Here is a 57457-nt window from a genome sequence, read left to right on the forward strand (position 1 = left end):
GCCGAGGAGTTCCAGCTCGACCCGGCCGACCTCGCCCTGCCGCTGACCGTGGCCGTCGAAGCGGCGGACGCCGTGCTGCACCTGGCGTTCCGGCGTGACCCCAACGGCGACCAGGCGATGCTGGCCGAGGCCAAGGACCTGGTCCGCGGGTACTTGTCCAACCGGATCACCGGAGAAGAACGAGTCAGCTCGGCCGTGGTCGGGTCGACGATCAGGGCGAGTTACCCGAGCGAACTGCCTTCTCCCCGGTAGGTCGGTACCACCTGGTCGACGGCCGAGACCCCGCCGTCGACCAGGTGGTACCGGTTGAACCGCTCCGCTAGCTCCCCGGCCATGCGTCGCTTGCCTGGGCCTGGAGCAGCCAGGATTCGGTCTGGCCGCTGACGGGCCGACGACGATCAGGCCGAGTTGAAAGCCCTGCCATGTGGCCGCGCCACGGGCATATGGTCTTCCCATGTTGCAGACCGAAGTCACCACCCGCGCTGGAACGTTTGTGTTCTCGACAGCGCGGATCGGCGTCGATCAGGTGACCGGTCGAGAGGAGTACGAGACGACCATCCCGAGCCCTGTGGCCAGATCGCCAAGCCCGTCCGACGCTGCCTCACCCAGCAGCGGGCACGCCAGGTTCACCAAGAGTTAGTGGATCAGTTGGTCGCGATCGAACACGGCAGGGCGGAGATCAGGTCGCATCCGCAAGAGCAGCCACGATCTTGAACCGGCACAGGATCATCTGGCAACTCCTGGAGGGTCAGCGGAGCCCCATCACATTCCCGAACGAGCTACCCAGCTGCTGCGAGAGCAGGACTGGCTCAGACGCGCGTCGCAGGGCATTGCCGCTGAAGATGGGCCTGCCTGGGGGCGGGTCATTGTCGATGTCAGTGGACTGGCGGGCGACCAGGGGCCTGGTCGTCCTTCCGCCCGCTCAGGCAGGTGGGGTCAGTTTCGGCGGATGAAATCGGGGGAGTGAAGGGTCAAAGGGCCTTGGGTGGGCCTGCCAGCTGGGCGCAGGCTGGCGCTGTGAGAACACTGTGGAACGGTGTGATCAGTTTCGGTTTGGTGGCGATCCCGGTCGGGTTGGCAGCGGCTACGGAGTCACGCTCGATCAGCTTCCGGCAGGTTCACCGAGCTGACGGCGCCCGAGTCCGCCACGAGCGGGTTTGCACTGTAGAAGACCGCCGGGTGCCGTGGGAGGAGATCGCCAAGGGCTACGAGCTGCCGGATGGTCGGATGGTGGTCATGTCCGAGGACGAGCTGGCGGAGTTGCCGCTGCCCAGTGCGCACACCATCGAGGTGGCCGAGTTCGTCCCGACCGGCGCGGTGGATCCGATCCTGTTCGACCGCTCGTACTTCCTGCAGCCGCACCAGGTCGCACTCGGTGCCTACAGCCTGCTGCGTGACGCGATGACCGACACCGGTCACGTGGGGCTGGGGCGGGTGGCGATCCGGACTCGGGAGCGGTTGGCGCTGCTGCGGCCCTATGGGCCGGGGATCAGCCTGGTCACGCTGTTGTGGCCGGATGAGGTGCGGGAACCGGATTTCGGATGGCTCACCGACCAGGCTCCGCCGTCCCGCGAGCAGGAACAACGGATGGCCGAACAGCTGGTGCTGTCGCTGTCGAGCGCGACGTTCGACCCCACCGGCTACCGGGACCACTCACGCGAGGCGCTGCGGGCGCTGATCGATGCCAAGCTCGCCAACCGCCAGATCGCCGTTCCGGAGCCCCGCACGCAGGAAGCCGCGGACCTGGAAGAGGCGCTGCGGGACAGCCTCGACCAAGCCCGCCGGGCGCGCTCTGCGGGTGCGTGACGGCGGCCTTGACGAGTGTCAAGATTCGAACAGATAGAGGAACGCAGACGGATGCTAACTTCGATTTCCCTTCTCGTTTGAGATCGGATTTTCACCGGCCGAACCGAGACGGACGGTGTGCGGAAAGGCCCGGAGCCTGGCCGGGCCCTTCAGGGGGTGGCGAGGTGCCAGGGGCCGGGGGATGAGGGGTGTCCCGGTACCCTGGCGCTTCGGTTGGGCCATGGTGGCGGCAACGGGCGGTGGACAACGAAGCGCCCCGCGTCACCTTGTTCAGGTGGCGCGGGGCGCTTCGTTGTCCACCGTAGGTACTTCCCCTACCTCGGTGAACTGGTGTGCTATCGAGGCACACATCGGCAATACTAGACCGCACGTTCGAACGCGCTGCACCAGCCGGGCTGGCGCGAGCCCTGTGCGCAGGGTGCTAGTGGCCAGCAGGATCACAGGCCCGTGGCCCGAGGACGCCCAGCGGCAGGAGATCGTTAAGGAACTGCAGGACCTGTTCCGCAGCAAGGGCTTCTACTAAAGCTTCCCGGCTCGCTACGATCCCCGGCACGCCCGGCAACCCGTACTTGGATCACTACGTCGCCCAGCTCGCCCACCAGCGTGACCACACCGGGTACGTGCTGGACGGCCGCCCCAACGAGTTCTGCATTCAGTGCGTGGTCGAACAGCCGGAGTCGACCGATATCGAGCTACACGCCGCCAAGCGCCGGTTCGGGTGGGCCGTCCCCAACGGTGCCGCCCTGGACTGCATCGCCCGGTACTCGCCGAACGGCGTGGTAGAGATCGGTGCCGGCGCCCCAAGACAGGCCTGGGCGCGGCTTATCCGAGCACAAGCTGCATTTCCTAATTGCATTGCCGGAGGTCGCCGGCGAGGTCATCGTCGACCGGGTAACCCGGTTCTACGCGAACGGGGAACCAACGTCACCACCAGAAACGTAGTGCTGGGCAGGCAGGCCCAACACGCCAACACTCTAAGTCCGCTTGAGTCCACTACCGTCGACGTAGCTTCCACACACAGGTGCTGCTGCAGCACTACGGCAGCCTGCCTCATGGCAGAACGACACGAACGAGAGTTCAGCCGGTACCACCCGGACAGCACGACGACCCGATACGGGCTCTGAGCGATAGACAGGCAGTTAGACAGGCAGCAAAAGACCAGGGCCGATGCTCGGAAGCATCGGCCCTGGTCACTGGGGTGGAGCTGAGGGGATTCGAACCCCTGACCCCTTGACTGCCAGTCAAGTGCGCTACCAGCTGCGCCACAGCCCCTTGTTCTGTTCTACCGAGGTGTTCGGTTTGTTTCCGCCCCGCTCATCTCGTGTGCCAATACAGTACAACAGCCGTTCGGGGCCGTTTTCAGGGGGCCCCCATTAGGGGTCGCAGCCCATTTGAGCTGGGGAAACGTGCCCATCGCCTTGATCGCCCCACGGAGTCGTGTTGACTCCGTGAGGACGGTCACTTCGATCATCCGGCGGCTGTTGTTCCGTGGGGTTTGGGCAGGCCTCTGGTGTTGGCGGCTTTGACGAACTCCGCTCTCGGGTCGTGGAGTTCGCCCAAGGCGACGACCTGGCGGCGGAACGGGAGCTCCAGGATCCAGTCGCCGAGGATGCGGGCCTTGCGGGACGTCGTCGGCATCTTCATCAGGTGGTACGCGCGGTGCAGCAGCCACGCCGGGAGTCCTTTGAGCTTGATGCCGTAGACCTCCGCGGCGCCCCGGAACAGACCCAGGCCCGCGACCGAGCCCGCGTGCTTGTGCCGGTACTCCCGCAGCTCCTCGCCGCGCAGCTGGGCGATGATGTTGTCCGCCAGCAGCTTCGCCTGGCGGACCGCGTGCTGGGCCGACGGGCTGGTCAGCGCCTCCGGGTCGCTGCTGGTGAGGTCCTGGACGGCGGCGCAGTCCCCTGCCGAGAACACGTTGTCGGTGCCCTTGACCTGCAGTCTCGTCGTGCATTCCAGGCGCCCCTTGGAGTCTCGGGGCAGATCGCTGTCCTCCAGCATCGGGTGCGGTTTGACGCCGGCGGTCCAGACGATGGTGTCCGCGTGGAAGTCGTCGCCGTCGGACAGAACCGCGTGTCCGTCCACGAGGGAGCTCGCGGTGGTGTTGAGCTTGACCTCGATGCCCAGGTTCTCCAGCTGCTGCTTGGTGTACTCGCCCATGTGCGGGCTGACCTCGGGCATGATGCGGCCCATCGCCTCCACCAGCACCCAGCGCATGTCGTGCTCGGACAGCTGCGGGTAGCTGCGGATCGCGTACCGGGCCATGCTCTGCAGCTCCGCCAAGGCCTCGATGCCCGCGTACCCGCCGCCGATGAACAGGAACGTCAGCAGCCGCCTGCGCAGCTGCTCGTCCTCGGTGCTCGCGGCTATGTCCAATCTGGACAGAACGTGGTTGCGCAGGTAGATGGCCTCGCCGATGGTCTTGAACCCGACGCCCTGCTCCGCCAGGCCCGGGATCGGCAGCGCGCGCGAGATCGAGCCGGGAACCGGGATCAGGATGTCGTAGTCGAGCTTCTCCGCCTTGCCGTCGCCCAACGTCGCGGTCAGGCACCGGTTGGCGTGATCGATGTTGTTGACCTGCGCGGTCAGCACCTCGCAACGACCCAGCGCCTCGCGCAGAGGAACCACCACGTGACGCGGTTCCAGCGAACCGGCGGCGGCCTCCGGCAGGAAAGGCTGGTAGGTCATGTGCGGCTGGGTGTCGATGACGGTCACCCTCGCCTCACCCGCGTCCAGCTTCTTCTGCAGGCGGAGTGCCAGGGTGAGACCCACGTGCCCGCCACCGATGATCACCACGCGTGGACTAGGCATGCTGCGGCTCCTCTCGTGCACCATCACGCGTTCGACGCGGGTCGACGTCCCGCTCGGGATAGCGGCGCAGGTACTCCTGCTCCAGCTCGAACGTGCGGGCGGTGTGCTCCCGCAGCGCGTCCGGCGAGCCGTGCAGGAACGTCTCGTTGCGCGTCTGGTGCAGGTGCCGGAGTTCCCGCAGCAGCAGGTCCTCGGTCAGCTCGTGCCCCGGAATACCGGTGGTGTTCATGTCGTCCTCCCGCATCGGGCAGGGGCTACCGCAACGCCGGCGGCGTCACACCCGAGTACCCGGAACGGGGGCGATCGACACCTCAGGCCGCGGCACGCACCTGTTCGGTGCCGGATCCCGGGCGCGGACGGGTCTCCGGAGCACCCACCCAGGCCAGCAGGCCGAGGGCCGCCGTGGCGCCCGTGACCAGGAACGCGGCCTGGTAGGAGACGGTGTCGGCGAGAGCCCCGGCGATCAGCGGTCCGAGGATGGCGCCGAGGTCGGCGGCCTGCTGGAAGGTCGCCAGCACCGTTCCACCGCGCCTGTTGCCACCGATGATGTCGGCGACCGCCGCGTTCTGCGCCGGGTTGAGCACGCCCGCGCCCATGCCCGCGATCAGCGACGCCGCCAGGAACACCGGTACCGACGTGGTGAAGCCCAGCGACGCCGTCGCCACGCCCGAGACGACCAGGCCGATGAGCACCATCGGCTTGCGGCCGTGCCGGTCGGTCATCCGCCCCGACAGCAGCAGCACGCCGGCGTTGCCGACGGCGAACACCGACAGGGCGATGCCGGACATCGACTGCGGCGCCTTGAGTGCCTCGACCACGAACAGCGGGACCAGGGCGATGCGGACGCCGAAGACCGCCCAGCCGTTGCCGAAGTTCGACAGCAGCGACGCCACGTAGGAGCGCATGCGCAGGGCCTCGCCCAGCGGCATCGACGGGGTGGCGTCATCACCCAGCGGGGCGGCCAACGTCGACTTGCGCAGCATGAACCAGCCGAGGAAGGCGGCGCCGAACAGCGCGATGCCGTAGGTGACGAACGGCAGCCGCAGCGAGTAGCCGACCATCACGCCGCCGACGATCGGCCCGGAGACGTTGCCCAGCAGGAAGCTCGTCGCCCAAACGCCCGAGGCGCGTCCGCGCAGGTGCGGTGGCGACAGCCGGATCAGCAGGCCCACGCCGGAGACGGTGAACATCGTCGAGCCGATGCCGCCGAGCGCGCGGAAGATCAGCAGCTGCCAGTAGGAGTCGGCGAACGCGCACGCCGTGCTGCTGATGCCGACGATCGTGATGCCGATGACGTAGATCGTGCGCTCGCCCGCCGCCGAGACCAGACGTCCGCTCAGCGGGGCGAACAGCAGGCGCATCATCGCGAAGGCGCTGACGATGAACCCGGCGGCGGTGACGCCCACGTCGAAACTCGTGGCGAACGCAGGTAACGCGGGCGCGACGATCCCCATGCCGACGGCGACGATGAAGCTGCCCGCGACGAGGATCCAGATCTCCCGGGGCAGGGAGGAGATGCCCTGGCTCGTGCTGGTCGTCTCTGACGCTGAGCCGCTGGACACAGGCTTCCTCCCGGATTCTGGACAGTTCGAGCCACAGCAACCAACGCCACCCGAGGGCGAGGAAATTCCACCGGAGCGCTTTCGTGGCGCGCACCTCACCCACGCGGTCCAGCGTCCGCATCGCGGGACGCCCGATGGGGTGGTGGCCGTTCGAATTTCGCGCGAAGTTCGAGTCCCGAAGCTCGCGCTCGAATTTCGCGCGAAATTCGAAAGGGCACGCTCGCGAACGGGATCGCCCGCTGGTCAGAGCAAGTCGTCGATTCTGCGGGCGTAGGCCGTTACTCCGTAGGCCACGTCGAAGCCGATGGCTTCGGCGAAGCGCTGAGCCGTGCCGCCTTCCTCGGTGTGGGCCGCGACCAGCAGCGCGCCCATGCGGCGGAGCTCCTCCGAGGTCTCGGTGACCAGGTCGTGGCCGATGCCGCGCCGACGGCGGCCAGGCCGGACCACGACCTGCTCGACGAGGCCGACGCCGCGTTCGACGAAGCCCTGGACGAAGCCGGCGATCCGGTCGACGCCCGGGTCGTCGACGACGAGCAGCACGCTGCGGTTCTCGTCGAGGCGATGTGCCAGGTGGCGGGCCAGGCGCTGCTCGCCCTCCTCGGACAGGCCGGTCTCGTCGGCGTAGAGCTCGACGATGCCCTCCAGGTCCCGGTCCTCGGCCGGGCGCGTGACGCCGCTGCTGAAGCCCCGGGTGCGGTGCAGCAGCACCACCTGCTCCTCGACCGCGCGCCAGGCGGCGTCGTCGGCGATGCCCTCGATCTCCCCGACCGTCGTCGGCGAGGCGTAGACGACGGCTTCGGACCGCCCCGCCTCGGCGAACACCTGCTCCAGCTCCATCAGAGTGCCCGCCACCTGCGCGCCGGTGCCCCACAGGGCGCACGCGTGGTTGGCGACCGGCAGCGGGTTGTCCTGGTTGAGCACGACCGTCGCCACACCCACCCGGGTGCGCATGCCGTAGCGGACCACGGCCGAGGCCAGGCGGGCGGTCTCGACCAGCCCGGCCAGCTCGCGGGCTTGCCTGGGATCGAGGAGGGTCTCGTCGTCCGGATCGTGCAGCGGGTCCACGGGTTCATTGTCCCCTCAACCAATACCGTTCCGCGTCGCCCTGCCGGATGTCGGTGCGGAGGGGCAGGATTGTTCGCGTGACGACGCCGGATCAGCTCGCCGAAGAACTGCTGGATCTCGAATTCGACTCCGACCCGATCGGTGCCTCGCTCTACGGGCTGCCGGGCCGTGATCACCTGCTGCCGGACATCTCGGCCGCGGCGGAGCTCGCCCAGCGCGACCACGCCGAGGACATCCGGGTGCGGGCGATGGCCGTCGACACCACCCACTCCAGCTTGGAGGAGCGGCTGACCGTCGCCGTCGTCGTGCAGCACGCCCAGTCCACGGTCGACCGGCTCGACGCCCGCTCCCCCGAGTACACCGTGATCGGCAACCTGTTCGCGCCGGTCGCGGGCCTGCTGTTCCACCTCGGGCAGGTGCCGGTGAGCGGCAGGCAGCAGTCCGAGGACTACCTGCGGCGGATCGCCCGCATCCCCGACTTCACGGCCGCTGCCGCGCAACGCCACCGCGACGGCGTGCGGGCCGGGCGGGTTCCGGTGCGGCCGCTGCTGGACGGGGCGATCGCGGACCTGGATTCCCGCCTGGCCCACCCCGACCAGGACCCGCTGCTCACCCAGCAGCTCCCCGACGACCTCTCCGAGCGGCGCGAACGCCTGATCCGCGACGTGGTCAACCCGGCGCTGGCCGAGTACCGGGCAGTGCTGGCGCGGGAGATCGCCCCGCACGCGCGGGACGCCGAACACCCCGGGCTGTGCTGGTTGCCCGAGGGGCAGGAGATCTACCAGCGGCTCATCCGCGCCCACACCACCACCGAGCACACGCCCGGTGAGCTGCACGGGATCGGGCGATCCCAGCTGGCGTCGCTGCGCGCCGAGATCTCCGGGCTCGGCGAACGGCTCTGGGGCGAACCCGATCCGGAGGCGGTGCTGCGGCGGATGCAGACCGACCGGTCGCTGTGCTGGACCGAACCCGAGGAGATGCTGACCGCAGCGCGCGAGGCCATCGACAAGGCGACCGCGGAAGCGCCCCGCTGGTTCGGGCGGCTGCCGCAGCAACCGTGCGAGGTGCGGCCGGTGCCGGGCACCCCGTCGGAGAGCACGCCGATCGGCTTCTACATGTCGCCCGCGCTGGACGGCTCGCGGCCCGGCGTGTACTTCGCGAACACGCTGCACGCCGAGCAGCGCCCGCGGTTCGCCTCCGAGGTCATCGCCTTCCACGAGGTCGTTCCCGGCCACCACCTGCAGGTCAGCCTGGCCCAGGAGCTCACCGAGCTGCCGCTGCTGCGCAGGCTCACCGGCTTCAACGCCTACACCGAGGGCTGGGGGCTCTACACCGAGCGGCTGGCCGACGAGATGGGGCTGTACTCCGGGGATCTGATGCGGCTGGGCATGGTCGTGCAGGACCTGCTGCGGGCGGCGCGGCTGGTCGTCGACACCGGGCTGCACGCGTTCGGCTGGAGCAGGCAGCGCGCGCTGGAGACGATGATCTCGAGCACCACCCTGTCGGACCTGGAGGCCGCCTCCGAGGTCGACCGCTACATCGTCTACCCCGGTCAGGCGCTGTCGTACCTGGTGGGGCGGTTGGAGATCGAGCGGATCCGGGACGCCGCGCGGCAGCGGCTGGGCGCGGATTTCGACATCAGCCGGTTCCACGACACCGTCCTCGGGCACGGTGCGCTGCCGATCTCCACTTTGGAGTTCCTGGTCAACGATCAGCCCCCTGCTACATCCAGGTGACGCCGTCCCAACTCGCTCGAAATCGCAACGGAACGCATTAATGTCGATACCGAGCGTGTTCGATGCTGCGCGCGATCAAGCTCGGTGGAGCTGGACAGGAGGCGCCGTGACCGGGACTTTCCACCACCGCCAGGAATTACTCCGGCGCGAAGCGGAGGCCCAGCTGCGGGACCGGCCCTTGCCGACGTGGCAGAAGCGCGTCCTGCACCGCTTCGCCGCCGAGCGCGACAACGGCTGGTACCCGTTGCTCAACCAGTTCGCACCGCACACCCCCCGGCAGCGGCCGGACCTGGTGCTCGTCGGCCGGATGGGCGTGCTGGTGGTGCTGCTCCGGGAAGCCGAGCCGGACTGGGAGGACTCGCGCGCGGCGTTCGTGTGGACCGCCGAGCTGCTGGCCGGGGCCGCGATCGGGTCCGGGTTGCTCAGCGAGTCGTTGTTGCGCACCGTCGTGGTGCACCCGATCGAGCACACCGGGCGCAAGGGCCGCAGCGCCGATCACCTGGCGATCACCGAGGACGAGCTGGACCGGTTGCTCAAGCGCGGTGAGCGGATCTTGACCGCCGACGAGGCGCTGGGGCTGGCCAAGCACCTCGACAGCCGCACCTTCGACCTGACGCCGATCATGTGGAACTCGCAGCGCATCCCGAGGCAGCGCGGCAGCGTTCCCGAGGTGTTGCAGGAGCCGGTCGCCCCGTCGTCCCGGCGGCCGTTCCGGGACTGGCGCTACTTCCTCGACGACGCGCAGCTGGGCGCGGTGCGGCGCAGCTTCTCCGGCCCGGCGCAGATCAGCGGCCCGGCCGGGACGGGCAAGACCACCCTCGCGCTGCACCGGCTGGCGTACCTGGCCCGTCGCGGTGCCGGCAAGCTGCTCTACACCGCTCCGCTGGACCGGGTCCCGGAGCGGGCCGCCGGCCGGTTCGGGCAGATGACCCCGGAGCTGTCCGGGCAGATCGAGTTCGCCTCGCTGCACGGGTGGGCGCGGGACTTCCTCGCCGGGCGCGGGCGTTCGGCTGACGTCGACGAGCAGGAGGTGCGGCGGGCCTTCGACGCGGTGTGGTCGCGGGACGAGGTGCTGCGCGGTGTCCGGAACTCGCGGGAGTACTGGAAGGACGAGATCGACCGGGTGATCAAGGGCCGCGGGATCTCGTCGTTCGACGCCTACCGGACTCTGTCCCGGAAGGGCCGGGGCGGTCAGCTGCCAGCGGACTTCCGGTCCCACGCCTGGCGCTTCTACTGCGACTACGAGCGGGAGCTGTCCGAGCGCGGCGTCTTCGACCACAACGACGTGCTCAAGCGCGCGCTCGCCGAGCTGGAGCGGCGCCCGCTGCCCCGGCAGTACACCGGGGTGGTGGTCGACGAGGCCCAGGAGCTGACGTTGATCGGCCTGCGGCTGGCGCACGCGATCAGCGGCGACGAACCGGATCAGCTGCTGCTGGTCGGGGACGGTCAGCAGCAGGCCCTGGCGGGTGGCTGGCGGTTGTCCGAGGCCGGCATCTCGTTGCACGGGCGCGGTGAGGTGCTGCGCAACGACTACCGCAACCGGGGCATGGTGCTGGAACGCGCGGGGCAGGTGGAGGCGATCAACCGCTACGACGACGGGCCGTCGCTGCCGTTGAGCGCCGCGCTGCCGGTGCGCGGCGGCGGGCGCGTCGTCGAGTGGCACGGCAAGGACCAGGAGCGCGCGCTGCTGGGCGCGCTGCTCGCGCTCGACGACGGTTCGTCGGCCGCGATCATCACCGAGACCGAGTCGGCGACCGAGCACTGGCTGCGCGTGCTGCGCGACGCCGGTGTCACGACCCTGCCGCTGGCGACCTGGGACGGCCGCGACACCTCGGACACCCTCGTCGGAACGGTGGTGGAGGCGAAGGGGGCGGAGTTCCGCGCGGTCTTCCTCCCCGCCGAACCCGCTCCCCCCGCCGATTCCCGCGAGGACCGCGAGACCCACGAGCGCCGCCGCCTGGTGGCCATGACCAGGGCCCAGGACCACCTCTGGCTCTCCCACCTCCACTGATCGCTCGCCGAAACCCCTGGTGCTCCAGGGTTTCTCGTCATCGGGGTGGGCGGAACTCCGGTTGGTCGAGGAGGCGGAGCCAGGTGCCGTCGGGTTGACGGCGGGCGACCTGGGCTCGGGCGCCCGTGCCGTCTGCGGGCGGGGTTGCGGTGAGGGCGATGTCGCCGCTGATCAAGGTGGGCAGCGGGGGTTCCGGTTCGAAGCGGGGGCGGTTGGCCAGGACCTGCTCCCAGAGGGCCTGGATCGCTTCGCGGCCCACCGTCGTCTCTCCGGGCGGGTAGGCCATGACCGCCTCGGGTTCGTAGAGCTCGGCGACTCCTTCGGCGTCCCCCGCGTTGCTGCGTTCGACGAACAGCCTGGTCAGGTCTTCGGGTTCGCGGGCCTTCTCGCGCATGTCGGTTCTCCTCTCGGTCACGGATCCAGACTGCGTCCGGACTCATCAGAAGTCCAACAGATGGTTCTGATGGGGACTAGAATCAGCGGTTATGGACTTGCGGCAGCTGGAGTACTTCGTCGCGGTGGCCGAGGAGCGGAACTTCACCCGGGCCGCGCAGCGCGTGCGCATCAGCCAGTCCGGGGTGAGCGCGCAGATCAGGCGGCTGGAGAAGGAACTCGGGGCGGAGCTGTTCGACCGGTCCGCGCGTGCGGCGGAGCTGACCGCGGCGGGCAAGGCGGCGCTGGAGCACGCCCGCAACGCGCTGGCCGCGGCAGGAGCCGTCGGGCAGGCGGTCGGCGAGATCACCGGGCTGCTGCGCGGGAACCTCGACGTCGGGATGGTCATCGGCTGCACGATCACGCCGCTGTTCGACGCGCTCGCCGGATTCCACCGCGCGCATCCGGGCGTGGAGCTGTCGTTGCGGGAGGACAACTCCGATCGGCTCGTCGAGGACGTGCGCAGCGGGACGCTGGACCTGGCCCTGATCGGCGCCGAAACCGCCCCCGCCGAGCTGGATACCCTCACGATCCTCAGCGAACCGCTGGTCGCGGCCGTTCCCGAGGGCCACGAGCTGGCCGGGCGTGCGGTCGGGCTCCGCGAACTCGCAGCGCACCCGGTCGTCTGCATGCCGCCCGGAACGGGGCTGCGAGCGGTGTTCGACCGGGCCTGCGCAGCGCGGGGCGTGGAGCCGGTGATCGCGTTGCAGGCCAGTGCGGGAGGCGCGATCGCCGACCTGGCGCTGCGCGGGCTCGGCGTGGCGATCCTCAGCGAGTCGATGGTCGCCGAGCACCCCGGTCTCACCGCGCTGCCGATCACCGACGCCACCGATCCGGCGCTGCTCGCGATCACCTGGCGACCGGAGGCGAACGTCGCCGCCCGCGAGATGGTCAGCTACTGCCGCAGGGCTTTTCGGATCGACTCCGGCCAGGAGTCCAGGAACCGACCGACCGCGCGGTGAGCGGCGGCGACGTCGGGGAACCGGGTGCGGACGTGGATGCCCTCTTCGGTCCGGGACAGCCACACCTGCACGTCATCCGCCGGAGCCGTGCCCGAAACGTGTTGCGCCGAGCTCTCTCCCGGCAGCCGGCGGTAGTCGACGTAGGAGACCATGAACACGTCGCGACGGGCGGCCCGCAGCGGTCTCGGCAGCGCCGCGAGGACCTGGTCCAGCGGCAGACCCGCGCGTTCCCTGGCCTCGCGCAGCTGCTCGCCGGTCCTGGCGAGGTCGGGATCCGCCCAGGCGGGGACGGTCGTGGTGAACCAGCCGACCGCGTCGGCGTCCTCGGGCCGACGCGTCTGCACCGGCACCAGCACCGGGAGCGCTCCGGATCCCAGCGCCGAGGCCATCGTGGACAGCAGCGCGCCGTAGGTCGTGGTGCCCGCGCGCTCGGCCGCCTCGCCCAGGGCCGCTGCGGTCTCGGCCCCGGCGAGGAGCCGCCGATCCGTCGCCTGGGCCGCCGCCTCCCCCTCCGGCAAGCCGGTGTCCAGCGGGAACACGGGCAGCCGGTAGTCGATGGCGTCGAGGAACCCGCGCCAGCTCGCCATCGCGGGATCGTCCACCGCGGGTGCGGCGGACCACTCCGCGACGCGCGCGAGGAAGCTGCTCGCGACCGGTAGCTCCGCTCCCCGGTAGAGGGCGCCGAGATCCCTCGCTACCAGCGCGATCGAGTGGGCGTCGACGTGCGCGTGGTCGAACCCGCACACCACCGTCGACCGGCCCGGCCGCGACACCGCTGCCAGCGCGAACGCCGGGTACGCGAACGGCGCGCACTCGCGGTCCAGGAGCATCCGCAGCCGGGTCGTGGTGTCGCCCTCGGGGACCGGCTGCTGCCGCACCGCCAGCCGTGCCGGATCGTGCCGGACCGCGCTCGTGGGGGACAGGAACTCGCACTGCAGCGCGCTGTGCCGCGCCAGCAGCGAGCGGAACGCCGCGACCAGCGCGTCGGCGTCGATCGGGCCGTCGACCTCGAAGCACGCCGCCAGCCACACCGTTCTCACCCCGGCGTCCGCGACCGCGAGGTGGTTGCGCTGGTTGACCGACAGCCCGACGGGCTCGGGTGCGGCGGTGACGTCCGGGACGGCGGTCCAGGACATCACCTCGCCGGGCTCGACCTCCCACAGGTCGGCTGAGGTGACCAGCACCGCTAGGGCCCGTCGAGGAGCAACGTCGCACCCGTGGACGACTCCTGACCCGCCGCGTCCTGGAAGACCTCCCGCAGGTGGCGGTGGTAGGTGTCGACGGACTCGTGCGCCTGCTCGGTGTCGGGGACCTGGGCCAGCAGGTAGAGCCGGTCGGCGTCGCGGTTGATCCACATCGAGGCGTTGGAGGTCCGGCCGGTGCCCGTGAAGTGCACGCCGCGCTCATCGGCCGGACGACCCGCACCGGGGAACCAGCGCAGGTCCAAGTAGGACAGCAGCTGAGGGCTGCCGAGGTCGGCGGGCGTGCAGGTTCCGCTGCGCAGCAGGGTGTCGACGACCAGGTGGATCGGCGCCCGCGAGAGCTCCTTGGCCTGGCGCAGCGCGTCCTGCGCCCGGTTGGCGAGCTCGCCGAAACCGGCGTCGGTCACCTCGAACTCGACCGGGGCGAACGTGCAGAACCAGCCCTGCGACCGCGAGTGCGGCCCGCGGTCGCGCGTGCTGAGCACCGTCATCCCGAAGTAGCGGTCCCGCCCGGCGAGCATCCGCTCGGTGGCGGCCACGGCCGCGAACACCCCGCCGCTGATCCGCGCTCCCGCGGCCTTGCAGGCCCGGTCGAAGGCGGCGAGCTCGTCGCCTTCGAGGTAGGTGAGGGTGCGGATGCGGACCGGCGCCTTCCCGCCCTCGGCGAGGCCCAGCGGCAGCGGGAAGCGCGGCAGCCGGTTGCCGTTGTCGGAGACCATCCGGACCCACTCGCGGATCTCGGGCGATTCCGGGCTGAATCGCGTTGCGGCCTTGCGCTCCTCCTCGACGTGGTCGCGGAAGTCACCGCGCTCCTCCGGTTTCGGCAGCGCCCCGGCGACGACCTCGGGACCGCCGGGTTCGGCGAGTTCAGCGGCGTAGAGGTCGGCGAGCTCGGAGCCCAGCAGGATCTGCGAGGCGCCGTCGGTGAAGGCGTGGTCGCAGCCCCAGAACAGCCCGAACCCGCCGGGCCGTTCGACGACGCCGAACGCGAAACCCGGCCAGGAGTCGGGCGTGCACTCCTCGTCGAAGCGGGCCGTCAGGTGCTCCTGCAACGCCGCGTCCCACTCACCGCTCGGGGCAGGGACCTCCTCGACCTGGAAGTCGACGGCCTCGGCGGGCACCAGGTGACGGACCGGGTCAGGGCCGGAGAGGTCGAAGAACGTGCGGAAACCGCCGTGCGCCCGCACCAGCCGCCGCAGCGCGCGGGTCATCGCCTCGCGGTCCAGGTCGCCGTCCACGTCGGTGGCCACACCGGTCCAGGCGCGGTTGCGGCCGCGTTCCTTGAAAGCTCCGAGATGATCGGCCTGCAGGTCCGACGGCGGGCCCGGGTCGACCGGCGCGTTGCTCGCCGCTTCGCGGGCGGCCGGGGTCGGCGTCCAGCGCAGGAGCCGGCCGGGCGCGGTGCGCCAGTCGGCCATGTCGGCGAGCCTCACGCGCCCACCTCCAGCACCCCGGGTGCGCCCAGGACCTCGGTGAACTTCTTCTCGAAGCCGGTGATCAGGCCCTCGACCGCGAGCAGCGCGCGCTCCGAGCGGCCGCAGCGCGCCGAGACGCTGATGCCCTCCTCCGAGTGCACCAGCCACAGGTAGACCTCGTCGCGGCTCGGCTCCGGGCTGCGCAGCGCGCGGGCGTTCCAGTCCGGCCAGCGCTCGGCGCCCGGCACCTTGCGAACGTCCACGTAGGACATGACGAACCGCGGTTCGGACTCCAGACGCAGGACTTCGGTGACGCGGGCGAAGGAGGTCTTCACGCAGCCGCGACCGCCGGAGACCCCGGCGCGGGTGCGCGCCACGGCCTCGCCGAAGTCGCCGACACCGCGCAGGTCGATGTCCACCGGGCACAGCCCGACGTACCAGCCGACGGCGCCGACGTGCCTGCGGTCGTGCCGGGTGTGCATCGGCAGCACGAACCGCAGCCGATCGGATCCGGTCCGCTCGCGCATCGCCAGGGCGATCGCGGCGAACACGCCGGATTGCGTCCCGGTGCCCAGGTTCGCGCACAACCGCTCCATCCGGGCGGCGTCACCGGGGCGGACCGCCCATCGCGACAGCGAGTGCTGCGACTCCTCCGGCGAGGCCGGGACCAGCGGTGATGCGCCTTCCATGGCGGGGAACTCGCCGTCGTGGAGGAACTCCTCCCAGTGCCGCACCACCGGGTGCTCGGCGTCGACGACCTCGGACAGCGAGCGGGCCGCGGCGCTGTGGTCGACGTGGCTGCCGACGTCCAGGGCGGCCATCTCGTCGTCGGGGTCGCCTGCCAGCGCGCGCTCGTAGAGCTCGACGATCTCGCCGAACCAGAGCAGCTGCGAGTAGGCGTCCATGACGCTGTGGTCGGCGCCGAAGGCCAGCACGAAGCCGTCGTCCTGGGCGATGGTGGCGAACAGGCAGTGGGGCCAGCGATCCGGTGTCACACCGGCGAAGTGCTCCGAGAGCAGGTCGTGGGCGCCACCGCGGGTCAGCTCACCGCGATGCTGCGGGGCGACGTCGACGGCGCCCTCTTCGACCAGGTGGCGCTTCCAGGAGTCCCCGGCCGGGCTGACCGTGGTGCGCAGGGCCTCGTGCCGGGCGATCCAGGCGCGCAGCGCGCGGCGGAGGGCGTCGCGGTCGTAGCGCAGCGGGATCCGCAGCACCGAGCCGATCCAGGAGCCGGCCGCCGCCGAGGCCAGGTGCGCTTCGTGGTCGTGGGTGAGCCGCCGGTCGTCGTCCGACCACGAATCGGGTGCGCACACCGGCGACCACGTGGTGACCGCGCCGTCCGGCAACGGGTAGTCGGATAATTCGGTGTATTCCACTTCGCGATCTCCCGGGGTATTCGTGGTGCGGAAACGCAATCCCCGTTGACCGCAGAGCCCGCAGAGTATCGTTCGCCCACACGCCTAATCGAGTGTGTCGATGGTCACCGCATTGTCCGCTTCATGCTCCGGTGACCATTGGCCACAATCGGTACCACTCCGAAGCGCGATGTTTCAAGCTGGTAAAACGCGTCCCGGTGGCTCTTATTCAACAGCAGGAGGCGTCATTTCCCGCGCAGCAAGACTCGAATTCGCCGACGCCCTGTTCGTGCGGCGGCATCGCGGGCTCGGAACGCCTGCGATAAACCAGTTCGGCTGGCGATTCGACACTCCGCCCGATATGGCGCGCGTGCAAAATTTCAATGACGAAATAGCGGTGGGCGCGCTCTCCCGAAAAGCGGACCGCGCTTGGTTTCCCATTGCGCGGGACAGGTGGTCCCGTTCGGTGAGCTCCAGGCCGTTGCACGTCGAACCGGAGCCGGTCGACGACGTGCTCGGCTGGCTGGACGGGCGCGTGTCCGCGGACTTCGACCCCGCGACCGGGTGCGGCTGGCAGGTCTCGTTCGCCCGCACCACCGACGGCGGAGCGGTGCTGTCGCTGGTCGCGGCGCACGCGATCGCCGACGGCGCGGCCCTGCTCGACGCGGTGGTCCGCGCCGATGGCGGGACTCCGGCACCGGTGCCCGCCCGAGGCGGCGCCCTGTCCACCGCGGTCGACGACGTCGCGGACGGTCTCCAGCAGCTGAAGGCAGCCGTGAGCTGGGCGATCAACCGCCCGCGCAGCAAGCGGACCCCCTCGCCCGCCAAAGCCGCGCCGGAGGCGCCGGCGGGCTGGCGGATCCCGCACGTGGTCGTCGAGTGCGACAGCGCCGAGATCGCGAAATCCGCTGCCGAACGCGGTGGTTCGGTCAACTCGCTGTTCGTCGCCGCGCTGGCGCGGATCGCCGCCACCGCCGGGTGCGCCGACGGCGTCGTGCCCGCCGCCCTGCCGGTCAGCGGGCGGGAAACCGTTGACGTGCGGGCGAATTCGACCCGCATCGCCATCGCGGGACTGGAACGCTCCGTGCTGGACGAGCAGGACCTGGCCGAGGTGAAGGCGGAGTGCAAGCGCGCCTACCAGCGGCTCGCCGCGAACTCCTCCGCCTCGCAACCGCTGGCCCTGGTGCAGATGCTCCCCGACGCGGTGGTGCGGCGGCTGCCCCCGCCACCTGCGGCGACGGTGCTGGCGTCCAGCCTCGGGCGGGTTCCCGACGAGCTGTGCGGCGTGCCGGTGCGCAGCGTGTCCGCCACCGCCCACTACCCCGGCGCCGAGCCCGCCGAGGTCGCCACCATCGGCGACGGCGTCACCGGCTGGCTCAGCGACAGCGGCAGCCGCACCACGATCTCGGTGTGCGGCCTGGCGCCGGGCCGGATCAACGGCGTCGACGAGCTGCGCGAACTGGTGACCTCGGAGTTGGCGTCGTGGGGCCTGGCGGTGCGGCCGTGGTGAACCGGCTGACCTTCGACGACGACCTGTTCCTGCGCTCCGAGCGGGTGCTCGGCATCCCGGTGACCAACCAGAGCGTGTGGCGCTTCGACCGCGAGATTCCCGCCGCCGAGCTCGACGAACTCGCCCACCGGCTGGGCACCGGGCGCCTCGGCAGGCTCGTCGCGCGCAGCGCCGTTCCGGGCGCGCGGGCGCGCTGGGTGCCGTCGGCGACGATCCCGCCGGTGGCGGTGCACCCGTTCGCGATCTCGCCGGATGAGGTGCTGAGCTGGGCCGACGACGAAGCCGCGCAGCCGCTGGACCCGGTGCGCGGCCCCGGCTGGCGACTGGCCTACGCGCCCACCGGTGCGGGCGGATCGGTGCTGTCGCTGGTCATCTCGCACGTCGTCGGGGACGGCGGCGTGCACGTGAGCTCGGTGGTCGAAGCGGTGCGCGGCATCAGCGCCGGGCGTCCACCGTGGGCTCCGGCGAGGTCGTGGGACGACGTGCGCGATGCGGGCGGCCAGCTGCTCCGCGCCGCCCGGGGCGTCCTCGGCGCGCTGCGCGCCCCTAAGGGTTCCGCGCTGCCGCCGGGCACGCAGGTCTCGAAGACCCGGCCCCCGGAAGGCGTCGACGCGCCGCAGCGCCCGCCGTTCGCGGTGTTCGACTGCGACGCCGACTCCTGGGACGCGGCGGCCACCTCCCGGGGCGGCTCGGCGAACTCGCTGTTCATCGCGGTGCTCACCGAAATCCTGCTGGCCTCGGGCCGAGTCGTCGCGGACGCGCCGGTGAAGGTCTCGCTGCCGGTCAGCGACCGCGGCGAGGACGACGACCGCTCCAACGCCACCACCGGGGTGTCGATCGCGGTCACACCCGACGGCGGCCGGGTCACCGACCTCGCCGCCATCCGCGCCGCGAGCAAGCGGGCGTTCACCACCGCCACCGATCCGACGCCGGCCAGGCTGCTGGAACCGCTGGTGCAACTACTGCCGGACGCGCTGGTGGCCGCGACCGCCGAGAACTCCCCGGTTCCGCTCTGCCTGTGCTCCAACCTCGGCGAACTCCCGCAGGAATTCGCCGCCCCGACGGGCGTTCCGGCCACCTCGATCATGATGCGCTCGGTCACCGGCGGCACCAGCCCGGCGCTCCTGCGGGCCCGGGGCGGCGGTGTCACGGCCTGGCTCACCCGAACCGGGCGGACGCTCACCCTGGCGGTCCTGGCCCTCGATCCCGACCACTTCCCGGACACCGACGCCCTGCGCGCCCACACCGCGAACACCCTCGCCGGCTGGTCGGTCCCGGCCGAAGCCTGGAGCTAGAAGCGCCTCACCGCGGTTCCCCCGCACCGGAGGGTTCGCAGCCGACGGCGTCGCGGAGTTCGGCGCAGGGGCGGTGGCCGGAGTGCCGGAGGATGTCGACGCCCTCCTGGTAGGTGAGGAAGCGCAGGAACTTCGCGGGCAGGGACTCCGGGGCCGGTTCGCCGTAGGTGTAGGCGTACTCGGTCTGCCAGTACGGGTAGGCGCCCGCCTCCGCGGCGTCGAAGTCCGCGGCCTGCCCGTCGATGCGGACCTTGATGACACCGGGGTTGCTGTTCGCCGCGAAGGACTCGCTGTAGCCGATGGCACCAGGGGTGTTCGCGACCGTCTCCAGCATCGCGGGGGTGCTGGTGCGGCGGCACCGCAGCACCTGCCCGGTGGCGTCACCGCGCACCTGCTCGCAGTCGGTCGAGTTCTCGCCTGGTTGCGCGGAGGATCCGAAGAACCGCTCCTCCAACGTCATCCGGGTGCCCGACTCGGATTCGCGGTCGACCACGACCACCGGCAGGTTCCGGCCGCCGATCTCCGACCAGTTCTTCACCTCGCCGCGCAGCACGCGGCGGAGTTCCTCCTGAGTCAGGTTGTGCACCTCGGTTCCGGGGTTGGCGATGATGCTGAACAGCATGAACGCCTTCGGACGGGGAACCAGGGCCGGTGAGTCGGCGGCCGCGCTCCCGTCGGAGAAGACCACCGTGTTCGCCCGGCGCTTCGGATCGGTCTCGCCTTCCAGCCGCTGCAGGCCGTCGACGCTGCCGCGCATTCCGCTGGTGTCGATGCGCGCGTCGGAGCAGTAGTCCTGGTAGCTCCGGGCCGCCTGCTCCACCACGGGTTTGAAGGCGGTGGAACCGGTGACCTCCAGCGTTCCCCTGGCGCATTCCAGCGGGGCGCCCGTCCTCATCGTCTGGCCGAAGATGAACGGCTCGGTCAGTCCGACCATGAGCAGGAAGCAGATCAGCGCGACGACCCAGCGCGGAGTTCCGGTCTGGCCGCGGGTTTTGGAGATCCGGCCGTCTCCGGCCTTGGTGATGGTGCCGACGACCTCGGGCTCGGGCAACGTGCCCTCCTGCTTGCCCGCTCGTTCCAGCACCACCAGGACCTTGTAGTGGTCGTCGGGGTTGAGCTTGACCTTCGGCAGCTTGACGATCCCGACCTTGTGGCCGTCCTCCTCCTCTTCGTCGCTGCTGTCCGGCCACTTGTCCTTGTGGAAGAAGGTCTCCAGGTTGTCATCGCTGAGCTCGGTGACCAGCACTCCGGCGACCGTGCGCCCCGGGAACCTGACGGACAGGCCGAGGTTGTCGCTGTCGGGCGTGGCGTAGTCCCCGGTGTTGATGGGCGCGCTGCCGATGTTCTCGATGCGGATCAGCACGAAGGACGGGTGCTTCAGGCGCTCGCCGGACCTGCGCTCCAACCGCTGCCACGCCCGCGCGTGCTCGGTGTTGAGCCCGGAGGGCGTGGTGTCCATCTGTATCCGGTAGCCGAGCCGCTTGCGCCCGACGATCGCGAACTCCCACACGAACGCGATCACCGGGATCAGCACACCGAGAACTGCGAGGATCTCCTGCCACGGGAACCCAGTCACGACCGCCTCCGCGAAACGAATTGGGTCGTAACGGTATTCACCCCCAGTCCTCGACCGACCGCGTTCGGCCACCAATTCCCGCGCTGTTCACCACCCGTTCAGCAGTCCTCGGCCGGTGCTCCCGCTGCCAGGACGCGGAGGCGTTCGGCGTCGTCGGAGTAGCGGGCTTCGCCCGACAGGTAGCCGTGGAGCATCCGGAACAGGAGCTCGACCAGGTCGTTCATCCCCGCCTTGGCCGCGCTCTCCGCCGCGCACATGAGGTTGGGCCGTTCGGTGTCCAGCCAGGTCAACGCCGACTCCTGGTTCGACAGGGTCGGCATCGCCACCGGTCGCGGCAGGCCGCCCGCGTCCGGGTCCCGGGTCGGCTGCAGGATGCGCAGCGCCTGGTCGGCCGTGTGCAGGTAGAAACCGAGCAGCCGGGCCACGATCGCCGGTCGGTCCTGCTCCAGCTCGGCGAGTTCGGCCGCGTAGTCGCCGAGCAGCGCGTGCATCTCGTAGCGGCCGTAGCTGACCTCGGTGAGCAGGTGCGCGCGGACCAGCACGTCCAGCAGGCGCCGCGTGGTCTGCACGTCGTCGGCGCCCAGCAGGGCGGTGAGCGCGAAGACGCCGACGCGGTGGCCGGCGTGCCTGCAGGTGAAGCCGTAGAGCCGGAACAGGCGGGCCGCGTCGTCGGGCAGGTTCCGGTAGGACCAGGAGAACACCGCGCGCACCGAGGTGTGCTCATCACCGGTGTCCAGCGCGTCCAGTCCGCGCTGCTCGTCGGTGAGGTCTTCCAGCAGCTCACCCACGTCGCGGCTGGTGCTCTGGTGGATGCGTTCGGCGGCGACCCGCAGCGCCAGCGGCAGCCGGGCGCACCGCTCGATCAGCGGCTGGGCGGTCTCGGCGCTCATGACCTGCTCGCCGAGCCGGTCGGTGAGCAGCGCGTGCGCCTCGTCGGCCTCCATGCGGTCGAGCACGAGCCGGTACGCGCCGTCGCGGGCGCTGAGCCCGGACAGCGAATCGCGGCTGGTGACGACCACGAAGCTCGTGGGGGTTCCGGGCAGCAGCGGGCGGATCTGGCCGGGTGCGGCGGCGTTGTCCAGCACGATGAGCATCCGCCGCTGGTCGACCACGGTGCGGAAGCGGGCGGCGCGCTCGGTGGCGTCGGCGGGGATCGCATCGCCGGGAATGCCCAGGGCGCGCAGGAATCCGGCCAGCACCTCGGTGGTGGTCAGCGGCTGGTCCGGGCCGTAGCCCCGCAGGTCGACGTAGAGCTGCCCGTCCGGGAAGCGGTCCCGCGCGGCGTGCGCCCAGTGCGTCACCAGCGCGGACTTGCCGACCCCCGCGGTGCCCGCGACCACGGCGATGGGCACCTCGGGCTTCTCGCTGAGTCGGTCGAGTTCGGCCAGCGCGGCGTCGCGGCCGACGAAACCCGGTACGTCGTGCGGGAGTTGCGCGGGGCGCGTCACCGGGCGCGCGGTGGGCGGCTCGAACTCGATGTGCTCGCCGGCGAGGATGCGCTGTTCGAGCTCCCGCAGCGCGTGGCCCGGTTCCAGCCCCAGCTCGTCGACGACGATGCGGCGCGCGCGCCGGTAGACCGCCAGCGCGTCGGCCTGCCTGCCCGAGCGGTACAGCGCCGTCATCAGCAGCGCGTGCAGGCGTTCCCGCAGCGGGTTCTCGCGCACCAGCTCGGTGAGCTCGGCGATGATGAAAGCGTGCCTGCCGCAGTCGAGTTCGGCCGCGTGCAGCTGTTCCAGCGCGACCAGGCGACGTTCGTCGATGCGCTGCGCCTCGCCGGCCAGCTCGGTCAGGTCGAGGTCCTGGTACGGGGTTCCGCGCCACAAGCGCAGGGCTTGGCGCAGCATGTCGGCCCGGCGCTGCGGGTCGAAGTTGCGTTCGGCGAGGTCCAGCAGCGTTTCGAAGCGCTCCACGTCGAGCTCGTCGGGTTCGACGTGCATCCAGTAGCCGCCCGCGTCGGAGACCAGGCGTTCCGGTTCGCCGAGGGTCTTGCGCAGCCGGTGGACCAGCAGGTGCAGCTTGCTGCCGCCGCGCCGCTCCGGCTCGCCGCCCCACAGCGCGGCCGAGAGCCACTCGGCCGAGATCGGCGTGTTGGCGTGGGCGAGGAGCAGGGCGAGCAGACGTTGCCGCAACAGCCCTGGAACCGGTACCTCCGCGGTGCCGTGCCGCACTCGAACCGGCCCCAGCACGTCGAACCGCACCGGATTTCACCCCCGAAGAACAAGACCGAATGGATGGACCGAGTTTCCTCGGGTCCGGGGTTTCCGCGCAAGAAATTCGGGCGGCATTTCCGCACAATCGACCCGATAATCTCGATGGGTAATTCCAAAAGCGTGAAATCCGCGCTAGTCGAGGGTGCGCTGCGGCAGACCCGCCAGCCGCGACAACGCCGCGAACCCCTCGTCCGAACCCGGCCAGTGCCGGTGCACGGCGTCGGGACCCGCCAGGCGCACCACGGACCGCAGCACCGCCACCACGACGATCGCGTCGTCGGCGTAGCCCAGCACCGGGACGAAGTCGGGCACCAGGTCGAACGGCAGCGCGAGGTAGGCGAGCAGGGCGCCGAGCCGCACCCGCACACCGCGCGGCATCTCGGGGTCGGCGGCCAGCCTGCGCAGCAGGCGCAGGGTGTCCGGCAGCAGCTTCAGCGCCTCGGACAGCACGCCCTTGCGCGGGCACATCACCAGCAGGACCACCACGAGCGCCAGCCAGGCCAGCAGCACACCCGCGGCGAGGCTCAGCAGGATAGTCACCAGTGTCATGCCGGGAGTGTAACGGTGGTTAGACGCCGCAGGTAGGGATTGGTGAGTGACACCATCCTGTCAGGTGCTCGCCTCAGCCGCGTACACGCGTTCGGCGAAGGCGTCCAGGGCCCGAGAGCAGCCGTCCACGGCCGCGACGGCCTCCACCGCACGCGGGGCGCCGAGCGTGTCCCGGACGCGGATCTTGTCCAGCCAGCGGCGGAGCTTGGCGAGGTCCTCCTCGTTCTCCTCCAGCTCCGCGTAGGTGAACTTGCCCGCCTTGGTCTCCTTGGCGATCTCGGCCTGGAAGTCCTCGCACCGCGACAGGACCTCCGCGTACTCGGCGTCCCGGGCACCGTTGAACGCGGCGACGACCTCGTCCTGCCCCGCCAGGGCCTCCGCCCGCAGCAGCTGCCCGGTGCCGCCCATGTTCTCGATCTCGGCCCGCAGCTTGCGCAGGGCCCGCTCGGCCTCGCCCGATTCCGGCAGCACGGCCACCGAGTTCGCGAGGTACACCGCCCCGGCGGCCTTCAGCCGGCGCCACACCGTCGCCCGCAGCCTCGTCGGCTCCCCCGGAACCCGGTACACCAGCATCAACCACGCCCCAGCCGTCACACCCACAGTCTCCCGCATCGCCGCAACAGCCCACCGCCGGTTGCGCTCGACCACCCGTTCGTTGCGAATGGGATTCCGCCCGTCGAGCAACGGGTTGCCACCGGACCTCGGCGACGCGATGGTGGTTTGACCAGCGAGCACCATCGGCACGATGTTGCGAGGCGCCAATGGAATCGATACTGATCTTCGCCGCCGGCGCGGCACTGCTGATCTACAGCGCCGAGAAGCTCGTCGGATATCTCGTCGGAATGGCCGCCGGGCTCCGCATCTCCCTGTTCCTGCTCGCCATCATCTTCACCGGTATCGAATTCGACGACATCTTCCTCGGCGTGGCGCTCAACGTGGAGGAGCTCGACGGTGTCGCGCTGGGGATCGTGTTCGGCACAGCGCTCTCCCTGCCCGGGGTCGTGCTCGCCCTGGCCGCGATCCTCACGCCGACGAAGGTGAACATCCCGCGCGACTACCTGGCGCTGTTCGCCGTCGCACCGCTGGTCCTGATCGGTTTCGTGGCGTTCGCGCCGATGAACGTGGCCATTGGCCTGGTGCTGCTGGCGCTGTTCGTGGCGTTCCTCGGCTACGTCGTGGTGCGCGAATCCCGAGGTTCGCGACCGGTGTTCCGCGACGCCGAGCTGTACGAGGCGTTCGCGACGACCCGCGAGGGCCGCGGGACCGCGGTCGCCGAGCTGCCCCCGGACGTGCCGAAGGAGCCCGGCTTCGCCGACCGGATGCCCTTCGCCGAAGCGCGCAGGCTGCCCGGCTGGGCCGGTGCCGCGCTCGCGATCCTCGCGCTGGTCGGGCTCATCGCGGGCGCGTGGGTCACCGGCATGGGCACCGAGGGGATCCTGGAGGAGTTCGGCCTCGAAGGGACCCTGTTCGGGGCCACCATCGCCACGCTCGTGCTGACCGTCGAGGACATCTTCCTCACCGTCGAACCCACCCGGCGCGGAGCTCCGGAGATCGGCGTCGGCAACGTCATCGGCAGCGTCGTGTTCTCGGTGACCGGCAAGCTCGGGATCATCCTGCTCGCAGGGGGTCTCGTGGTGGATTCGAGCGTGCTCGGCTGGCACCTGCCCGCGCTGGTGGTGCTCACGGCGCTGGCCGCGTACTTCCTGTCCACCGGGCACCTGCGCCGCTGGCACGGCTTCGTGCTGCTCGCCGGTTACGTCGTGTACTGGGCCGTCAGCTACGGGGTCCTCGGCACCGTCCCCATCGAACTCGACTGACGCGGAACCCGGCCTCCACCAAGCGAAAACGATCGGTCCTCGAACTGAATCGCGGGGTGCCCCTCGGCAACCTCCGAGGTGCGCGGGACGTCTGCCGGGTGTTGGACGTACCGACTCACTGGGGAGTGAACATGCGACGAGCACTGGGGATCGCGGGGGCGTTGGCCGCGGCGCTGACCGCTGGGGGCACCGGACTCGCGAGCGCCGCGGACGAACCCGTCCCAATCGGCCCGGACTGCTACAAGACGCTGTGCCTGGGCCAGTCCGAGCAGGACGCGCTGGCCACCGGCCTGGTCGTCGACGAGACGCCCGGAGAACCGGCGCAGGGCTGCAACGTCCTCGACCTCCGGCCCGAGGAGGGCCAGGGACACCCGGGCAACGGCGTGTTCGTCCACCCCACCCGCGGCGTGGTGGAGATCCAGGGAACGGACAGAATGCGGACGCCCGAGGGCGCCGGGTTCGGCCAGACCCTCGACCAGGTCCGGGCGATCTACCCGGACCTGCACGACGTGCCGCCGACGGACTTCACCTACGGCGCGGACGTTCCGGGGCGCCCGGGAACCCGCTACGTCTTCGCGTTCAAGGACGACGGGTACCTCGCCGACTTCGGCCTGGAGGACGTGGCGGGCATGGACGCCTGCTGACCCTGATGTTCGCGAGGTCGTCGCAGGTCAGAGGCATCAGGGTCGAATCTCGGGGTTGGGTCTCACCGGCGGCGTCGCTAGCGTTCGAGCAACGTCCGAACGCCCCTGGGGAGACCCGCCCGATGACCCGACCGTCAGATGAAGAACAGGCCCGCGAGCTCGCCGCCACGACCGGCCGCAGCTACGACGACGCCCTGCGCCTGGTCCACATCTCGCGCAAGACCAGGCTCACCGTCGCCGAGGCGGCGTTCGCGCTCGGCCACCCGCTCGCGGTGCTCGCCGACGGCCCCGGAGAACCCGCGGTCGTCGGCACCTCCGGGCTCGGTCCGCAGCTCCGGGACGTGCGCCTGGCCTACGGCACCGGCCGCTTCCCGGACTTCGTGGTGATCACCAGCATCCCGATGGCCGGCGAGGGGGTCGAGGACAACCTGCTGCCCGAGGTGCTGAGCAACTTCCTGCGGTTCCGGGACAAGACGCACGAGGAGCTCAAGCGCACCAGCCCCAGGGAGAGCTGGGACCGGGCCCAGGCCGCCGTTCCCGAGGCCGTGGAGATCGCCTTCGCCGGGGTCACCACCGCGGGCACCCGGATCAGCGTCGACGGCCTCAGCGCACTGCGCGTCCCCTACCTGCACGGGCAGGTCGTGGTGGGCACCAGCGGCGCCGACCTCCCCGCCCTCGCCCTGACGGACTGAGCAGCACCCGCACGCCGACGGGGTCCGGTTCCTCGAAGGATCCGGACCCCGTCGAAGGTGCGCGTCAGAGGGCTCGCCAGTCGAGGACCGCGTCCGCGAGGCCCGTGATGGTGGCCAGCAGGCCGAGGCGGGCCTTGCGGAGCTCGGCGTCCTCGGCCATGACCATGACCTCGTCGAAGAACGTGTTGATCGGGGCCACCAGCGGCCCGGCGATCGTGGTGAACTCGGCGAGGGTCGTGGTGTCCGACAAGCGGTCGGCGACCTCGGCGACGGCGGCGTGCAGGTCGCGCTCGGCCTGATCGGTGAGGCGGTCCGCGTCGTAGGCGGGCTCGGTGCCCTCCGGGACGATGCGGCGGGCCCGCTGGATCACCGCGACCAGCGCGGCGAAGTCCTCGTCGTTGATCCGCTTCTCCAGCTCGGCCAGCGTCGTGTCGGCCACCGCCGGGGCGTCGGCGAGCGGGAGGACCGCCTGCACGAGCCGGTGCTCGTGGTCGGCGTCGAGCAGCTGCTGCTCGTAGCGGCGGACGATGAACTCGTGCGCCTCGGCCAGGGCCTCGTCGCTGAGCGCGGAACCCTGCGAGGCGACCTCGGCGCTGGCGGCCTCCAGACCCGCCCGCAGCGTGATGGCGCTGGCAGCGGGGGTGGCGCGCAGGATCGTCACCACACCACCGGCGGCGCGGCGGAGGCCGAACGGGTCGGAGCTGCCGGTCGGGTTGGCACCGATCGCGAACAGGCTCGCGAGCAGGTCGAACCGGTCGGCCAGCGCCAGCACCGCGCCCGGGTTGCTCTCCGGGAGCTTGTCACCGGCTCCGCGCGGCTGCTCCATCTCGGCCAGAGCCGTTGCCACGGCGGGGGTTTCGCCCGCGCGCAGCGCGTACTCGCGGGCCATGGTGCCCGCCAGGCCGGAGAGCTCGACGACCATCTGAGAGGCGAGGTCGAACTTCGCCAGCGCACCGGCGCGCTCGACGGTCTCCTGGTCCGCCCCGGACAGCCCGGTCGTGGCGCCGAGGGCGACACCGACCCGGGCGATGCGGTCGGCGCGGTCGGCCATCGACCCCAGGCGCTCCTCGAAGGTCAGCTTGTGCAGGCCCTCGCGCAGCTCCTCGGGCTTGCGCTTGAGGTCGGCGCGCCAGAAGAACGCGGCGTCCTCGTAGCGGGCGCGCAGCACCGACTCGTTGCCCTCGCGGACGAGGTCGACGTCGCAGTCGCCGTTGGCGACGGCCACGAAGTGCGGCAGCAGGCCGCTCTCGCCGCGCACCGGCAGGTAGCGCTGGTGCTTGCGCATCACGGTGGTGAGGATCTGCTCGGGCAGTTCCAGGTAGCGCTCGGCGAAGCCGCCCAGGATCGGGTTGGGCCGCTCGACGAGGTTGGTGACCTCGTCGACCAGCCCGGCCTCACCGGCGAAGTCGACCGTGCCGCCGACGCTCGCCGCGAGCTCGGTGGCGGCGCCGACGATCGTGCGACGACGCTCGGCGGCGTCGGCGACGATGCCGTGCCCGGCCAGGAACTCCAGGTAGCCGTCGGCGGAGGTCACCTGCACCTCGGGCTCGGCGGCGGTGCGGTGCACGCGGGTCGTGGTGCCGCTGACCAGCGAGGACACCGCCACCGGCAGCGGGGTGTCGCCGAGCAGCGCGAGCAGCCAGCGGACCGGGCGGCTGAAGGACAGCTTCGGGTCGCGCCAGCGCATGTTCTTGTCGGCGCGCAGCTCGCCCACCAGCTGGGCGAGCAGGTCGGCCAGCACGACCGGGGCGGTGCGGCCCTGCTCGGTGCGCACCACGGCGACGTGCTCGACGCCGTCGGCCTCGACCCGGCTGAGCTCCTCGGGAGAGACGCCGTGCTTGCCCGCGAAGCCCTGGGCGGCCTTGGTGGGCGTGCCGTCCTCGCCGAAGGCGGCGGAGGCCTTCGGGCCGCGCACGGTGCGCTCGGCGTCCGGCTCGGCCGGAGCGACGTCGGCGACCTGCACGATGATCCGGCGCGGCGTCGCGTAGGCGCTGATCTCGCCGTGCGCCAGGCGGGTTCCGGCGAGCTTGGACTCCAGCGAGTCCCGCACCGAACCGGCCATCGTGGACACGTCCGCGTGCGGGAGCTCTTCCAGGCCGATCTCGAACAGCAGCGTCGCCGGTTCGCTCACCGTCGGCAGCTCACCGGCCGTCGCGGCGGGCGCCGCCTCGACCACGCCGAGCGGGTGGCCGAGCTCCTCGCGGCGCTCGGCCCACAGCTGGGCGACGCGGCGGGTGAGGCTGCGCATCTGCCCGAACGCCTTGGCGCGCTCGGTGGTGCTGATGGCACCGCGCGCGTCGAGCACGTTGAACATGTGGCTGCACTTGAGCACGTGCACGTACGCCGGAGAGGGGAGCCGCAGGTCCAGCAGCCGGTCCGCCTCGGCGGCGCTGGTGTCGAACATGCGGTGGGTGGCCTCGATGTCGGCGTCGTCGAGGTAGTAGCGGCTCATCTCGTACTCGGACTGGCCGAAGATCTCGCCGTAGGAGACGCCGTCGGAGTAGCGGATGTCCTTGAAGTGGTCGACGCCCTGCAGCGCCATGATGATGCGCTCGATGCCGTAGGTGATCTCCACCGACACCGGGTCGAGCACCAGGCCACCGGCCTGCTGGAAGTAGGTGAACTGCGAGATCTCCAGCCCGTCGAGCCAGACCTCCCAGCCCAGACCCCAGGCGCCCAGCGCCGGGGAGGCCCAGTTGTCCTCCACGAAGCGGATGTCGTGCGCCTCGGTGTCCACGCCGAGCGCTTCCAGGCTGCCCAGGTAGAGCTCCTGCGGGTTGCCCGGGTCGGGCTTGAGGATCACCTGGAACTGGGTGTGGGTCTGCAGGCGGTTCGGGTTCTCGCCGTAGCGGGCGTCGTCGGGGCGAACGCTGGGCTCGACGTACCCGACGTGCCAGGGCTCCGGACCGAGCACCCGCAGCATCGTGGCGGGGTTGGCGGTACCGGCTCCGACCTCGGTGTTGAACGGCTGCATGATCATGCAACCTCGTTCGGTCCAGTAGCGTTGCAGCGCCAGCAGCGCGTCCTGCATCGTCGGGGTGCTGCTCTCGGTCACCGGTTCCGAACCCTTCATCGCCCGTGGTCGTGTGGATACTCTGGGTTTTTCGAACACGCGCATTCTGCCACGCTCGGTTTCAGCGCCTGTTCACCGTCATCATCGCCCCAGGGTGTCGAGGACCAGTTGGGCGGTCTCCTCCGGGGTCGCGGATTCGACGTCGGCGGGCGGGCTGACCTGCGCGCGGACCGCGTGGTCGGCTTCGGCGGCGGCGTGGACGGCCGACCGCATCGAGCCGTTCGGTGGCCGAAACCGGTGAGATGGCGCCGGAATCCGGTGATGAGCTCGGTGACGACGCGGTGGGGTCGAACGTCAGCGGGCCTCGCGCAACACCGCGAGCACGGCGTCCGAGAAGGTGCCGTCGCGGTTCTCCAAGTGGCCGGGCAACATCCGGGCGGGCGTGAACCCGATCCGCTCGGCAAGCCGCAGCGAGGCTCCGTTGGCGGCGTCCGCGACCCACTCCAGCCTGGTCAGCCCGGTATCGTCGAGCGCCCAGTCCGCCAGGGCGCGTCCCGCGGCCTCCCCCACCCCGAGCCTGCGGGCCCAGGGGGCGACCCAGCAGCCGACCTCGGCGCGGTCGTCCTCGACGGCGACCAGTCCGAACGAGCCCAGCACGTCGTCGCCGTGCTCGGTCACCGCGAACAGCGGGGAACCTCCGGCGCCGGCGAGGAAGCCTTCGGCGTGCTCCTCGGTGTATGGAACCGGAATCGTCGTCCAGCGCTGGATCTCGGGGTCCTGGCACGCCTGGAAGACCTGCTCGGCGTCGGACGGTCGCCAGCGGCGGAGCCGGTAGCGGCCCGCGGGGATCTCGGTGGGGATGTGCATCGCAGCGGCTCCGGTACCGGGGTCGTGGTGGGCACGAGCGTGGCCACCCGGCACCGTCGGAGCGGGCCTCCACCTCGGCTCCGTCGACGGCCCCGGAACAGTGGCAGCCGCGACAACGGGCAATGGTGGCCCGAATCGACCGGGCACTTCAAACATCGATCACGGATGGTGCGGACCAAAATCGTCCGGATGTCCACCCCCGCCTTGAAGATTAGGTAAGGCTCACTTTAGTGTGATGGTGTGTCGCGCTACTCATCGCAGGCCTCGGTCGGGCTGTCCGCGCAGGAGATCGACGTCGCCTACGGGCGCGACGTCGTCGTCCACGCCGCATCGGTGACGTTGCGCGCCGGGACCGTCACCGCGCTGATCGGCCCGAACGGCAGCGGGAAGTCGACGTTCCTGCGCGCGCTCGCGCGACTGCACCCTCCGACGTCGGGCGAGGTCCGGTTCGCCGACGGCACCGAACTGCGCGCCCTGTCCGCCAAGGACCTCGCCCAGCGGATCACCCTGCTGTCGCAGCAGCGCACCGCGCCCGGCGGGCTGTCCGTGCGGGAACTCGTGGAGTTCGGCCGACACCCGCACCGCTCCCGCTGGACCGGGCACGATCCGGACGGCCCGGCCGCGGTCGAGCGGGCGATGGAGCTCACCGGGCTCAGCGCGATCGCCGACCGCCCGGTCCAGGCGCTGTCCGGTGGTCAGGCCCAACGCACCTGGCTCGCGGGGTGTCTCGCGCAGGACACCGGACTGCTGCTGCTCGACGAGCCGACGACGTTCCTGGACCTGCGCTACCAGGTCGAAATCCTCGACGTGGTGCGCGATCTCGCCGATCAGCACGGCGTCGGCGTCGGCGTCGTCCTGCACGACCTCGACCAGGCCGCCGCCGTCGCCGACCGCCTGCTGCTGCTGGAGAACGGCCGCGTCAGCGCGGAAGGAACCCCGGACGACGTGCTGACCAGCGCCAACCTCACCCGCGCCTACGGCATCGAGGTGGAGGTCCACCGCGCCGACGGACGCATCCACACCCGCGCGGTCGGACGCTTCAACACCGCCTCGCTCTAGTCCCCAGGGAGTCACCATGCGCACCAGACGTGCGTTCATCGCCGCAGCCCTCGCCCTCGCCGCGACGTCGACGGCCTGCGGCACGACCGAGGCACCGACGGGCCCGGCACCGGAGGCCGACGGCCCGCCGGTGAGCGTCGTGGACTCGCGCGGCGAGGAGGTCCGGCTCGACCACCCCGCCAAGCGGGTCGCGGCCACCGAGTGGAACGCCGCCGAATACCTGGTCTCCCTCGGCGTCATGCCCACCGCCATCTCCGACGTGCGGGGATACGGCCGGTACTCGACCGCCGCCCCGCTGGACGCCTCGGTCGCCGACATCGGCACCCGCGGCGAGCCGAGCATCGACGCGCTCGGCTCGCTCGACCTGGACCTCGTCGTCGTCACCGGCGATCTCCCGGAGGGCGCGCTCGCGCAGATCGAGGCGAAGGTCCCGGTCATCGTCATCCCGGGCGGCAACGCGCAGGACCCCATCGGCGCCATGTTCGGCAACGTCGACCTGCTCGCGAAGGCCACCGGAACCGAGAACGCCGCCGCACGCCTGAAGTCCGAGTTCGACGCCAAGATCGAGCAGGGCAGAGCCGCGGTCAAGCGGGCGGGCATGTCCGGCAAGCCGGTGGCCTTCGCCGACGCCTACGTCAACGCCGGCTCGGTCACCATCCGCCCCTACACCAGCGGCTCGCTGGTCGGGTCGGTCTTCGACCGGATCGGGCTGCCCAGCGCCTGGCGACTGGAGGGCGACCCGGCCTACGGGCTAGCGCAGACCGACGTCGAGGGCCTGACGACGCTCGGCGACGTCCCGTTCTGGTACAACGCCACCTCCGGTGACCCGTTCGCCGAGAACCTCGCGGGCAATCCGATCTGGACGAGCCTGCCGTTCGTGCGGCGCGGCGAGGTCCACCACCTGCCCGGTTCGCTGTGGACGTTCGGCGGCCCGAAGTCGATGGAGCGGTTCGTCGACGCGGCCATCGCCGCGGTCCAGGCGTGAAACCCCGGCTGCCGCTGGTCGTCGTCGGGCTGGTCGCGCTCATCGCGGCCGGCTCGCTGCTGCACCTGACGCAGGGCACGGCCGACGTCGACGTGCTGAGCCCGGACGCGCACGCGGCGGTGATCCTCCAGTCCCGCCTCCCCCGCCTGCTGGCGGCGACGCTGGTGGGAGCCGCCCTCGGGGCGGCCGGAGCGGTGCTGCAATCGGTGTCGCGCAACATCATGGCCGCGCCCGACACGCTGGCGGTGTCCGCGGGCGCCCACCTGGCGATCGTCGCCGTCGCGGCGTTCGGCGCGGCCGTCCCGCTGCTGGGCATGGCTGGGATCGCGTTCGCCGGTGGTCTGTGCGCCGCGCTGGTGGTGCTGGGGCTCTCGGGCACCGGCGGCACCGGGATCGTGCGGCTGGTGCTGGCCGGCACGGCGCTCGCGCTGGCGATGAGCTCGGTGACGCAGATGTTGCTGCTGCTGTTCTCCGAGGAGACGCAGGGCCTGTTCGCCTGGGGTGCGGGTTCGCTGAGCCAGAACGGTCTGGACGGTGTCCGCGCGCTGGCCCCGGTGGTGCTCGTGGCGCTGCTCTGGCTGCTGGTGCTGGCCCGCAAGCTCGACCTGATCCACCTCGGCGACGACCACGCGCGAACCCTGGGCGTCCACGTCGGACGGATTCGGCTGGGCGCGGTGGCGCTGGCGGTGCTGATGGCCGCCTCAGCCGTCACCCTCGCCGGGCCGATCGGTTTCATCGGACTGGCCGCACCGGCCCTGGTGCGGCTGGCCGCGAACGTCGTGCCCGGCCTGCACCGGCACGTCGCGCTGATCCCGGTCTCGGCCGCGACGGGCGTGGTGCTGCTGCTCGGCGCGGACGTCCTGCTGCGCGCGGTGATCGGTGCCCAAGGCGCGCTGGAGGTTCCGGCGGGCGTGGTGACGACCTTGCTCGGCGTGGTGTTCCTGGTCGTGCTGGCGCGCGAAATCCGCGTGTCGGGCACGGTGTCCGAACCTCCGGCGGCGGGCGCGCGAGGAGCGGTGAGCGCGCTGCGGTTCCGGCTCGTGCTGGCCGGTCTCGTGCTCCTCGCCGCGCTGGTCGTGGTCGCGTCGGTGCTGCTGGGCGACCGGATCCTGCTGCTCGGCGACGTCGGCAACTGGCTCGGCGGGCAGGCGGGGCCGATCGTGTCGAACGTGATGGGCAACCGCGTGCCACGCGTCCTCGCCGCACTGCTGGCGGGCGCCGCCCTGGCCCTGGCGGGTGCGGCGATCCAGGCGGTCACCCGAAACCCCTTGGCGGAGCCGGGCATTCTCGGGACCTCCGGCGGCGCGGGGGTCGGCGCGGTCGCGGTGATCACGTTCGCCCCCGCGCTCGGTTTCTGGGCCCAGGCGACGGCGGCCGGTGTCGGCGCGGCCCTGGCCGCGGCCGTGGTGTTCGCGGTGGCGGCGCGCGGCGGGTTCTCCAGCGAGCGCTTGGTGCTCATCGGATTCGGGATGCAGGCCGGCACTCAAGCGCTGATCACGCTGCTCATCACGCTGACCGATCCGTGGAACGAGACCAAGGCGCTGACCTGGCTGGGCGGCTCCACCTACGGGCGGCTCCCGGAGCACCTGGTGCCGATCGCGCTGGCGATCGTCGTCGCGGTCCCGCTGCTCATCGGTGCCCGCGGCGAACTCGACCTGCTCTCGCTCGACGACGAAACTCCCCGCGTGCTGGGCGTTCCGGTGCCCCGGGCGCGGCTCGGGCTGCTGCTGTGCGCGGTGCTGCTGACCGGTGCGGCGGTCGCGGCCATCGGTGTCATCGCCTTCGTCGGCCTGGTGGCGCCCCACGCGGCTCGGGCGGTCGTCGGCCGCAGGCACAGCAGGTCGTTGCCGGTCGCGGCCTTGCTGGGCGCGATCCTGGTGTGCGCGGCGGACGCGGTGGGCCGCACCGCGATCGCACCCGACCAACTGCCCGCCGGGCTGATCACGGCGCTCATCGGCACCCCGTACTTCCTGCACCTCCTGCACCGCGCCCGCGCGTGAGGATCACTCCATGCCGACCCGGCCGCCGGGGATGGTCAGCGTGCCACCGGCGAGGTCGGTGTTGCGGACGATCGCGTCGGTGAAGGTCAGCTCGGGCAGCCGCAGGAACCCGAGGTCCAGGTCGGGCATGGCCAGCGACTCCGCCGTGAGCGTGGTGCGGGCGATGGCCAGGGTTCCGGTGAGCTCCTGCGTGTAGAGCTCGACCGGGCCGTTGACCACCTGCGACACGCTGCCCGGGCGGGCTGCCGTGCGGAGGATCTTGCCGTTGCCCAGGTCGCCGCGCTGCACGAGATCGGTGATCTCCAGGCGGTCGACCGTGAAGTGCAGCGTCCGGACCCCGTCGCGCTCGACGACGCCGCGATACCGCGAGCCGACGAGCTTCAGGGCGCTGGCCGTCAGCGTCCACGACCGACCGGGGCCGGGCGTGGTGTCCGAGTCCCCGGCAGGCGGCAGCGCAGGCGGTTTCGGAGCCGGCGCGGGTGCCGGAGCGGGTGCCGGGGTCGACGCCGGAGCCGGAGCAGGCACCGGAGCCGGAGATTCCTGCGCGGACGCCGCCGGAGCGAGCACGCCCAGCGCCAGCACCGGACCGAGCACGCCCGCGAGCAGGCGAAGTCCCGGCGAACTCACGCATGCCCTCCGGCGACCCCGGCCGGGTTGGCGGAGGCATCGGTGCCCTCGACCGCCGCGCGCTGACGCGGCTGGGGCGTCCAGGCGAGGCCGAGCGCCGCGCCCACCACTCCGAGCAGGGTTCCGAGCAGGAAGGACCCGAGGTTGGCCGTCACGATCGCGGCCACTGACAGCAGCAGCGCCACGACTCCGGCGGGAACGCGGAACTCCTGCCGGGTCCAGAACGACAGTCCGCAGCACACCAGCAGAACCCCGATGACCATCGCGGAGATCCCGGTCAGCGTGTTCAGCGAGACGACGATGTCGCCGAACTTCAGCGAGGCGTACGGCGGGAACAGGATCAGCAGTCCCGACGCCAGCGTGCAGAAACCGGCCCAGAACGGGCGAGAACGCCTCCACCGGCGGAACTTCGCGCGGTTGGTGTTGTTCGCAGCCATGAGATCACCCCCGGTCAGAAGCACTCGTCGCGGCCGGCGGCGGCCTTGATCTGCACCTGGTTGAGCTTGAGCGTGGACGCCGTGGTGGACCAGGCGACCTGGCGCAGACCCGTGATCTGCGTGCTGTCGGCCTGGATGCCGAACGTCCCCGCGCCGCCGATCGCGCCGTTGGGGCCCTTGTCCATGGTTCCGGCGTCTCGGCCGATCTCGACGTTGTTCAGGGTGAGATCGCCGGTGACCTCCTGGATGCCGAGCACCAGGTTGTCCGCGCTCATGCCGCCCGGCGCGGCGATCTTCACGGTGATGTCGCCGACCGCGGGCAGTCCCGGGACCACGATGGACTGGCAGAAGTTGTCCAGCTCGGCCTTCCGGAACCCGTTGACCAGCACCGGGTGGGCCTGATCGGCGCTGCGGTCGACCGAGCCGTACTGCACGACGCCCTGCGCGTCGAGCCTGTCGGCCGAGGCCTTGTAGCTGGTCCCGGCGACGGCGAACGAGGCGGCGATCGCGCCCTGCGACAGACCCGTGAACATCAGACCGACGCCGAAGATCCCGACCAGCAGCACCAGCCCGAACACGTGCCAGCGGGTTCGGCCGCCCGTTGTCTCACCCACATCGGCTCCCATCACTCGGAGTGGTCGTAGCGGAATGAGCGCTACTCCGAATGGGGGCAAACGTAGGCCAGATGTCACGCAGATCGCTGTGACGGGATTCACATTACGAGAGGAATCTGAAATTCGTTCGTTTCAAATCGAGCGCTTCCGTCCCACCCACCACAAAGCGGACCGGGCGAGAGCGGCCCGGCCCGCGCGGTCGGTGGTCGAGGGGCGTCGACCGCTGGCGGTTCTGGTCCGAACCGACCGGACAGAACGGATTCCGATCATGGGCGCTTCGGACCAGAACCGCCGCTGCACCCGGCCGGACTCAGGCGACGGCGTCCTTGTCCGGAACCACCAGGGCGTACATGACCAGCACCGCGAGCGCGATCGAGGCGAGTTCCCAGAGCGGGAAGGCCGCCAGGAAGGCGAGGTGCCCGATGGCCGACAACCCGGCCAGGCCGATCCCTGTCATCCGTGCCCACCGCTGCCCGGCGAGGCAACCCGCACCGGCCAGCAGCTGCAGGAGTCCGAAGGCCAGCCAGATGTATCCCCACACGCCGAAGTCGAACAGCAGCAGCTCGCCGCCGCCGACCACGAAGTAGTCGGCGCGGAACAGCGCCGTCAGCCCGGCGATGATGTTGAACGCACCGGCCAGCACCAGCACCCAGCCACCGAAGGCCAGCCATCCTGCTCCCCTGGCATCCGACCGGGCCCTGGACATCGCCCATTCCCGCCGCTCCCCGACGACCTGCTGCTGTTCGCCCGCCTGCTGCGGCTCGGCCGCGTGCCGCGGCTCGGACGCTTGCCGTTGCTCGGGTGCCTGGCGTTGCTCGGACATCTGCCGCTCGGTCGGCCGCTCGCCGCCAGCCTGTTGTCCCGCGTTCGGACTGGACATTTCGAACGCCTCCTCCTTGCCGAGGTGTTGTCGGGCAAGCATCACTCCGATTCCCCTAATCCGCAGCCTGACCAGGACTTTCGACCCGGTTCACCGTCGCGCGGGGGCTCACGTCGCACTCCCCCGCATCTCGACCCGGGCGTGGCGGACGAGGATCTTCAACGCGGCGGCCACGGGGAGCGCGAGCATCGCGCCGAGCACACCGGCCAGCGCACCTCCGACGAGGATCGCGACGAACGCCCCCAGCGGGCTCAGCTCGACGGTCCGGGCGAACACCCGCGGGGCGATCAGGTAGTTCTCGACCGCCTGGTAGACGACGAAGAACAGCAGCGTGATGACGGCCAGCGAGAGTCCCTGGCTCAGCGCCACCAGCGTCGCGGCCAGCGAGGCGAGCGTCGCGCCGATCTGCGGGATCGTGTCCAGCAGCGCGACCACCACGGCGAGCAACGCGGGATAGGGCACGCCCGCGACCAGGAAGAACACGTAGGAAGCGGCCCCGGCGCACAACGACACGACGACCTGCCCGGTCACGTAGCCGCCGACCCGGCCCATCGCGGCGAGCACGGCGTCCGCCCGGCCCGGATGCCCTTCGCCGAAGCGTGCGACGGCGCTGTGGAGCCGGGGCATGGCGAGCGAGAAGTAGACCATCAGCGCGCCGGCGGTGCAGGCGGCGAAGACCCCGCCGAAAACCACTCCCAACGCGGCGAACCCAGCGGTGAGCGCCTGCAGGGCGAAGCTCGCCGCGCTGCTCGCCGCCGCTTTGACCTGCTCGTGCAACGCCGGATCGCGCAGGTGGGCGCGCAGCTCTCCGGACCCGAGGTTCGTCCCGACCCCGGACACCAGGCTCGGGACGCGCTCCACGAAGTGGCCGACCTGGCTGAACGCGGGGACGAGCACCAGCAGGATCGCCACTCCGAGGACGACCAGCAGCCCCAGCACGACCGCACCGACAGCCAGGCCGCGCCGCCAACGATGCCGCTGCAACCAGCCGACCACCGGTTCCACGCCGAGGGCGAGGAAGAACCCGAGGAACACCAGCACCAGCATGCCGCGAGCGGTGTAGGCGAGGACCGCGAGCACGCCCACGGCCAGGTACACGCAGGCGATCTGCGCGTGGCGCAGCAGCGGAACCGGCCCGTCCCGACGCTCCCCCGACGTGTTCGCCGACATCCGCACCGCCCTCCCGCGCGCCCGAACCGAGCGTAGGTTCCCGCGCCCCGCGCGCATTCCGAACGCGACCCCGCGCCTGCCACCTGGGTCTGCTCGTATCACCCGGACGGGTCGGCACGCGGCCTCCGGCGCCCGGTTGGCGCCCGCGGACGTCGCCGGTGACGATGGCCGGGAGTCGCGGAGGCGGCGTCAGAACCCGCCGAACGGGAGGTCCCGATGTCCCTGGAAACCGGCTCGCAGCCCGCTCGACCGACGATCGCGGCGGGCAACGCGGAGGTGCGGGAGACATTCCCGTTCGACGACACCCGCGACCTCGACGACGCTCGCCGCGGCTTCCTCGGGACCGCCGAGGATCCGCTCATCCGCGACTCGTCGGGGGCGGTCGTGTGGGACCTGGACGCCTACGGATTCCTCGCCCAGGACTGCCCGGACACGGCCAACCCCAGTCTGTGGCGGCAGAGCCGGTTGTGCGTCGAGCACGGCCTCTTCGAGGTCGTGGAGGGCCTCTACCAGGTGCGCGGTTTCGACCTGTCCAACATGACGGTCGTGGAAGGTTCCCGCGGAATCCTGGTCATCGACCCGCTGCTGTCCGCGGAGACGGCCGCCGCGGCGCTCTCGCTCTACCGGAGTCACCGCGGCGACCGCCCGGTGACCGGTGTGCTCTACACGCACAGCCACGCCGACCACTTCGGCGGAGTTCGCGGTGTCGTCACCGACGCGGAGCTCGCGGCCGGGATTCCGGTGCTCGCGCCGCGGGGATTCCTGGCGCACGCGGTCAGCGAGAACGTCTACGCGGGCACCGCCATGGCCCGCCGGGCGGGCTACATGTACGGAGCCGCGCTGGCCAAGGGCCCGCGGGGGCAGATCGGCGCGGGGCTGGGCCCGACCACCTCGACCGGTGCTCTCGGCATGGTGCCGCCGACCCACGACATCACCGAGACAGGCCAGTCGGAGACGGTCGACGGGATCCGGATGGTCTTCCAGCTCACCCCGGGCACCGAGGCTCCGGCCGAGCTCAACATCCACTTCCCGGACCACGCCGCGCTGTGCATGGCCGAGAACGCCACCCACAACCTGCACAACCTGCTGACGCTGCGCGGGGCGGAGGTGCGCGACCCGCACGCCTGGGCGGACTACCTCACGGAGGCCATCGACCTGTTCGCCGAGGGTTCCGACATCGCCTTCGCCTCCCACCACTGGCCCGTGGTCGGCCGCGACCGCGTCGTCGAGTTCCTGACCGAGCAGCGCGACCTCTACGCCTACCTGCACGACCAGACGCTGCGGATGATCAACGCGGGGATGACTCCGCTGGAGATCGCCGAGCGGATCGAGATGCCTCCAGGTCTGGAGCGCGCCTGGCACACCCACGGGTACTACGGCTCGGTCAGCCACAACACCAAGGCGGTCTACCAGAAGTACCTGGGCTGGTTCGACGGGAACCCCGCCCACCTGTGGGAACACCCTCCTGTCGAAGCCGCCGAGCGGTACGTGGAGTTCATGGGCGGCGCCGACGAGGTGGTCCGACGCGCCCGCGAGTCCTTCGAGGAGGGTGACTTCCGCTGGGTCGCGCAGGTCGTCAACCACGTGGTGTTCGCCCGGCCCGACCACGAGGCGGCGCGGGCGCTGCAAGCGGACGCCCTGGAGCAGCTCGGCTACGGCTGCGAGAACGGTCCCTGGCGCAACTTCTACCTCATGGGTGCCCACGAACTGCGCCACGGACCGATCGGCACGCCCACGGTGACCGCGTCACCGGACGTGCTCCGCGCGCTGGACCTGGACCAGCTCTTCGCGGCTCTCGCCATTAGGGTGGACGGTCCGAAGTGCTGGGACGCGGACATCACGATCCGCTGGAACGTCGACGGCGGCGAGTCGCACACCCAGCGCCTCCGCAACGGGGTCATGGTCCACATCAGAGGAACCGGTCCTGCGGCCGGCGAACCCGACGCCGAGGTCACCCTCGAAGAGCAAGATCTCCGAAAGGTCCTCCTGGGCACCACGACCACCGACGACCTGGTCGCCCAAAGCCGCGCGAGAACAACCGGGAACCCGAAGAGGATCACCGAGCTGTTCAGCTACCTGGCCAACCCGAACCCGGACTTCACCATCGTCACCCCATGAACAATGGAACGAGAAACAACAGCAAGAAGCCGAAGACCTGCGAAGACCCGGCAGAAACAGCACCGAGGAGAGGAAGGAGCGGCAGGAGCGATAGGAGCGGCACGAGCGAGATGTTCTTCCAAGACCAGGCCGGGAACACCCCGAAGGCGAGGAACGAAGCCAAAGCCCCACCGCACCGTGGGGGCCTGCGGGGGCTCGGCCCTCGCAACTAACACGACGGGGCGAGATGGTTCGCGCATTCCGCGAACACACCTCGCCCCGAGGTCCGTGGAGGTGCCGGGAATCGAACCCGGGTCCTCCGTCGCTTCACCAAGGCTTCTCCGTGCGCAGTCCGCTATGCCTCTACTCGGCTCCACCGGTCACGCGAACTAGCCGGTGTGACGAGCCCAGTCGCTGTTTGATGTCCCGCTGGGTCCCGCGACCGAACCCAGCGGTAGGAGCCTCCTAGCTGATGCCGGATTCCGGGACGGAGGCGTTCCCGGTCCGACAGAGTCGCTCCTCGCTCAGGCGGCGAGGGCGAACTCGCGCTGACTCTTGTCGGCGCTTATTTGTTTGCGGCGACGCTCACGGTGGTCTCCCGCCTGCACCGGCACGCTTCCCAAGGATCAACGTACGGAGTCGAAACCGTTCACCCCCATGTCCATGCTCCACTTGCTACCGGTTTTCGAACCGGTGTCCAACAGGATAACGCGTCGGGCCCCGGCGATCATTCCCATATCCCTCATACCTTCAAGCCCAGGAGCTTCGCCGGTGTGTCGTGCAGCAACGCGCGCAGGAAGGGCTTGCCGAGCCGAGGGTCGCCACCCGCCCAATCGGCGATGACCGCGAGCTGGTCGGCGTACTGGTACGGGATGTTCGGGTAGTCGGTGCCCAGCACGATCCGGTCGGGGTGCGCGGCGATCCGCGCGGCCCAGTCCTTGGGCAGCGGCGCGAACTTCTCGCTGAACGCCACACCGACCATGGTCGTGTCCAGGTGAACCCGCGGATAGCGCTCCACCAGGTTCAACGCCGCGAGGTAGTCGGGCATTCCGGCGTGCGCCAGCACCGCCGTGAGCCTGGGATGCCTGCGCAGCACGCCCTCGAACACGTCCAGCCCGGTGTAGGCACCGGCGATCGGACCGTTCCCGCAGTGCACGACGACCGGCACACCGGTCTCGCCGAGCAGGCCCCACGCCTGGTCCAGCAAGGGGTCGCGCGGGTCGAACGAGCCCACCTGGACGTGCATCTTCACGCAGCGGGCGCCCTCGTCCAGCGCGCGAGCGAGGTAGTCGCCCACGCCGGGTTCGGGGTAGATGGTGGCGGTGGGAACCGCCTCCGGCGTGCGCTGGGCGAAATCGCGAACCCAGTCGTTGAGCCACGCGGCCATCGCGGGCTTGTGCGCGTAGACCAGCGGGGCGAACGCCCGCAGTCCGAACTCGCGCAGCAGCCGCACCCGGGTGGGCTCGTCGTGCCGGTAGAAGATCTCCCACCGCATCCCGTAGTGCTCGGAGGCGTTGTCGAAGTACGCCCACACCTTGTCCAGCACGTTCGGCGGCAGGAAGTGGGTGTGGATGTCGACCAGCCCCGGCAAGCCGAGTTCGTTCAGCCAAGCGGGAATTCGGTTGTCGTCGTGCGGTGCCGTCAAGTCAGCGCCGGCCCTTTCGCGCGCGCCCGATGGCGCGCTGGATCTCGCGTTCCATATCGCGCTTGGCGATGTCCTGGCGCTTGTCGTGCGCCTTCTTGCCTCGCGCCAGCGCGAGCTCGACCTTGGCCTTGCCGTCGCTGAAGTACAGCGACATCGGCACCAGGCTCAGCCCGCTCTCCTTGATCTTTCCGACCAGCCGCTCGATCTCGTGCCGGTGCAGCAGGAGTTTGCGGGAGCGCCGCGGTTCGTGGTTGGTCCACGTCCCCTCGGTGTACTCGGGGATGTGGACGTTGCGCAGCCAGACCTCGCCGTCGTCCACAGTGGCGAAGCCGTCGACGAGCTGCGCCTTGCCCTGGCGCAGGCTCTTGACCTCGGTACCGGTCAGCGCGATTCCGGCCTCGTAGGTGTCAATCACCGACCAGTCATGCCGCGCCTTGCGGTTCTGCGAGATGACCTTGCGGCCGCGTTCCTTCACCATGCGAACAACTCTAGTCCTCGTGTCACCCGGTTTAGCCGAACTCGGCGGCCCCTTCCGCGGGGACCGCCGAGCACCAGGCTACAGCCGCACGTACAGCCGGAGCGTGACGTAACCGGTGACAGCGGAGATCACCGCGGAGACCAGCAGCAGGATCGGCGAGATCAGTGCGATGTCGCCCCATTCGACCGCTGGGATGATGCCGGTGCCCAGCACCGGCCCCATGACCCTGTCGATGAACGCCGCCTTCGCGATCAGCAGACCGGCGATCGCCAGCACCGCACCGATCAGACCTGACACCATCGCTTCCAGGAGGAACGGCAGCTGGGTGTACCAGCGTGTCGCACCCACCAGGCGCATGATGCCGGTCTCCGTGCGGCGGGTGAACGCCGAGAGCTGAATGGTGTTGGAGATCAGCAGCAACGCGGCCAACGCCTGCACCAGCGCGATCGAGAACGTCGCGTTGCGGACGCCGTTGAGGATGTCGAACAACCGGTCCAGGTACTCGGCCTGGTCGACGACGCTGTCCACGCCCGGCTTGCTGGCGAACTCGGCCTGGATCTGCGGGAAGCGCTCCTGCTCGGTGAGCTTCACGCGCAGCGAGGCCGGCATCGCCTCGGCGCGGGCCACGTCCTTGAGCTCCGGCTGCGACTCGAAGACCTTGTTGAAGCTGGCGAACGCCTGCTCCCGGTTCTCGTACTTGACCGACTCGACGCCCTCGGCGCTCTTGAGCGCCGACATGACCGAGGCGCAGGGCTGCTGGCTGCAGTCGGTGTCATTGGCGCTGACGTCGTCGGTCATGAACACCACGACCTCGACGCGGTCCTGGTAGGTGTCCTGCATCTTGTCGATGAGCCGGACCACCAGCAGACCGCCACCGAGCAGACCCACCGAGATGGCGGTCGTCAGGATCATCGCGATGGTCATCGTCACGTTGCGCCGAAGGCCGTTGACGACCTCGCTGAATACGAAGCTCGCACGCATCTTGGGTCAGCTTTCCTGCCGTTCGGGGGTGTGGGTCCTCGGGTGCACGGGCCGGGCGATCGGGTCGTGCCGGATCAGCGGCCGACGCCGTACACGCCACGGGCGTCGTCGCGGATGACCCGGCCGAGGCTGAGCTCCACGACGCGACGGCGCATCGAGTCGACGATGCCGTGGTCGTGCGTGGCCATCACGACGGTGGTGCCGGTGCGGTTGATCCGCTCCAGCAGCAGCATGATGTCCTGGCTCGTGTCGGGGTCCAGGTTTCCCGTCGGCTCATCGCACAGCAGCACCAGCGGCCGGTTGACGAAGGCGCGCGCGATGGCGACGCGCTGCTGCTCACCACCGGAGAGCTCGTTGGGCATCCGGTCGGCCTTGCCGTCGAGGCCCACCAGCTGCAGCACCTGCGGGACGACCCGCTGGATGTCGGCGCGCGGCTTGCCGATGACCTCCAGCGCGAACGCGACGTTCTCGGCCACGGTCTTGTTGTTCAGCAGCCGGAAGTCCTGGAAGACGCAGCCGATGCGCTGACGCAGCCGGGGCACCCGGCGGCGCGGCAGCTTCGCGACGTTCCAGTCCGCGACGAAGACCCGGCCACGGCTGGGCACATCCTCGCGCAGCAGGAGGCGCATGAACGTCGACTTCCCGGAGCCCGATGGCCCGATGAGGAACACGAACTCGCCCTTGTCGATGCCCACAGAGACATCGTCGAGAGCGGGCCGGGTCGACGTCTTGTACGTCTTGGACACGTGCTCAAGGCGGATCACGGCCGGGAGTTTACCCCCGCCCGATGGAGCGACCCGCACTCACCCACAGCGGTGGTTGCACCAGTGGTGACCAGCAGTTTTGACGGGCGCGCTGGGCGTCGATCAGGCCACGCTCTGCTGCTGGCGGCGCCAGCGGATCCCCGCTTCCAGGAAACCGTCGATGTCGCCGTCGAGAACCGCGTCGGGATTGCCCACTTCGTGCTCGGTCCGCAGGTCCTTGACCATCTGGTACGGGTGCAGCACGTAGGAGCGCATCTGGTTGCCCCAGCTGGAGCCGCCGTCCTTGAGGGCGTCGAGCTCGGCGCGCTCCTCCTCCTTCTTGCGGGCCAGCAGCTTGGACTGGAGCACGCGCATCGCGGCTGCCTTGTTCTGCAGCTGCGACTTCTCGTTCTGGCAGGACACCACCACGCCGGTCGGGATGTGCGTGATGCGCACGGCCGAGTCGGTGGTGTTCACGCTCTGCCCGCCGGGACCGGAGGAGCGGAAGACGTCGACGCGGATGTCCTTCTCCGGGATCTCGACGTGGTCGGTCTCCTCGACGACCGGCAGCACCTCGACACCGGCGAAGGAGGTCTGGCGGCGGCCCTGGTTGTCGAACGGCGAGATCCGCACCAGGCGGTGCGTGCCCTGCTCGATGGACAGGGTGCCGTAGGCGTAGGGCGCGTTGACCCGGAACGTCGCCGACTTCAGGCCGGCCTCTTCGGCGTAGGAGGTGTCGTAGACCTCGGCCGGGTAGGAGTGCCGCTCGGCCCAGCGCAGGTACATGCGCATCAGCATCTCGGCGAAGTCGGCGGCGTCGACGCCACCGGCCTCCGCGCGAATGGTGACCACCGCTTCGCGCTGGTCGTACTCGCCGGAGAGCAGGGTCCGGACCTCCAGGGTTTCGAGGTCCTTGGCGAGGCGCTCGCGCTCCTCGTCGGCCTCGGCCAGACCGGAGCTGTCGCCCTCGTCCTCGCTGAGCTCGTAGAGGACTTCGAGGTCCTCGACGCGCTGGCGGAGCTCGGAGATGCGGCGCAGGTCCGCCTGCCGGTGCACGAGCCGGCTGCTGACGCGCTGCGCGTTTTCGACGTCGTCCCAGAGATCGGGCTTGGCCGCCTCCTGCTCCAGCTCGGAGATCTCCGCGCGGAGTGCGTCGAGATCCATCACGCTCTCGATGCCTTCGAGCGTGTTGGACAGTTCCTTGAGGGAGGCCGCGACGTCGGGATTCACAGTGCTCAGGGTACTTCACCCATGAGCGGCCGCCCACGAGGACGGCACCGATCGGCTTTCGCCTGCGGGCGAACGCGAACAACGGCTGCGCCGATCGAGCGGCGCAGCCGTTGTTGACGGGTGTCACCCGGTGCTGCTGGACCGTCCGCGGGTGGCGCGGCCGCGAGCCGTGGCGGCCACCTGAGCGCCGCCGGGCTCAGCCACCCGCGCCGCTGCGCGAAAAGAGCCCAGGAACAGGTTCTTCAGTCGGGGATCGAATCGAGGAGCTTGTTGATCGCCCGGTTGTAGGCGACGGTGAAGTCGGCGGCGGCCTTCTCGTAGGGGTCGCCCGCCGTCTTGGCGGCGTTGCGGGCCTCGTCCATCTTCACAGCGGTCTGCGCGCGGGCGGACTCGACGAGCGCGGCGCGCTGGCGCGGGGTGAGGGTGCCGGAGTAGACCAGCTTGAGGATCAGCGGGCTGCGGACGTTGTCAGGCCCCGGGGCGGTGTTCAGCCACGACTTGAAGGCCTTCTTCCCGGCGGCCGTGATCGCGTACTGCTGACTGGAGCGCGGGCCCTGCTTGCCGAGGCGCAGCAGGCCGTCCTCGGTCAGCGCGGGCAGCTCGCGGTACACCTGGCTGCGGGTGACGCTGAAGAACCCGGCGAAGCGCTCGGTGGCCGCGGCGACCAGCTGGCCACCGGTCTTCGGCCCTTCGTGCAGTAGTCCCAACAGGGCAGCGGATGTCGCATTCAGCTCGCTCACGACACCAACGGTGCCACGTCCCGACGGAGCTGTCCACAGTGGTCGGCGCTTCTGTCCACAGTGGTTGCACCTGACTGGTCCGAGTGGACGAACCATTCCGCCATTGGTCCCAGACCGGGATTACCGGTTTTTCGGCGCGCGGGGGCTCGATGATCACAGATCCCACCCGAATGCAGCCCTGGTAGATGCACGGATTGCAACCGCGCGCTCGTTGATTCGCCTGTATGGGGGTTCTTGGCCGCGCAATGAGGTGTTATCACGTTCTGAAACTGCACAACTACAGGTGGTAACCCTCACGCTGCTGTTGGCCGCCGGGTAGCGGCGGGCGCACGGCGTGGAAAGCAGGAGGTTCGGGCGTGCATCGCAGTTGGTTGCGTACCAAGGTCAACGAGAGCAAGGAGAAGGTGACGCAGAAGGTCACCGAACGAGCCAAGTCCATGGTCCCGGTGCAGCGCGGCGCCGAGACGGACTCCTGCATGGTCTGCGGCCGCACCATGCGCCAAACGGCCGTGGTCCGAGGCGACGGCAGGGTCTGCTCCCCCGGCTGCGCTCGCAAGTGGGCCGAGGGCCTGAAGGACTGAGCGCGAAGAAAAGTGCCTCCGGATGACCGGAGGCACTTTCTCTCTAGTAGCGGGGACAGGATTTGAACCTGCGACCTCTGGGTTATGAGCCCAGCGAGCTACCGAACTGCTCCACCCCGCGCCGTCGGCTGAAGTTTCCAGCCGCTTCGTTCTGTTGTAATGGGAACTCTACACCCCCGGAAAACACCTTTCGCACGGGGTCCCCGAAACCGGTTTCCCCAGCTCAAGAAGCCGGGATCCCGACGGTCACGATCACCCCGAAGGCGACCACCGCACCGTGGGGACCTACGGGGGCTCGGCCCCCGTAAAGACATCGAGAAACGGGAAAGTCCCCCTCAGCGAAGCCAAGGGGGACTGAACACCAAATGAGTAGCGGGGACAGGATTTGAACCTGCGACCTCTGGGTTATGAGCCCAGCGAGCTACCGAACTGCTCCACCCCGCGCCGTCGGCTGAAGATTCCAGCCGCTTCGTTCTGTTGTAGGCATTAGCTTACGGACCGGGTCACAGCCGTTCAAACCGGGGGTGGCTAAGCGGTTCCGCACCCGTCCTGACCTGGCATTCAGATGCGTCGGCGGGGCGGGAACCGCGCCGGTCCCCACCCCGCCGACTTCCACACGGACGGCTCAGCCGCCGGTGCCCTGCCCCTGCTCGAAGCGCTTGATGGCGTCGTCGAGCTGCTGGTAGGCCTGGCCCATCTCGGCGAAGTTGCCGGACTGCTGGGCCTTGCGGACCCGTTCCAGCGCGTCGCGGATCGCGCCGACCTCCTCCTGGCCCGTCTGCGGCGTACCCGGTGCCGGCGGCTGCCCCGGCTGCTCGGGCTGCGCGCCGGGCGTGCCCGGCTGGGTCCCCTGGCCCGCTCCGGAACCGAAGACCTGGTCGAGCGCCCCCTGCAGGGTCTCGGAGAAGCCGACCTTGCCGCCGAAGGACACCAGCACCCGTGCGAGCTGCGGGTAGGACTCCTGCTCGTTGCGCTGGATGTAGATGGGCTCGATGTAGAGCAGCCCACCGGCCACCGGCAGCGTGAGCAGGTTGCCGAAGATCGCCGTGACGTTCGGGTTGTTGAACAGCGTCCGGTTCTCGGTGACCTCGGGGGTCGACTCCATCTGGTTCTGGACCTGGTTCGGACCCGGGGTCAGCGTGTTCGTCGGCAGCCGCAGCACGGTCATCTGCCCGTAGTTCTGCGGGTCCGAGGACACCGACACCCACGCCGAGAGGTTCTGCCGCCGCAGCGCGGTCAGGGCGCTGGTGAGCTGGAAGTTCGGCTGCTGCTGACCTTCGACCTGGGCGAGCACGTAGTAGGGCGGCTGCTGCCCCTCACTGCTGCCGACGGTGCCGCGAGCCGTGGGGTCGTTGGGCACCTCCCAGAAGGTCTGGGTGGAGAAGAAGTCGCCCGGGTTGTCCACGTGGTACTCGGTCAGCAGCTTGCGCTGCACCTTGAACATGTCCTCCGGGTACCGGAAGTGCTCGCGCAGCTCCGGCGAGATGGCGCTGGCCGGCTTGACCACGCCGGGGAACACGCCCTCCCAGGTCTTGAGGACCGGGTCGTTCTCGTCGGTGGCGAACAGGTCGACGGTGCCGTCGTAGGCGTCGACCGTGGCCTTGACCGAGTTGCGGATGTAGTTGATCTGCTGGTTGGGCTGGCGCTCGACACCGGTGAGGGTGTCGTTGGTGGCCTCGCCCAGCTCGGTCAGCTTCGAGTACGGGTAGTTGTTCAGCGTGGTGTAGCCGTCGACGATCCACTTGACGCGGCCGTCCACCACGGCCGGGTACGGGTCGCCGTCGAGCTTGAGCCACGGCGCGACCTTCTGGACGCGGTCGCGCGGGTTGCGCTCGTAGATCAGCTTGGAGTTCTCGCCGATCACGCCGCTGAACAGGAAGTTCCGCTCGCCGTAGTAGGCGGCGAAGGCCAGCCGCTGGAACGGGTTGGAGATCGGCACGCCGCCGCGGCCGTCGTAGGTGAACTGCTGGGTGTCGGTGTCGTACTCGCGCGGCGCCTCACCCGGGTTGCCGCCGACGATGGCGTAGTCGTCGGGGCCGACGAGCTCGCCGTAGTAGACGCGCGGCTGCTCGACCGGGATGCCGCCCTGGCCCTTGTTGGCGACGTCGCTGATCTGGAAGACCGGGTAGCCGCCCTGCGTGGCGCCCTCGTTGAAGGTCGAGTCGACCCGGTCGGCCGGTGCGGCGATGAAGCCGTTGCCGTGGGTGTAGACGGTGTGCCGGTTGATCCAGTTCTGCTGGTTGACCGCCAGGCCGTCGGTGTTGATCTCGCGCAGCGCGACCAGGTAGTCCTGCAGCTGCCCGTTGGCGTCCCGGTAGCGGTCGACGTCGAGCTTGTCGGGGAAGCCGTAGAAGTTGTACTGCTGCGTGAGCTGCGTGAACGTCGCCGACAGGACGTTGGGGTCGAGCAGCCGGATGTTGGGGATGGTGCCGGCGTCATCGGCGACCTCGCTGGGCTGCAGCTGCGTCTTGCCCGGGTAGTCGACGAAATTGACCTTGTCGTCCCCGATGCCGAACGCGGACTTGGTGGCCGCGAGGTTGCGCTCGATGGAGACGGCCTCGCGCTGGTTGGCGTTCGGCCGCACCGAGAACTGCTCCAGCAGCGCCGGCCACACCGCGCCGACCACGACGCTCGACAGCAGCAGCAGGACCGTCGCCAGCGCCGGGATCTGCAGGTTCTTCAGGAAGATCACCGAGAAGAACGCCAGCGCGCAGAACACCGCGATGCACATCAGGATCAGCTTCGCCGGCATCACCGCGTTGAGGTCGGTGTAGCTGGCACCGGTGAACAGGCTGTTGCGCTGGGACAGCAGCAGGTCGTACCGGTCGAGGAAGTAGTCGACGGCCTTGAGCAGCACGAACAGGCCGGCCAGCACGCCGAGCTGGACCCGCGCGGGCATCGACAGCTGGCCGCTGCGGCCGGTGAGCCGGATGCCGCCGAAGATGTAGTGGGTGACCAGCGCGCCGAGGAACGACACGGTCACCGCGATGAACGCCCAGGACAGCACCATGCGCCAGAACGGCAGCTGGAAGACGTAGAAGCTGATGTCCTTGCCGAACTCCGGGTCGGTCTGCCCGAACGGGACGCTGTGCAGGAACAGCTGCAGCGTCTGCCAGTCGGCCTGCGCGGCCAGCCCGCTGATCGCGGCGATCAGGATCGGCACGCCCAGGCCGAACAGCCGGGAGTGCTCGGTGATGACCGTGCGGTAGCGGGTCAGCGGGTCGTCCGGGCCGCTGACCGGGACGAACACCGGGCGGTTGCGGTAGGCCATCCAGAGGTTGAGCAGCAGCACCCCGCCCAGGAAGACGGCGGCCACGATGCCGAGACCGAGCCGCGAGGCGACCTGGGTCGTGAAGACCTGCCGGTATCCGACCTCGCCGAACCACAACCAGTCGACGTAGGCGCCCAGCATCCGCGATCCGAGGATCAGGGCGAGCAGGACGACCCCGCCCAGAATCAGCAGGATTCTGCTTCGCCGGGATAGTTTCGGCATTCCTACCGGGGGCCGCATGGCCACAGCGCACGCTCCTGGGGACGGTCAGCTGAACTTGGCAATCACGTCGGAGAACACGATTCCCTCGTGATGTTCAACTCTACGACCCATGTGTGAAGTTCCTGGAAGGCCCCGCGCGAACGGTATTTTTCGGACACAGATCGGTATCGATCGGTTCAACTCGGCGCGCCTCCCTCCGTCGAAGGCGGTTCTGCGACGATTGCCGCCATGCCTTCCGCAGAGGAATTGGGGTTCGCCCTGCCCGTCGCGACCCGCGAGGTCGAGGAGTTCGTCGCTTCCGCCGGCTGGGACCAGCCGACGCAGATCTTCGCCCTGGTGGCGACCGAGACGATGATCGCCGCAGCTCCCGAGATGGCCGACCAGCTCGACCCGGTGGCCTCTCCCCTGACGCCGTTGGCGCAGGAGTCGCTGCCCGCCGAGGACCTCGGCGAGGCGCTGGCCCGCATCGAGTGGCCGGAGCAGGTCGTCGGCTGCGCGCTGGTGCAGGAGATCGTCGTGCTGCCGCCGGAGGCGGAGGCCGCGCTGCCGGAGGACGAGGACGGCGCCCGCAAGCTCGCCGCCGAGCACCCCGACCGGCGCGAAGCGCGGCTGGTGGCCGCGGTCCTGCGCGACGGCGGCGGTCAGTCCTGCGTCATGCGGCTGCGCGGCGAGGAGGACGAGGTCTTCAGCGACCCCTCGCTTGCCCCCAACCTGCTGAAGGCCCTCAACGCCACCTTCGCCTGAGCTCCGGCTCTCGCGGCTGCGCCGCTCGCACGCAGTTCAGAGGGCGTGCTCAGCAGGCTGCTGGGGCTTGGTTGGCGCGCAGCGCTTCCATCGCCTTGGTGGCGTCGCCGAGGTTGGCGACCCTGGCTAGCTGGAGGCCGTCCGGGGCCTGGGACTTGGCCTCGGCGCAGTTCTCGGCCGGGACCAGGAAGATCGTGGCGCCGGATTCCTTGGCCTTGATCATCTTGAACGGGATGCCGCCGATCGGCCCGACGTTGCCCGCCGGGTCGATCTCGCCGGTGCCCGCGACGAACTTGCCGCCGTTGAGCTCGCCGGGCGTCAGCTTGTCGATGATCGCCAGCGTGAACATCAGGCCGGCCGAGGGGCCGCCCACGTCGGCGAGGCTGATCTTGATCTCGAACGGCACGTCCGGGCGTTCGGTCGCGCCGACGCCGAGGAAGCCCTGCGACTGGTCGCCGCCCGGCTGGTCGTTGCGCCCCAGCTGCACGTTGGCGACCTGTTCGGGCTGGTCAGCGCGCTGGTAGCGGATCTCCACCCGGTCTCCGGGCTTGGTCCCGGTCAGCGCCGCCTTCAGCGACGCGGCGTCGGTGACCGGCTTGCCGTTGGCGTTGAGCAGCCGGTCGCCGGGCTCCAGCGTGCCGTCGGCCGGGCTGCCCTTGACGATCTGGCCGATCAGCACCTTGTGCGGATAGCCGAGGAAGCGCAGCGCCGCGGTCTCGGCGGTCGTCTGCGAGTCGTTGAACGCCTCGGTGTTCTCCTGCTCGATCTGCTGCTCGCTCTTGTTCGGCGGGAAGTAGACGTCGCGCGGAGCCAGGGCGTAGCGACCGGAGACCCACAGGCCCAGCGCACCGAACAGCGACAACTGGTCGGTGACCGATACCGTGGTCATGTTCAAGTGACCGGCGGTCGGGTAGGTTTCATGTCCCTCGACGCCGATCACCGGGTGGTCGCCATCCAGGCCGAGCGTGTCGTACGTCGGCCCGGGGCCCAGCGCCACGAACGGCACCCGCGCGAACGCGCCGAGGAGACCGAAGGCGACAACCAGCACGACACTCGTCAGCAGCGTCCAGGTACGGCGGTTCACGAGGCGACAGCGTACGTGTTCGCTCTTGGCGATGTTCCCGGTGTTCGCACAGACCAGAGCCACGACATCTTCTTAGGGGCGGCTGAGGCCGCGTACGGTGGAACTATGACCAATATGCCGTTCGGGTTCAGTTCGCAGGACCCCGACGACCCCGACAAGGGCGACTCGTCGCAAGGCCGCTCTGAGGGTGGAGCCGGCAACCCGGGGGACAACCCCTTCGGTTTCGCCGGCATGCCCGGACCGGGCGGCAACTTCGACATCGGGCAGCTCGGCCAGATGCTGACCCAGCTCGGCCAGGCGCTGAGCCACTCCGGTGGCGGTAGCGGCCAGTCCGGGCCGGTCAACTACGACCTCGCCAAGCAGCTCGCGGTGCAGCAGCTGCACAACAACCAGCGGACCGAACGACCCAGCCAGGAGCAGGTCAAGGCGATCGAGGACGCGGTTCGCCTCGCCGAGCTGTGGCTCGACGCCAGCACCTCGCTGCCCGCCGGGGTCCGCTCGGTGCAGACCTGGTCCTCCGTGGACTGGGTCGAGAAGACCCTGCCGGTGTGGCAGCGGCTGTGCGACCCGATCGCGCAGCGCATGTCCGCGGCCTGGCTGGAGGCGCTGCCGGAGGAGGCCAAGCAGGCCGCCGGCCCGCTGCTGAACATGCTCGGCCAGATGGGCGGGATGACCTTCGGATCGCAGCTGGGCAGCGGACTCGCCCAGCTCGGCGGTGAGGTCCTGACCTCCACCGAGGTCGGGCTGCCGCTGGGACCGTCCGGGACCGCGGCGCTGCTTCCGGCCAACATCGAGAAGTTCGTCGAGGGACTGGACCGGCCGATCAGCGAGGCCACCTTGTTCCTGGCCGCGCGCGAGGCGGCGCACCACCGGCTGTTCGGGCACGTCCCGTGGTTGGCGCAGCGCTTGCTGGCCACCGTCGAGGAGTACGCGCGCGGCATCCACATCGACACCTCCGCGCTGGAGGACATGGCGGGCAAGATCGACCCGTCCAACCCGGCGTCGATGCAGGAGATGATGGGTTCGGGAATGCTCGAACCGCAGACCACCCCGGAGCAGCAGGCCGCTCTGAACAGGCTCGAAACGCTGCTGGCCCTGGTCGAGGGCTGGGTCGACGTGGTCGTGGCCGACGCTCTGGGCGAGCGGCTGCCGGGCGCGGAGGCGCTGGGCGAGCTGGTCCGCAGGCGTCGCGCCAGCGGCGGCCCGGCCGAGCAGACCTTCGCGACGCTGATCGGGCTGGAGCTGCGCCCGCGCCGGATGCGCGACGCGGCGAACCTCTGGCGGCTGATGGCCGAGCGCCACGGCACCGAGGCCCGCGACCAGGTCTGGGACCACCCGGACCTGCTGCCCGACAGCTCCGACCTGGACGAACCGCTGGACTTCGCCGACCGCTGGGGTTCGAACTCCGACCTCGACGACCCGATCGCGGCCATCCGCCGCGCCGAGGAAGCCGAGAAGTCCGAGGACGACTCCTCCGAGGGTGACTCGGACTCCGACGGCTCCAACGGCGACGCCAAGTCCTGATTCACGCCCACCACCCGTCCACCGCACCTCGCGGTGGACGGGTGGTGTTGCGTCCGGGTCAGGAGCCTTCGGGGTCCTCGGTCTCGTCGTCGGTGAGGCCGACCTGGAGCTGGGACGCCGCGACCACGCCCTCGAGGTAGCCGATGGCGCGTTCGGTCTTCGGGTAGCGCTCGACCCACTTCCAGAAGTCGGCGCCGTGGCCGGGGACCAGCAGGTGCGCGAGCTCGTGGACGAGCACGTAATCGAGCACCCATCCGGGTACATCTCGCAGCCGCTCGCTCACTCGAATGGTGCCCTCGCTGGGCGTGCACGAGGCCCAGCGGGTGCGCATCGGCGGAACCCACCGAACGCTGCTCGGATCGGTCCTGCCGTCCAGGTACTTCACGGACAGCTCACGGCAGCGCTGCACCAGCGCCTCGTCCGAGTTGCGTGCGGGGGATCGGCGTCGCGTCTCACTGCGCTGCAGACGGCTCAGCATGTCCGCCACCCAGCGTTTTTCCTCCGCACGGCTCATCCGAGCCGGGAGCAGCACCACGATCTTGTCGCCGTCGCGATAGGCGCTCACCGTCTGGCGGCGGCGCTTGCTGCGGCGGACCTCGACCTGCGGTTCAGCCACGAAAGTGGACCTTAGCGACTGGCTCCGACAAACGGTTCCCCCTGTGAGCTGCACCTCATGGTCAAGTTCCCATCAATGGACGAATGATTACTCCATCGAGTCGAACATGCCATGCTCGTAATGCATGCATCTCAATTACTCCGCCTGTACGGTTCCCCCAGCCGCCCGCAGGGGGCGCCGGCGATCCAGCTGTGGCGCTGGATCAATTACCAGAAGGAGGGGAGCCGTGGCCGAGACGTACAACGGCTACTGCGTGAAGTGCCGGGAGAAGCGCGACTTTTCCGGTGAGGTCTCGGAGACCAACGGACGCCGGATGGCCAAGGGCACGTGCCCCGTGTGCGGGACCAAGATGACCCGCATCCTCGGCAAGGCGTGACAGGCACGGGTGGGCCGCCAGCGGCCCACCCCGTCCCGGTTTCCCGGGGGTTCCCGAAGCGGTAAATCCGTTTTGAGTCGCTTAACCGTTCCCGTCGGCCCAACCCATTCGGCCGCGGGAACGAACCCCGCTCAACCAGAATGCCGATCACAACCCACGACGTGCTGTTGAACGACTAGCATGTTGATGGGTTTCTCGTTTTCCGAATGGCGACCCCACGGCTTTCGGTCTTCGAGAGGGTTTTCCTGCGCGCACCTAGGAGAATTCGTGGCCGACATTCCCCGTCAATCTGCACACCGCACCGCCAAGCTCGCCAGCCTGCCACTGGGCGTCGCCGGACGGGTCGCCGCGGGCTGGGGACGCCGTCTGACCGGCCAGAACGCCGCCGAGATCAACGCCGACGTGGCCGCCAAGACCGCTGAGCAGCTGTTCGCGGTGCTGGGGCAGCTCAAGGGCGGGGCGATGAAGTTCGGCCAGGCGCTGAGCGTGTTCGAGGCCGCCGTGCCCGACGCGATGGCCGGTCCCTACCGCGAGGCGCTGACCAAGTTGCAGTCGGCCGCGCCGCCGATGCCGATCTCCAGCGTGCACCGGGTGCTGGCCGAACAGCTGGGCTCCTCGTGGCGCACGCGCTTCGAGTCCTTCGACGACGAGCCCGCGGCCTCGGCCAGCATCGGCCAGGTGCACCGGGCGGTGTGGCACGACGGCCGCGAGGTGGCGGTCAAGGTCCAGTACCCGGGCGCCGACGAGGCGTTGCGCTCCGACCTCCGGCAGCTGATGCGGTTCTCCCGCCTCTTCCAGTCGCTGGCACCGGGCGCCGAGGTCAAGCCGCTGCTGGAGGAGCTGCAGGAGCGGATGGTCGAGGAGCTCGACTACCGCATCGAGGCCGACAACCAGCGCACCTTCGCCAAGGTCCTCTCCGGTGACGAGCGGGTCGTGGTGCCCGCGGTGATCGCGAGCGCGCCGAAGGTCGTGGTCACGGAGTGGGTCACCGGCACGCCGTTCTCGAAGATCATCGCCGAGGGCTCGCAGGCCGAGCGGAACCTGGCGGGCCGGCTGCTGGCCGAGTTCCACTTCTCGACCCCGGCGAAGGTCGGTTTGCTGCACGCCGATCCGCACCCGGGCAACTTCATGCTGCTGCCGGACGAGCGGCTGTGCGTGATCGACTTCGGAGCGGTCTCGCGGCTTCCCGACGGCCTGCCGCCGACGTTCGGCAAGATGGTCCGGCTTGCTCTTCACGACCAGTCGATCGAGCTGCTGGAGCTGCTGCGCGAGGAGCGGTTCGTGCAGCCGGACCAGGAGCTGCGGGCCGAGGACGTGCTCGCCTACCTGGCGCCGTTCGTGGACCCGGCGCGCACCGAGACCTTCCACTTCACCCGCCGCTGGCTGCAGCGGCAGGCCGAACGGGTCTCCGACCTGAGCAGCCCCGACTTCCGCACCGGAAGGCTGCTGAACCTCCCGCCGGACTACCTGCTGATCCACCGGGTCACGCTGGGCGCGACGGGCATCCTCTGCCAGCTCGACGCCGAGGTCGCCACCCGCGACATCATCGCCGAGTGGCAACCCGGCTTCGCCGAAGCAGAGGCCTGACGCAACCCACGCCCTCAGCCGTCACCCGCCGAGCGCGATTCGAATTTCGCGCGAAATTTGAACGCCACGCGCAAGCCTCGAATTTCGCGCGAAATTCGAGCCCGAACTTCCGGTGTCGAACTTCGCGCGATATTCGAAGAAGAGGGCATGTCCGCCCCGCGTTCGTGCAGGTCAGTAGCTCGTCAGGCAGGTTTGGTGCCGACGTGGACGGTGTTGGCGCTGAGGTAGTAGAGATCCTCCCGGTTCCCCGCGTAGTGCTCGCCGTCGGGATCCAGCAGCTGGTCCAGCGCCGAAACGTCCTCGGCCGCGAGCCGTTCCTCGGCGTCGCGGCGGAGCATGGACAGCTGGCGCAGCGCAGCGGCCCGTCCGGACTCGTCCAACGGCGCGGGGCGGTCGATGAGGTAGCTGAACGAGGTGGCCTCCACGAGCCCGGCCTCGCCCATGGCCTTCGGCCAGCCCATCGGCAGCCGGACCGAGTCGTCCATCTCGGTCCGCATCTGCTGGAACCACTGCTCGCTCGCGCTGATCAGCCTGGTTTCCAGGCCGGGTCCGCCGATGCCGATGTCGGCGGGCAGAACCCTGGTCTGCAGGCCGAATTCGACGACCGCCAGCCGCCCGCCGGGTTTCACGAGCCCTGCCAACCTGCGCAGACCGGCGAGCTGGTCGGGCAGGTGGTGCACGACGAACGCCGCGTAGACGAGGTCGGCCTGCGGTGGAGCACCGGCTCCGGTGATCTCCTCGGCCAGCGTGTCGGCGGCGGCATCGGCCCGCACGGTGCGGACGGTGACGCCCTCGGCGGCCTCCGACGCCCGCTCCCCCGCCGCCGCCAGCAGCTGTTCGGCGGTGTCGACGATGGTCAGCTGCGGCTCGTCACCGTTGCGCGCCAGGCCCTTCGCGAGGATCGCCGCCGTTCCGCCGGCACCGGCTCCGATCTCGATCGCCGAGCGGTCCTCGGGCCGCAGCAGCTTGGCGACCACCTCGGTGATGTCCGGTGCGATGAAGTCGTCGGCCGCGCGCAGGCGCTGCAGGTGCGCGTCCCAGTCGATGTTGTCGTGCGAATGCGAATGTGCTCCCACGAGCCGAAACACTAGACCTGACACCGTGAAACACGCACGTCGGTTTGCCGGTTCGGCAAGAATGCGTCGGCCGCCGCGGAATGCGACGGCCGACGCGGCATCCGCGAGCGCGCGATCACGGAGTTCAGCGCTGCTCAGCGGATTCGGCTCTTCTCGTCGC

General features: G+C 70.1%; 49 protein-coding genes, 3 tRNA genes, 1 other RNA gene and 1 pseudogene (1 of these 54 cut by a window edge). 19 read left to right on the forward strand and 35 right to left on the reverse strand.

The window, feature by feature from the left end:
* Positions 1–252, forward strand: a pseudogene (locus AB0J91_RS19615) (hypothetical protein); the annotation flags it as partial.
* A 765-nt stretch (positions 253–1017) separates the two neighbouring features.
* Positions 1018–1806, forward strand: a complete 789-nt coding sequence (locus tag AB0J91_RS19620) for a Ku protein (RefSeq protein WP_363870715.1) — start codon at positions 1018–1020, stop codon at positions 1804–1806.
* A 1199-nt stretch (positions 1807–3005) separates the two neighbouring features.
* Here the strand turns inward: AB0J91_RS19620 and AB0J91_RS19625 are convergent.
* The 5 genes from AB0J91_RS19625 to AB0J91_RS19645 form a co-directional block, all read right to left on the reverse strand.
* A tRNA-Ala gene (locus AB0J91_RS19625) sits at positions 3006–3078 on the reverse strand.
* Positions 3079–3273: 195 nt separating this feature from the next.
* Positions 3274–4617: an NAD(P)/FAD-dependent oxidoreductase gene (locus AB0J91_RS19630; protein ID WP_363789617.1), complete on the reverse strand. Its 1344-nt coding sequence runs from the start codon at positions 4615–4617 to the stop codon at positions 3274–3276.
* The gene (locus AB0J91_RS19635; RefSeq protein ID WP_363870718.1) at positions 4610–4861 is read right to left on the reverse strand and encodes a DUF6158 family protein; all 252 of its coding nucleotides are present in this window, start codon (positions 4859–4861) and stop codon (positions 4610–4612) included. Before AB0J91_RS19635 ends, AB0J91_RS19630 begins: the two co-directional genes overlap by 8 nt.
* A 67-nt stretch (positions 4862–4928) precedes the next feature.
* Positions 4929–6179 (reverse strand): MFS transporter, encoded by a 1251-nt coding sequence (locus AB0J91_RS19640; protein WP_363870721.1) that lies wholly within the window; start codon positions 6177–6179, stop codon positions 4929–4931.
* A 243-nt stretch (positions 6180–6422) separates the two neighbouring features.
* Positions 6423–7244, reverse strand: coding sequence for a GNAT family N-acetyltransferase (locus AB0J91_RS19645; RefSeq protein ID WP_363789614.1), 822 nt, complete (start codon positions 7242–7244; stop codon positions 6423–6425).
* Between the two features lie 77 nt (positions 7245–7321).
* On the opposite strand from AB0J91_RS19645, the gene AB0J91_RS19650 reads away from it, so the two are divergent.
* Together AB0J91_RS19650 and AB0J91_RS19655 are read left to right on the forward strand one after the other, a co-directional pair.
* Positions 7322–8980, forward strand: coding sequence for a DUF885 domain-containing protein (locus AB0J91_RS19650; protein ID WP_363870723.1), 1659 nt, complete (start codon positions 7322–7324; stop codon positions 8978–8980).
* A 106-nt stretch (positions 8981–9086) separates the two neighbouring features.
* A complete protein-coding gene (locus AB0J91_RS19655) occupies positions 9087–10991 on the forward strand; it encodes a UvrD-helicase domain-containing protein (RefSeq protein WP_363870726.1) in 1905 nt (634 codons plus the stop codon).
* Between the two features lie 37 nt (positions 10992–11028).
* On the opposite strand, the gene AB0J91_RS19660 is transcribed toward AB0J91_RS19655, so the two are convergent.
* Positions 11029–11406 carry a nuclear transport factor 2 family protein gene (locus AB0J91_RS19660; RefSeq protein WP_363870729.1) on the reverse strand — a complete coding sequence of 126 codons (378 nt, stop codon included), beginning with the start codon at positions 11404–11406 and terminating at the stop codon, positions 11029–11031.
* A 70-nt stretch (positions 11407–11476) separates the two neighbouring features.
* On the opposite strand from AB0J91_RS19660, the gene AB0J91_RS19665 reads away from it, so the two are divergent.
* Positions 11477–12385, forward strand: a complete 909-nt coding sequence (locus AB0J91_RS19665; protein WP_363870731.1) for a LysR substrate-binding domain-containing protein — start codon at positions 11477–11479, stop codon at positions 12383–12385.
* Here the strand turns inward: AB0J91_RS19665 and AB0J91_RS19670 are convergent.
* The 3 genes from AB0J91_RS19670 to AB0J91_RS19680 are packed head-to-tail and all read right to left on the reverse strand — an operon-like array spanning position 12319 to position 16378.
* A complete protein-coding gene (locus AB0J91_RS19670; protein WP_363870734.1) occupies positions 12319–13569 on the reverse strand; it encodes a condensation domain-containing protein in 1251 nt (416 codons plus the stop codon). The two genes, AB0J91_RS19665 and AB0J91_RS19670, sit on opposite strands and share 67 nt — an antisense overlap.
* A gap of 2 nt (positions 13570–13571) precedes the next feature.
* Positions 13572–15020, reverse strand: coding sequence for a condensation domain-containing protein (locus AB0J91_RS19675; protein ID WP_363870737.1), 1449 nt, complete (start codon positions 15018–15020; stop codon positions 13572–13574).
* Positions 15017–16378 (reverse strand): condensation domain-containing protein, encoded by a 1362-nt coding sequence (locus AB0J91_RS19680; RefSeq protein WP_363870740.1) that lies wholly within the window; start codon positions 16376–16378, stop codon positions 15017–15019. The genes AB0J91_RS19675 and AB0J91_RS19680 overlap by 4 nt, the downstream gene beginning before the upstream one ends.
* Positions 16379–16823: 445 nt before the next feature.
* Between AB0J91_RS19680 and AB0J91_RS19685 the strand changes: the two genes are divergently transcribed.
* Both AB0J91_RS19685 and AB0J91_RS19690 read left to right on the forward strand, forming a co-directional pair.
* Positions 16824–17867 (forward strand): hypothetical protein, encoded by a 1044-nt coding sequence (locus tag AB0J91_RS19685; RefSeq protein ID WP_363870743.1) that lies wholly within the window; start codon positions 16824–16826, stop codon positions 17865–17867.
* Positions 17861–19162, forward strand: a complete 1302-nt coding sequence (locus AB0J91_RS19690) for a hypothetical protein (protein ID WP_363870746.1) — start codon at positions 17861–17863, stop codon at positions 19160–19162. Before AB0J91_RS19685 ends, AB0J91_RS19690 begins: the two co-directional genes overlap by 7 nt.
* A 7-nt stretch (positions 19163–19169) precedes the next feature.
* On the opposite strand, the gene AB0J91_RS19695 is transcribed toward AB0J91_RS19690, so the two are convergent.
* The 4 genes from AB0J91_RS19695 to AB0J91_RS19710 form a co-directional block, all read right to left on the reverse strand.
* The gene (locus tag AB0J91_RS19695; protein ID WP_363870749.1) at positions 19170–20738 is read right to left on the reverse strand and encodes a substrate-binding domain-containing protein; all 1569 of its coding nucleotides are present in this window, start codon (positions 20736–20738) and stop codon (positions 19170–19172) included.
* Between the two features lie 98 nt (positions 20739–20836).
* On the reverse strand, positions 20837–22936 hold the full coding sequence (locus tag AB0J91_RS19700) for a BTAD domain-containing putative transcriptional regulator (protein WP_363870752.1): 2100 nt from the start codon (positions 22934–22936) through the stop codon (positions 20837–20839).
* Between the two features lie 144 nt (positions 22937–23080).
* Positions 23081–23497, reverse strand: coding sequence for a YkvA family protein (locus AB0J91_RS19705; protein ID WP_363870755.1), 417 nt, complete (start codon positions 23495–23497; stop codon positions 23081–23083).
* 60 nt (positions 23498–23557) lie between these two features.
* The gene (locus AB0J91_RS19710; RefSeq protein ID WP_363870758.1) at positions 23558–24091 is read right to left on the reverse strand and encodes a Chromate resistance protein ChrB; all 534 of its coding nucleotides are present in this window, start codon (positions 24089–24091) and stop codon (positions 23558–23560) included.
* Between the two features lie 167 nt (positions 24092–24258).
* Here AB0J91_RS19710 and AB0J91_RS19715 point away from each other — a divergent pair, with 167 nt between their 5' ends.
* From AB0J91_RS19715 to AB0J91_RS19725, 3 genes are all read left to right on the forward strand, one after another.
* Entirely contained in the window at positions 24259–25314 is a 1056-nt protein-coding gene (locus AB0J91_RS19715; RefSeq protein ID WP_363870761.1) for a sodium:proton exchanger, read from the forward strand.
* 131 nt (positions 25315–25445) lie between these two features.
* The gene (locus AB0J91_RS19720; RefSeq protein ID WP_363870764.1) at positions 25446–25958 is read left to right on the forward strand and encodes a hypothetical protein; all 513 of its coding nucleotides are present in this window, start codon (positions 25446–25448) and stop codon (positions 25956–25958) included.
* A 122-nt stretch (positions 25959–26080) separates the two neighbouring features.
* A complete protein-coding gene (locus AB0J91_RS19725; RefSeq protein WP_363870767.1) occupies positions 26081–26650 on the forward strand; it encodes a hypothetical protein in 570 nt (189 codons plus the stop codon).
* 64 nt (positions 26651–26714) lie between these two features.
* Here AB0J91_RS19725 and AB0J91_RS19730 read toward each other — a convergent pair whose 3' ends face one another.
* From AB0J91_RS19730 to AB0J91_RS19740, 3 genes are all read right to left on the reverse strand, one after another.
* On the reverse strand, positions 26715–29705 hold the full coding sequence (locus AB0J91_RS19730; RefSeq protein ID WP_363870770.1) for a glycine--tRNA ligase: 2991 nt from the start codon (positions 29703–29705) through the stop codon (positions 26715–26717).
* Positions 29706–29804: 99 nt separating this feature from the next.
* Positions 29805–29936: a hypothetical protein gene (locus tag AB0J91_RS19735; RefSeq protein ID WP_363870773.1), complete on the reverse strand. Its 132-nt coding sequence runs from the start codon at positions 29934–29936 to the stop codon at positions 29805–29807.
* Between the two features lie 81 nt (positions 29937–30017).
* Positions 30018–30530 (reverse strand): GNAT family N-acetyltransferase, encoded by a 513-nt coding sequence (locus AB0J91_RS19740; RefSeq protein ID WP_363870776.1) that lies wholly within the window; start codon positions 30528–30530, stop codon positions 30018–30020.
* A gap of 273 nt (positions 30531–30803) precedes the next feature.
* Between AB0J91_RS19740 and AB0J91_RS19745 the strand changes: the two genes are divergently transcribed.
* From AB0J91_RS19745 to AB0J91_RS19755, 3 genes are read left to right on the forward strand one after another with little or no spacing between them, the layout of a single operon-like run.
* Positions 30804–31589 (forward strand): ABC transporter ATP-binding protein, encoded by a 786-nt coding sequence (locus tag AB0J91_RS19745; RefSeq protein WP_363870914.1) that lies wholly within the window; start codon positions 30804–30806, stop codon positions 31587–31589.
* A gap of 16 nt (positions 31590–31605) precedes the next feature.
* Positions 31606–32574, forward strand: coding sequence for an iron-siderophore ABC transporter substrate-binding protein (locus AB0J91_RS19750; protein WP_363870779.1), 969 nt, complete (start codon positions 31606–31608; stop codon positions 32572–32574).
* Complete coding sequence (locus AB0J91_RS19755) at positions 32571–34574, forward strand: iron ABC transporter permease (RefSeq protein WP_363870782.1); 2004 nt, start codon at positions 32571–32573, stop codon at positions 34572–34574. The genes AB0J91_RS19750 and AB0J91_RS19755 overlap by 4 nt, the downstream gene beginning before the upstream one ends.
* Positions 34575–34577: 3 nt before the next feature.
* Here AB0J91_RS19755 and AB0J91_RS19760 read toward each other — a convergent pair whose 3' ends face one another.
* The 5 genes from AB0J91_RS19760 to AB0J91_RS19780 form a co-directional block, all read right to left on the reverse strand.
* Entirely contained in the window at positions 34578–35201 is a 624-nt protein-coding gene (locus tag AB0J91_RS19760) for a hypothetical protein (protein ID WP_363870785.1), read from the reverse strand.
* Positions 35198–35638: a DUF6114 domain-containing protein gene (locus AB0J91_RS19765; RefSeq protein ID WP_363870787.1), complete on the reverse strand. Its 441-nt coding sequence runs from the start codon at positions 35636–35638 to the stop codon at positions 35198–35200. Before AB0J91_RS19765 ends, AB0J91_RS19760 begins: the two co-directional genes overlap by 4 nt.
* Before the next feature lie 14 nt (positions 35639–35652).
* Positions 35653–36252, reverse strand: coding sequence for a DUF6230 family protein (locus AB0J91_RS19770; protein WP_363789590.1), 600 nt, complete (start codon positions 36250–36252; stop codon positions 35653–35655).
* Between the two features lie 310 nt (positions 36253–36562).
* Positions 36563–37132 carry a hypothetical protein gene (locus AB0J91_RS19775; protein WP_363870790.1) on the reverse strand — a complete coding sequence of 190 codons (570 nt, stop codon included), beginning with the start codon at positions 37130–37132 and terminating at the stop codon, positions 36563–36565.
* 108 nt (positions 37133–37240) lie between these two features.
* On the reverse strand, positions 37241–38302 hold the full coding sequence (locus AB0J91_RS19780; protein ID WP_363870793.1) for an AI-2E family transporter: 1062 nt from the start codon (positions 38300–38302) through the stop codon (positions 37241–37243).
* Positions 38303–38518: 216 nt separating this feature from the next.
* On the opposite strand from AB0J91_RS19780, the gene AB0J91_RS19785 reads away from it, so the two are divergent.
* The gene (locus AB0J91_RS19785; RefSeq protein ID WP_363870795.1) at positions 38519–40420 is read left to right on the forward strand and encodes an alkyl sulfatase dimerization domain-containing protein; all 1902 of its coding nucleotides are present in this window, start codon (positions 38519–38521) and stop codon (positions 40418–40420) included.
* Between the two features lie 265 nt (positions 40421–40685).
* Here AB0J91_RS19785 and ssrA read toward each other — a convergent pair.
* The 7 genes from ssrA to AB0J91_RS19820 all read right to left on the reverse strand — a co-directional run bounded on the left by ssrA (position 40686) and on the right by AB0J91_RS19820 (position 46216).
* Positions 40686–41056, reverse strand: a transfer-messenger RNA (tmRNA) gene (gene ssrA / locus AB0J91_RS19790).
* Between the two features lie 85 nt (positions 41057–41141).
* Positions 41142–42044 (reverse strand): amidohydrolase family protein, encoded by a 903-nt coding sequence (locus AB0J91_RS19795; RefSeq protein WP_363870798.1) that lies wholly within the window; start codon positions 42042–42044, stop codon positions 41142–41144.
* Position 42045: 1 nt separating this feature from the next.
* Positions 42046–42522, reverse strand: a complete 477-nt coding sequence (gene smpB / locus AB0J91_RS19800) for an SsrA-binding protein SmpB (RefSeq protein ID WP_363870801.1) — start codon at positions 42520–42522, stop codon at positions 42046–42048.
* A 78-nt stretch (positions 42523–42600) separates the two neighbouring features.
* Positions 42601–43503 carry a permease-like cell division protein FtsX gene (ftsX, locus tag AB0J91_RS19805; RefSeq protein WP_363870803.1) on the reverse strand — a complete coding sequence of 301 codons (903 nt, stop codon included), beginning with the start codon at positions 43501–43503 and terminating at the stop codon, positions 42601–42603.
* Positions 43504–43577: 74 nt separating this feature from the next.
* Positions 43578–44267 (reverse strand): cell division ATP-binding protein FtsE, encoded by a 690-nt coding sequence (ftsE, locus tag AB0J91_RS19810; RefSeq protein ID WP_132625127.1) that lies wholly within the window; start codon positions 44265–44267, stop codon positions 43578–43580.
* Positions 44268–44369: 102 nt separating this feature from the next.
* Entirely contained in the window at positions 44370–45476 is a 1107-nt protein-coding gene (gene prfB / locus AB0J91_RS19815; RefSeq protein ID WP_363870806.1) for a peptide chain release factor 2, read from the reverse strand.
* A 242-nt stretch (positions 45477–45718) separates the two neighbouring features.
* On the reverse strand, positions 45719–46216 hold the full coding sequence (locus tag AB0J91_RS19820; RefSeq protein WP_132672950.1) for a helix-turn-helix transcriptional regulator: 498 nt from the start codon (positions 46214–46216) through the stop codon (positions 45719–45721).
* A 356-nt stretch (positions 46217–46572) separates the two neighbouring features.
* Here AB0J91_RS19820 and AB0J91_RS19825 point away from each other — a divergent pair, with 356 nt between their 5' ends.
* Complete coding sequence (locus AB0J91_RS19825) at positions 46573–46797, forward strand: hypothetical protein (protein WP_210972546.1); 225 nt, start codon at positions 46573–46575, stop codon at positions 46795–46797.
* Positions 46798–46844: 47 nt separating this feature from the next.
* On the opposite strand, the gene AB0J91_RS19830 is transcribed toward AB0J91_RS19825, so the two are convergent.
* The 3 genes from AB0J91_RS19830 to AB0J91_RS19840 form a co-directional block, all read right to left on the reverse strand.
* Positions 46845–46918, reverse strand: a tRNA-Met gene (locus tag AB0J91_RS19830).
* Positions 46919–47167: 249 nt separating this feature from the next.
* A tRNA-Met gene (locus AB0J91_RS19835) sits at positions 47168–47241 on the reverse strand.
* A 181-nt stretch (positions 47242–47422) separates the two neighbouring features.
* Entirely contained in the window at positions 47423–50308 is a 2886-nt protein-coding gene (locus tag AB0J91_RS19840; RefSeq protein WP_363870917.1) for a UPF0182 family protein, read from the reverse strand.
* 210 nt (positions 50309–50518) lie between these two features.
* On the opposite strand from AB0J91_RS19840, the gene AB0J91_RS19845 reads away from it, so the two are divergent.
* The gene (locus AB0J91_RS19845) at positions 50519–51034 is read left to right on the forward strand and encodes a PPA1309 family protein (protein ID WP_363870810.1); all 516 of its coding nucleotides are present in this window, start codon (positions 50519–50521) and stop codon (positions 51032–51034) included.
* 49 nt (positions 51035–51083) lie between these two features.
* Here AB0J91_RS19845 and AB0J91_RS19850 read toward each other — a convergent pair whose 3' ends face one another.
* Positions 51084–52118 carry a PDZ domain-containing protein gene (locus AB0J91_RS19850; RefSeq protein WP_363870813.1) on the reverse strand — a complete coding sequence of 345 codons (1035 nt, stop codon included), beginning with the start codon at positions 52116–52118 and terminating at the stop codon, positions 51084–51086.
* Between the two features lie 105 nt (positions 52119–52223).
* Here AB0J91_RS19850 and AB0J91_RS19855 point away from each other — a divergent pair, with 105 nt between their 5' ends.
* Positions 52224–53642, forward strand: coding sequence for a zinc-dependent metalloprotease (locus tag AB0J91_RS19855; RefSeq protein WP_363870815.1), 1419 nt, complete (start codon positions 52224–52226; stop codon positions 53640–53642).
* A gap of 58 nt (positions 53643–53700) precedes the next feature.
* On the opposite strand, the gene AB0J91_RS19860 is transcribed toward AB0J91_RS19855, so the two are convergent.
* Positions 53701–54258, reverse strand: a complete 558-nt coding sequence (locus AB0J91_RS19860) for a YgjP-like metallopeptidase domain-containing protein (RefSeq protein ID WP_363789577.1) — start codon at positions 54256–54258, stop codon at positions 53701–53703.
* Positions 54259–54484: 226 nt separating this feature from the next.
* Here AB0J91_RS19860 and AB0J91_RS19865 point away from each other — a divergent pair, with 226 nt between their 5' ends.
* Together AB0J91_RS19865 and AB0J91_RS19870 are read left to right on the forward strand one after the other, a co-directional pair.
* Positions 54485–54634 (forward strand): DUF5679 domain-containing protein, encoded by a 150-nt coding sequence (locus AB0J91_RS19865; protein ID WP_010693945.1) that lies wholly within the window; start codon positions 54485–54487, stop codon positions 54632–54634.
* Between the two features lie 267 nt (positions 54635–54901).
* Positions 54902–56221, forward strand: coding sequence for an AarF/ABC1/UbiB kinase family protein (locus AB0J91_RS19870; RefSeq protein WP_363870818.1), 1320 nt, complete (start codon positions 54902–54904; stop codon positions 56219–56221).
* A gap of 182 nt (positions 56222–56403) precedes the next feature.
* On the opposite strand, the gene AB0J91_RS19875 is transcribed toward AB0J91_RS19870, so the two are convergent.
* Together AB0J91_RS19875 and AB0J91_RS19880 are read right to left on the reverse strand one after the other, a co-directional pair.
* Positions 56404–57297 carry a class I SAM-dependent methyltransferase gene (locus AB0J91_RS19875; RefSeq protein ID WP_363870821.1) on the reverse strand — a complete coding sequence of 298 codons (894 nt, stop codon included), beginning with the start codon at positions 57295–57297 and terminating at the stop codon, positions 56404–56406.
* A 124-nt stretch (positions 57298–57421) separates the two neighbouring features.
* Positions 57422–57457: the final stretch of a hypothetical protein gene (locus AB0J91_RS19880; protein WP_363870824.1), read on the reverse strand. Its footprint extends 168 nt past the window's final position; the window shows 36 of its 204 coding nt (coding positions 169–204); its start codon lies beyond the right edge, outside the window; it ends in the stop codon at positions 57422–57424.

Source organism: Saccharopolyspora sp. NPDC049357 (assembly GCF_040677225.1).
In the GTDB taxonomy this organism is placed as follows: Bacteria; Actinomycetota; Actinomycetes; order Mycobacteriales; family Pseudonocardiaceae; genus Saccharopolyspora.

What these genes read in the sequence shown, in the direction of transcription:
- AB0J91_RS19630 (WP_363789617.1), bottom strand. Translation starts at nt 4,617, where the DNA reads ATGCCTAGTCCACGCGTGGTGATCATCGGTGGCGGGCACGTGGGTCTC.
- AB0J91_RS19635 (WP_363870718.1), bottom strand. Translation starts at nt 4,861, where the DNA reads ATGCGGGAGGACGACATGAACACCACCGGTATTCCGGGGCACGAGCTG.
- AB0J91_RS19665 (WP_363870731.1), top strand. Translation starts at nt 11,477, where the DNA reads ATGGACTTGCGGCAGCTGGAGTACTTCGTCGCGGTGGCCGAGGAGCGG.
- AB0J91_RS19705 (WP_363870755.1), bottom strand. Translation starts at nt 23,497, where the DNA reads ATGACACTGGTGACTATCCTGCTGAGCCTCGCCGCGGGTGTGCTGCTG.
- AB0J91_RS19715 (WP_363870761.1), top strand. Translation starts at nt 24,259, where the DNA reads ATGGAATCGATACTGATCTTCGCCGCCGGCGCGGCACTGCTGATCTAC.
- AB0J91_RS19720 (WP_363870764.1), top strand. Translation starts at nt 25,446, where the DNA reads ATGCGACGAGCACTGGGGATCGCGGGGGCGTTGGCCGCGGCGCTGACC.
- AB0J91_RS19725 (WP_363870767.1), top strand. Translation starts at nt 26,081, where the DNA reads ATGACCCGACCGTCAGATGAAGAACAGGCCCGCGAGCTCGCCGCCACG.
- AB0J91_RS19735 (WP_363870773.1), bottom strand. Translation starts at nt 29,936, where the DNA reads ATGCGGTCGGCCGTCCACGCCGCCGCCGAAGCCGACCACGCGGTCCGC.
- AB0J91_RS19740 (WP_363870776.1), bottom strand. Translation starts at nt 30,530, where the DNA reads ATGCACATCCCCACCGAGATCCCCGCGGGCCGCTACCGGCTCCGCCGC.
- AB0J91_RS19750 (WP_363870779.1), top strand. Translation starts at nt 31,606, where the DNA reads ATGCGCACCAGACGTGCGTTCATCGCCGCAGCCCTCGCCCTCGCCGCG.
- AB0J91_RS19765 (WP_363870787.1), bottom strand. Translation starts at nt 35,638, where the DNA reads ATGGCTGCGAACAACACCAACCGCGCGAAGTTCCGCCGGTGGAGGCGT.
- AB0J91_RS19775 (WP_363870790.1), bottom strand. Translation starts at nt 37,132, where the DNA reads ATGTCCAGTCCGAACGCGGGACAACAGGCTGGCGGCGAGCGGCCGACC.
- AB0J91_RS19780 (WP_363870793.1), bottom strand. Translation starts at nt 38,302, where the DNA reads ATGTCGGCGAACACGTCGGGGGAGCGTCGGGACGGGCCGGTTCCGCTG.
- AB0J91_RS19785 (WP_363870795.1), top strand. Translation starts at nt 38,519, where the DNA reads ATGTCCCTGGAAACCGGCTCGCAGCCCGCTCGACCGACGATCGCGGCG.
- smpB (WP_363870801.1), bottom strand. Translation starts at nt 42,522, where the DNA reads ATGGTGAAGGAACGCGGCCGCAAGGTCATCTCGCAGAACCGCAAGGCG.
- ftsX (WP_363870803.1), bottom strand. Translation starts at nt 43,503, where the DNA reads ATGCGTGCGAGCTTCGTATTCAGCGAGGTCGTCAACGGCCTTCGGCGC.
- AB0J91_RS19840 (WP_363870917.1), bottom strand. Translation starts at nt 50,308, where the DNA reads ATGCGGCCCCCGGTAGGAATGCCGAAACTATCCCGGCGAAGCAGAATC.
- AB0J91_RS19845 (WP_363870810.1), top strand. Translation starts at nt 50,519, where the DNA reads ATGCCTTCCGCAGAGGAATTGGGGTTCGCCCTGCCCGTCGCGACCCGC.
- AB0J91_RS19855 (WP_363870815.1), top strand. Translation starts at nt 52,224, where the DNA reads ATGACCAATATGCCGTTCGGGTTCAGTTCGCAGGACCCCGACGACCCC.